Annotated in this window: 49 protein-coding genes and 1 pseudogene (2 of these 50 cut by a window edge); 34 read left to right on the top strand and 16 right to left on the bottom strand. The window is 63.3% G+C overall.

What is annotated here, in order from left to right; all coding sequences use genetic code 11:
- Positions 1-3,699: the 3' portion of an Ig-like domain-containing protein gene (locus tag IVB42_RS17210; RefSeq protein WP_247395947.1), read on the top strand. Its footprint begins 1,524 nt before the window's first position; the window shows 3,699 of its 5,223 coding nt (coding positions 1,525-5,223); its start codon lies off the left edge, out of view; it ends in the stop codon at positions 3,697-3,699.
- Here IVB42_RS17210 and IVB42_RS17205 read toward each other — a convergent pair.
- Positions 3,686-5,155, bottom strand: coding sequence for a lipopolysaccharide biosynthesis protein (locus tag IVB42_RS17205; RefSeq protein ID WP_143273826.1), 1,470 nt, complete (start codon positions 5,153-5,155; stop codon positions 3,686-3,688). The two genes, IVB42_RS17210 and IVB42_RS17205, sit on opposite strands and share 14 nt — an antisense overlap.
- Positions 5,156-5,574: 419 nt before the next feature.
- Between IVB42_RS17205 and IVB42_RS17200 the strand changes: the two genes are divergently transcribed.
- Together IVB42_RS17200 and IVB42_RS17195 are read left to right on the top strand one after the other, a co-directional pair.
- The gene (locus IVB42_RS17200) at positions 5,575-7,215 is read left to right on the top strand and encodes a hypothetical protein (RefSeq protein WP_247395948.1); all 1,641 of its coding nucleotides are present in this window, start codon (positions 5,575-5,577) and stop codon (positions 7,213-7,215) included.
- Positions 7,169-7,663, top strand: a complete 495-nt coding sequence (locus IVB42_RS17195) for a DUF393 domain-containing protein (protein WP_247395950.1) — start codon at positions 7,169-7,171, stop codon at positions 7,661-7,663. The genes IVB42_RS17200 and IVB42_RS17195 overlap by 47 nt, the downstream gene beginning before the upstream one ends.
- 53 nt (positions 7,664-7,716) lie before the next feature.
- Here IVB42_RS17195 and IVB42_RS17190 read toward each other — a convergent pair whose 3' ends face one another.
- Together IVB42_RS17190 and IVB42_RS17185 are read right to left on the bottom strand one after the other, a co-directional pair.
- Positions 7,717-8,874: a glycosyltransferase family 2 protein gene (locus tag IVB42_RS17190; protein WP_085383867.1), complete on the bottom strand. Its 1,158-nt coding sequence runs from the start codon at positions 8,872-8,874 to the stop codon at positions 7,717-7,719.
- Between the two features lie 549 nt (positions 8,875-9,423).
- A complete protein-coding gene (locus IVB42_RS17185) occupies positions 9,424-9,738 on the bottom strand; it encodes a hypothetical protein (protein ID WP_085383868.1) in 315 nt (104 codons plus the stop codon).
- A gap of 1,449 nt (positions 9,739-11,187) precedes the next feature.
- Between IVB42_RS17185 and IVB42_RS17180 the strand changes: the two are divergent.
- Positions 11,188-11,337: pseudogene (locus tag IVB42_RS17180) on the top strand (aldose 1-epimerase family protein); the annotation flags it as partial.
- A gap of 369 nt (positions 11,338-11,706) precedes the next feature.
- On the opposite strand, the gene IVB42_RS17175 reads toward IVB42_RS17180, so the two are convergent.
- The gene (locus tag IVB42_RS17175) at positions 11,707-11,910 is read right to left on the bottom strand and encodes a hypothetical protein (protein ID WP_247395952.1); all 204 of its coding nucleotides are present in this window, start codon (positions 11,908-11,910) and stop codon (positions 11,707-11,709) included.
- 309 nt (positions 11,911-12,219) lie between these two features.
- On the opposite strand from IVB42_RS17175, the gene IVB42_RS17170 reads away from it, so the two are divergent.
- From IVB42_RS17170 to IVB42_RS17160, 3 genes are all read left to right on the top strand, one after another.
- Positions 12,220-13,227: an NAD-dependent epimerase gene (locus IVB42_RS17170; protein WP_247395954.1), complete on the top strand. Its 1,008-nt coding sequence runs from the start codon at positions 12,220-12,222 to the stop codon at positions 13,225-13,227.
- 24 nt (positions 13,228-13,251) lie between these two features.
- On the top strand, positions 13,252-14,664 hold the full coding sequence (locus tag IVB42_RS17165) for a mannose-1-phosphate guanylyltransferase/mannose-6-phosphate isomerase (protein ID WP_247470628.1): 1,413 nt from the start codon (positions 13,252-13,254) through the stop codon (positions 14,662-14,664).
- A gap of 74 nt (positions 14,665-14,738) precedes the next feature.
- Positions 14,739-15,629: an aldose 1-epimerase family protein gene (locus tag IVB42_RS17160; RefSeq protein WP_247470625.1), complete on the top strand. Its 891-nt coding sequence runs from the start codon at positions 14,739-14,741 to the stop codon at positions 15,627-15,629.
- Positions 15,630-15,659: 30 nt separating this feature from the next.
- Here IVB42_RS17160 and IVB42_RS17155 read toward each other — a convergent pair whose 3' ends face one another.
- Positions 15,660-16,508, bottom strand: coding sequence for an MBL fold metallo-hydrolase (locus IVB42_RS17155; RefSeq protein ID WP_247398014.1), 849 nt, complete (start codon positions 16,506-16,508; stop codon positions 15,660-15,662).
- Positions 16,509-16,754: 246 nt separating this feature from the next.
- On the opposite strand from IVB42_RS17155, the gene IVB42_RS17150 reads away from it, so the two are divergent.
- The gene (locus IVB42_RS17150) at positions 16,755-17,567 is read left to right on the top strand and encodes a response regulator transcription factor (protein WP_247398017.1); all 813 of its coding nucleotides are present in this window, start codon (positions 16,755-16,757) and stop codon (positions 17,565-17,567) included.
- Between the two features lie 232 nt (positions 17,568-17,799).
- Here IVB42_RS17150 and IVB42_RS17145 read toward each other — a convergent pair whose 3' ends face one another.
- Positions 17,800-18,618 (bottom strand): transglycosylase SLT domain-containing protein, encoded by an 819-nt coding sequence (locus IVB42_RS17145; RefSeq protein WP_247398128.1) that lies wholly within the window; start codon positions 18,616-18,618, stop codon positions 17,800-17,802.
- An 85-nt stretch (positions 18,619-18,703) separates the two neighbouring features.
- Complete coding sequence (locus IVB42_RS17140; RefSeq protein WP_247398020.1) at positions 18,704-19,846, bottom strand: alpha/beta hydrolase; 1,143 nt, start codon at positions 19,844-19,846, stop codon at positions 18,704-18,706.
- Between the two features lie 141 nt (positions 19,847-19,987).
- Between IVB42_RS17140 and pgm the strand changes: the two genes are divergently transcribed.
- The 4 genes from pgm (at position 19,988) to IVB42_RS17120 (ending at position 24,717) form a co-directional block, all read left to right on the top strand.
- Positions 19,988-21,634: a phosphoglucomutase (alpha-D-glucose-1,6-bisphosphate-dependent) gene (pgm, locus tag IVB42_RS17135; RefSeq protein WP_247398022.1), complete on the top strand. Its 1,647-nt coding sequence runs from the start codon at positions 19,988-19,990 to the stop codon at positions 21,632-21,634.
- Positions 21,635-21,917: 283 nt separating this feature from the next.
- Positions 21,918-22,967: an aromatic ring-hydroxylating dioxygenase subunit alpha gene (locus IVB42_RS17130; protein ID WP_247470621.1), complete on the top strand. Its 1,050-nt coding sequence runs from the start codon at positions 21,918-21,920 to the stop codon at positions 22,965-22,967.
- A gap of 6 nt (positions 22,968-22,973) precedes the next feature.
- Positions 22,974-23,726, top strand: a complete 753-nt coding sequence (locus IVB42_RS17125; RefSeq protein ID WP_204513794.1) for a GntR family transcriptional regulator — start codon at positions 22,974-22,976, stop codon at positions 23,724-23,726.
- A gap of 10 nt (positions 23,727-23,736) precedes the next feature.
- Positions 23,737-24,717, top strand: coding sequence for a PDR/VanB family oxidoreductase (locus IVB42_RS17120; protein ID WP_204513795.1), 981 nt, complete (start codon positions 23,737-23,739; stop codon positions 24,715-24,717).
- 145 nt (positions 24,718-24,862) lie between these two features.
- On the opposite strand, the gene IVB42_RS17115 is transcribed toward IVB42_RS17120, so the two are convergent.
- Entirely contained in the window at positions 24,863-26,824 is a 1,962-nt protein-coding gene (locus IVB42_RS17115) for an EAL domain-containing protein (protein ID WP_247470618.1), read from the bottom strand.
- A 344-nt stretch (positions 26,825-27,168) separates the two neighbouring features.
- Complete coding sequence (locus IVB42_RS17110) at positions 27,169-27,534, bottom strand: nuclear transport factor 2 family protein (RefSeq protein WP_018455021.1); 366 nt, start codon at positions 27,532-27,534, stop codon at positions 27,169-27,171.
- Positions 27,535-27,634: 100 nt separating this feature from the next.
- On the opposite strand from IVB42_RS17110, the gene IVB42_RS17105 reads away from it, so the two are divergent.
- The 3 genes from IVB42_RS17105 to hemC are packed head-to-tail and all read left to right on the top strand — an operon-like array spanning position 27,635 to position 30,908.
- Positions 27,635-28,225: a TetR/AcrR family transcriptional regulator gene (locus tag IVB42_RS17105; protein ID WP_247398026.1), complete on the top strand. Its 591-nt coding sequence runs from the start codon at positions 27,635-27,637 to the stop codon at positions 28,223-28,225.
- A 51-nt stretch (positions 28,226-28,276) separates the two neighbouring features.
- Positions 28,277-29,902: a choline dehydrogenase gene (locus IVB42_RS17100; protein WP_247398028.1), complete on the top strand. Its 1,626-nt coding sequence runs from the start codon at positions 28,277-28,279 to the stop codon at positions 29,900-29,902.
- Between the two features lie 25 nt (positions 29,903-29,927).
- Positions 29,928-30,908, top strand: coding sequence for a hydroxymethylbilane synthase (hemC, locus tag IVB42_RS17095; protein ID WP_247470615.1), 981 nt, complete (start codon positions 29,928-29,930; stop codon positions 30,906-30,908).
- 202 nt (positions 30,909-31,110) lie between these two features.
- Here hemC and hemE read toward each other — a convergent pair whose 3' ends face one another.
- Positions 31,111-32,145 carry a uroporphyrinogen decarboxylase gene (hemE, locus tag IVB42_RS17090; RefSeq protein WP_247338853.1) on the bottom strand — a complete coding sequence of 345 codons (1,035 nt, stop codon included), beginning with the start codon at positions 32,143-32,145 and terminating at the stop codon, positions 31,111-31,113.
- A 110-nt stretch (positions 32,146-32,255) separates the two neighbouring features.
- Between hemE and IVB42_RS17085 the strand changes: the two genes are divergently transcribed.
- Together IVB42_RS17085 and IVB42_RS17080 are read left to right on the top strand one after the other, a co-directional pair.
- A complete protein-coding gene (locus tag IVB42_RS17085; RefSeq protein WP_007595236.1) occupies positions 32,256-32,471 on the top strand; it encodes a hypothetical protein in 216 nt (71 codons plus the stop codon).
- 171 nt (positions 32,472-32,642) lie between these two features.
- Positions 32,643-34,547 (top strand): diguanylate cyclase, encoded by a 1,905-nt coding sequence (locus tag IVB42_RS17080; RefSeq protein WP_247398032.1) that lies wholly within the window; start codon positions 32,643-32,645, stop codon positions 34,545-34,547.
- A gap of 6 nt (positions 34,548-34,553) precedes the next feature.
- Here IVB42_RS17080 and IVB42_RS17075 read toward each other — a convergent pair whose 3' ends face one another.
- On the bottom strand, positions 34,554-34,772 hold the full coding sequence (locus tag IVB42_RS17075) for a SlyX family protein (RefSeq protein WP_007606917.1): 219 nt from the start codon (positions 34,770-34,772) through the stop codon (positions 34,554-34,556).
- A 10-nt stretch (positions 34,773-34,782) separates the two neighbouring features.
- Positions 34,783-35,544: a rhodanese-related sulfurtransferase gene (locus tag IVB42_RS17070; RefSeq protein ID WP_247398034.1), complete on the bottom strand. Its 762-nt coding sequence runs from the start codon at positions 35,542-35,544 to the stop codon at positions 34,783-34,785.
- A gap of 185 nt (positions 35,545-35,729) precedes the next feature.
- Here IVB42_RS17070 and ggt point away from each other — a divergent pair, with 185 nt between their 5' ends.
- The 5 genes from ggt (at position 35,730) to IVB42_RS17045 (ending at position 41,938) form a co-directional block, all read left to right on the top strand.
- Complete coding sequence (gene ggt, locus IVB42_RS17065; protein ID WP_247398037.1) at positions 35,730-37,316, top strand: gamma-glutamyltransferase; 1,587 nt, start codon at positions 35,730-35,732, stop codon at positions 37,314-37,316.
- A 167-nt stretch (positions 37,317-37,483) separates the two neighbouring features.
- Positions 37,484-38,098 (top strand): (2Fe-2S)-binding protein, encoded by a 615-nt coding sequence (locus IVB42_RS17060; protein WP_247398041.1) that lies wholly within the window; start codon positions 37,484-37,486, stop codon positions 38,096-38,098.
- Between the two features lie 4 nt (positions 38,099-38,102).
- Positions 38,103-39,119 carry a xanthine dehydrogenase family protein subunit M gene (locus IVB42_RS17055; RefSeq protein WP_204513803.1) on the top strand — a complete coding sequence of 339 codons (1,017 nt, stop codon included), beginning with the start codon at positions 38,103-38,105 and terminating at the stop codon, positions 39,117-39,119.
- A gap of 2 nt (positions 39,120-39,121) precedes the next feature.
- Positions 39,122-41,413: a xanthine dehydrogenase family protein molybdopterin-binding subunit gene (locus IVB42_RS17050; RefSeq protein WP_247398045.1), complete on the top strand. Its 2,292-nt coding sequence runs from the start codon at positions 39,122-39,124 to the stop codon at positions 41,411-41,413.
- 60 nt (positions 41,414-41,473) lie between these two features.
- Positions 41,474-41,938 carry an FKBP-type peptidyl-prolyl cis-trans isomerase gene (locus IVB42_RS17045; RefSeq protein ID WP_247398048.1) on the top strand — a complete coding sequence of 155 codons (465 nt, stop codon included), beginning with the start codon at positions 41,474-41,476 and terminating at the stop codon, positions 41,936-41,938.
- Positions 41,939-41,996: 58 nt separating this feature from the next.
- Here the strand turns inward: IVB42_RS17045 and IVB42_RS17040 are convergent, their stop codons facing one another.
- Positions 41,997-42,215 carry a CsbD family protein gene (locus IVB42_RS17040; protein WP_007606928.1) on the bottom strand — a complete coding sequence of 73 codons (219 nt, stop codon included), beginning with the start codon at positions 42,213-42,215 and terminating at the stop codon, positions 41,997-41,999.
- Between the two features lie 127 nt (positions 42,216-42,342).
- Here IVB42_RS17040 and IVB42_RS17035 point away from each other — a divergent pair, with 127 nt between their 5' ends.
- From IVB42_RS17035 to IVB42_RS17025, 3 genes are all read left to right on the top strand, one after another.
- Entirely contained in the window at positions 42,343-42,855 is a 513-nt protein-coding gene (locus tag IVB42_RS17035) for a cupin domain-containing protein (RefSeq protein WP_085349946.1), read from the top strand.
- Positions 42,856-42,986: 131 nt separating this feature from the next.
- A complete protein-coding gene (locus IVB42_RS17030) occupies positions 42,987-43,415 on the top strand; it encodes a VOC family protein (protein WP_026232857.1) in 429 nt (142 codons plus the stop codon).
- 42 nt (positions 43,416-43,457) lie between these two features.
- Positions 43,458-43,946, top strand: a complete 489-nt coding sequence (locus IVB42_RS17025; protein WP_247398053.1) for a VOC family protein — start codon at positions 43,458-43,460, stop codon at positions 43,944-43,946.
- A 154-nt stretch (positions 43,947-44,100) separates the two neighbouring features.
- Here IVB42_RS17025 and IVB42_RS17020 read toward each other — a convergent pair whose 3' ends face one another.
- Together IVB42_RS17020 and IVB42_RS17015 are read right to left on the bottom strand one after the other, a co-directional pair.
- A complete protein-coding gene (locus IVB42_RS17020) occupies positions 44,101-45,270 on the bottom strand; it encodes a hypothetical protein (RefSeq protein WP_247398056.1) in 1,170 nt (389 codons plus the stop codon).
- A gap of 2 nt (positions 45,271-45,272) precedes the next feature.
- The gene (locus tag IVB42_RS17015; RefSeq protein ID WP_346732222.1) at positions 45,273-45,974 is read right to left on the bottom strand and encodes a FecR family protein; all 702 of its coding nucleotides are present in this window, start codon (positions 45,972-45,974) and stop codon (positions 45,273-45,275) included.
- A 51-nt stretch (positions 45,975-46,025) separates the two neighbouring features.
- On the opposite strand from IVB42_RS17015, the gene IVB42_RS17010 reads away from it, so the two are divergent.
- Positions 46,026-47,456 carry a phospholipid carrier-dependent glycosyltransferase gene (locus IVB42_RS17010; protein ID WP_247398074.1) on the top strand — a complete coding sequence of 477 codons (1,431 nt, stop codon included), beginning with the start codon at positions 46,026-46,028 and terminating at the stop codon, positions 47,454-47,456.
- 57 nt (positions 47,457-47,513) lie between these two features.
- Here the strand turns inward: IVB42_RS17010 and IVB42_RS17005 are convergent, their stop codons facing one another.
- Entirely contained in the window at positions 47,514-48,155 is a 642-nt protein-coding gene (locus IVB42_RS17005; protein ID WP_247398077.1) for an OmpA family protein, read from the bottom strand.
- A gap of 505 nt (positions 48,156-48,660) precedes the next feature.
- Here IVB42_RS17005 and IVB42_RS17000 point away from each other — a divergent pair.
- The 8 genes from IVB42_RS17000 to IVB42_RS16965 all read left to right on the top strand — a co-directional run.
- Positions 48,661-48,906, top strand: coding sequence for a hypothetical protein (locus tag IVB42_RS17000; protein WP_018455000.1), 246 nt, complete (start codon positions 48,661-48,663; stop codon positions 48,904-48,906).
- A gap of 119 nt (positions 48,907-49,025) precedes the next feature.
- Complete coding sequence (locus IVB42_RS16995; RefSeq protein ID WP_007595197.1) at positions 49,026-49,274, top strand: hypothetical protein; 249 nt, start codon at positions 49,026-49,028, stop codon at positions 49,272-49,274.
- Positions 49,275-49,382: 108 nt separating this feature from the next.
- A complete protein-coding gene (locus tag IVB42_RS16990) occupies positions 49,383-50,546 on the top strand; it encodes a crosslink repair DNA glycosylase YcaQ family protein (RefSeq protein ID WP_247398081.1) in 1,164 nt (387 codons plus the stop codon).
- Positions 50,547-50,691: 145 nt separating this feature from the next.
- Entirely contained in the window at positions 50,692-52,023 is a 1,332-nt protein-coding gene (locus tag IVB42_RS16985; RefSeq protein ID WP_018454998.1) for an MFS transporter, read from the top strand.
- A 218-nt stretch (positions 52,024-52,241) separates the two neighbouring features.
- A complete protein-coding gene (locus tag IVB42_RS16980) occupies positions 52,242-53,348 on the top strand; it encodes an efflux RND transporter periplasmic adaptor subunit (protein WP_247398084.1) in 1,107 nt (368 codons plus the stop codon).
- Positions 53,349-53,527: 179 nt separating this feature from the next.
- The gene (locus IVB42_RS16975; RefSeq protein WP_247398087.1) at positions 53,528-56,665 is read left to right on the top strand and encodes an efflux RND transporter permease subunit; all 3,138 of its coding nucleotides are present in this window, start codon (positions 53,528-53,530) and stop codon (positions 56,663-56,665) included.
- A gap of 34 nt (positions 56,666-56,699) precedes the next feature.
- Complete coding sequence (locus IVB42_RS16970; protein ID WP_085361299.1) at positions 56,700-57,299, top strand: TetR family transcriptional regulator; 600 nt, start codon at positions 56,700-56,702, stop codon at positions 57,297-57,299.
- Between the two features lie 178 nt (positions 57,300-57,477).
- Positions 57,478-57,671: the beginning of a flavin reductase family protein gene (locus IVB42_RS16965; protein ID WP_247398106.1), read on the top strand. It continues 430 nt past the right edge of the window; only the first 194 of its 624 coding nucleotides appear in the window; it begins with the start codon at positions 57,478-57,480; the stop codon falls past the right edge of the window.

Below are 57,671 nucleotides of genomic sequence, written 5' to 3'. Positions count from 1 at the left end.
TACGACCTGACATTGTTCGTCGACGGGAAAGAGGTCGCACAGCAGGCGACACCCTCCGACATGAATACGGCGATGTACATGATCGCCAACCTGGCGATGGGCGGGAGCTGGCCGGGCAACGCCGCTCCGGGATCGACGGCGACGATGACCATTGATTCCATCAAAGCCTACCAATTGCCGGAGTACACGCTTGCGAACTACACCCTGCTCACGAGTGGCGCGCCGACCAACACGATCCTGGGAAGCGCGGCTGCAGACACGCTGACCGGCACTTCCGGCAATGACCTGATCGGTGGTGCAGGAGGCACCGACGTCATGACTTCTGGCGCCGGCGATGACACTTATGTCGTCAGCGATTCGGGTGCGAAGGTTATCGAGGCCTATGGCGGAGGCGTCGACACGGTAAACGCCTCAGTGACTTATACGCTTTCGAGTTATGTCGAGAATCTGACGCTCACCGGTTCGGCGGCCATCAACGCCACCGGAAACATTCAGTCCAACATCATCATCGGCAATTCCGCCGCGAACATGATCACCGGCGGGCTTGGAAATGATATCCTGACCGGGGGCGGCGGTGCGGATATCTTCGTAATCAACTCAGGCGATGGTTCGGACATCATCACCGACTTTTCTCCGGGATCGGGCGCCGCTCACGACATCGTCCAGCTCAACGGCTTTGCCTTCACCTCATTCGCCGACGTGCAGGCGGCGATGACCCAAGCCGGAAGTGACGTCTATCTGAAGTTGACCAGCCAGGACACCCTGGTGTTCCGCAACACGACAGTCTCGGCATTCACCAGCGACGATTTCCAATTACCAGCAACACTCCCGGTCGGCGGGACAATCACGTCGTGGATCAGCGGGAAAGCGAGCAGCCGCATGGTGTACGGTACCGCGGCGAACGACAAGCTCTCGGCTGTGAATAATGATGACACGCTGGTGGGAGGCAACGGCGACGACACTTACGTTATAGGCAGCGCGAACCAGAAAATCCTCGAGAATTCCGCCGGCGGAATTGACAGCGTGGAGGCTTGGACGTCGTACACGTTGTCGGCCAACGTCGAAAACCTGACGTTGATGATGGGCGGGCTCGCTGGCGTGGGCAACCAACTGGCCAACCGTATGGTCGGCTCGAGCGGGGACGACATTCTCGACGGCGGCGGCGGGAACGACTGGCTCTCTGGAGGAGCGGGCAACGATACCTTCGTTTACAATGCAGGCAGCGGCAACGATACGGTCGCCGATTTCCACCTCTTGACGAGCGCGACAGCCGAGCACGACAAGCTGGTCTTGAAAGGCTATGACAGCGGCGCCTATTTGACCCACGTGAACGACGTGTGGACCGTTCACTACGCGGGTGGAGCAGATGCGCTGCGCATTGCGGGCGTCACCAGCTTGACGGCGGCCGACTATTCATTCGTTTCCGCGATGAATTCGCCGATGGCGATGACATCTATCGCCGTGCCGACGATCTCGGCTGTCAACGACAGCGGCTCGATCGTGTCGGGCCTCGTCAATACAAATCATCTGGTCCTCACGGGTCGCGCGCAGGCAGGTGTAACCGTCAAGGTTTTCGACGGGACAACTCAGATCGGCACGGCGATTGCCGACGGCAACGGTAGCTGGAGCATGGCGATCGCAATGCTGGCCGAAGGCGGCCACGCTTTTGCCGCCGCGGCAACGGACGGTGTCGGCAATCTCACCGCGCTCTCAGCCGGGGTGAATGTCACCGTCGATACGATCGTCCCGAACATGCCCAAGCTCGCGTCGTTCTCGCCCGACAGCAACGTTGCCGGCGATGGCGTCACCAATGTCAACCACGTGAATTTGACGGGAACCGCGGACGCCGGCGGCATGGTGCAGATCTTCGACGGCGCGACGTTGATCGGAACGGCGATCGCCGATAACAACGGAGCCTGGTTCTTTGCCACCGCAACGTTGGTGGACGGTTATCACACCTTTACCGGCAAGACCGCGGACGCCGCCGGAAACGTCAGCGCTTCCTCCGGTGCGTTAAACGTCACGGTCGATACGCGTGCCCCGGTTGCACCTATCCTGACCTCGGGCGCACCTGGAGCTTCGAGCGCGATAACCGTGTCCGGCACGGCGGAGGCCGGAAGCACTGTCCGGCTGTACGAAGGCTCGACCCTGCTCGGGACCGGCGTCGCGGCGGCGAGTGGGGCCTGGAGTATCACCACTGGATCGCTCGCGGCAGGCCAACACAACTTCACCGCGACCACCACCGACATCGCCGGCAATTTGGGCCAGCTTTCGAACGCCTTCAGCTCTGCCGTCGGTGCGGTGATTGAAGCCGCTGGCGCGACAACGCTCATCCAGGTGAGAACTGACCTTTATCTGTCGACTGGCGGTTCATCGTTTCTTCTGAAGTATGGCGGAACGGCGGTTGTCGCGGGGCAGCTTGGCGCATGGGTGCCAGTGGCTGCGGAAGCGGCGTCGAACGGTTATCTTATCGCGTGGAAGATCCCCGCGACCGGTCAGTTCACGGTCTGGAGCACCGACAGCAACGGCAATTTCGTATCCAACTATCTGAACAAGGTGTCCGGCACCGACCCGGCTCTTGAATCGAACGAGCCCCTCTTTCACCAGGATCTCAACGGTAATGGCGTGATCGGTCTTTCACCAACGTCCCAGAAGGTTTCAGGCACCATAACCGAGGCGTCCGGCTCAATCGGCCTGGTTCTGGTCGGCTCCAATTACTTGCTCGACGCGATGGCCAGCGGCGCGGGGCCGACCTTAAAGTACGGTGGTGTGGCGGTTGTGCCGGGACAGTTCAACGCTTGGACGCCGGTAGGCGTGGAGCAAACGACCAGCGGCTATGATGTGGCTTGGAAGATTCCGGCCACCGGCGAATTCTGTGTGTGGACCACGGACAGCAATGGCAACTGGGTGTCGAACCTCCTGAACAAGGTGTCCCCAACTGACCCTGCTCTCAAAGCGGTCGAGACGATTTTTTATCAAGACCTCAATGGCGATGGCGTCGTCAATACGTCATCGACCATCCTCAAGATCTCCGGCAATGTCGTATTGAACCTCGGAAATATGTCACAGGCCGCGACGGTCGACCCCGGCGCCACGCTCGAATTGTCCGGCCCTGCTTCCGGGTCGATTACCTTCAAGGCGTCGACCGGCAATCTGGTGTTGGACCACGCGTCGCAATTTTTGGGAACGCTCATCGGTCTGACGGGTGACGGCACTGCGTCCAATTCCAATCATATCGGCCTGAAGGACATCGCGTACGGAGCGGGAACGTCGGCGTCCTTTTCTGGCAATACAGCCGGTGGCGTGTTGACCGTGGTCGATGCTCAAAATCATACGGCACATCTCTCACTCGTTGGCGACTACACCAACTCGACCTTCAATCTCTCAAGCGACGGATCCGGGGGCACGCTGGTCATCGATCCTCCAAACGCCAGCTTTGATTTTTCGGCGGTTGCACCGTCGCAGCCTCCCCCTACCGCACCGGCCGGGCGCCCCGCCCGCTCGGGAGACGACGGGTCCGCTATCCCCACAGTATATGAGTTAAGCAACGAGGCTTTTCATCCACCGGCCAAGGCAGGGCTCCTCGTGGCCATCACTTATCCAGATGTTGCCTCAAGCCTTCATCAGGTCGAAGCCGTTCACGCAGTAGCCCCGATTGCTGGCCATCTGGCGGAATTGCATGACTTCATTCTTCGCTGAAGGTCTTTGCCTGTCGAAAAACGTTGCGCAATACGCGTTTCGCAAGTGCCCGCTTCCGCGCGAAGAAGCTCATGGCGAGGAGATATGATGCATAGGCAAGCGCCAGCAATGTAACCAACCCAGCGAAAGAGTTTCCATCCAGCAATGAGATGTTCGAAATGCTTGTGACGGCCGCCGCAAGGCCACACCCGATCCAATGCGGGACAGTCGTCTTGATCAGGCTCCTTGTCGTCACCGGGCCATGACGACCGATCGACATCGCGTAAAGCGGCAGCACGATGGTGCAGTTCACCAGCGTATACGCGGCGGCGATTCCAAGCGCGCCCCAGGGAAGACCGACGAGGAATGAGGCCACGTTGATCAGGGCGGTCCAAACGCCGAGCCTGAAGTACTCCTGGCCACGGCCTTGACTGAGGAACAGCCAAGCTGCCGTCGCGGTTGCGACCTGGATCAAGCCCGCGACGCCAAGCCAAGAAAAAATCGGGGCGGCACCCACCCAATGCTCGCCAAGGAGAACTCTGAAGAGCGGCTCCGAGAGCAGGACGGCGAAGACGATGCCCGGCTGGCATATCAGCATAACCATGGAAAGGGCATCGTTGTAGGTGCTGAGATATCTCTCCTTCTCGAAACGAAGCCGTGAAAGCAGCGGGACAATCACCTGGCCGATGGGGTTGTGTAATTGGATGATCGGCAGCAGCAACAGCTTATAGGCCCGATCGTACAGGCCGAGTTCGTCGCCGCCTCGAAATTTGCCGATCAGAATGTTGTCCGCATTTCTCGAGAGATAGTTGGCCAGATTGAACCCTGACACGTGCAGGCCAAATCGCGCCATGTGCCGCGTCCCGCTGTCCAGACGGGGATATCCAGGGCGATAGCCAGAGTAGGCCCAGATCCCGACTGTCGAAATGAGCGTGAGAACGAGCGTGGACAGATAAAGTGCCCAATAGTCTCTCAAGATGATTACGGCGACGATCCCTGCGGCAACGGAAGCGGTTGTCGCTGCGACGTCCAGGATTGCCAGGGGCTTGAACCGGGATTCTCTCGCAAGTAGCGCCGCCGGAACGGTCGGAAGGCCAGCAATGAAGCTTAGGCCGGCAATTGCGATCATGAGCTGTTGAAGCCTCGTATCGCCGTAAAACAGCGCAACCGGATGGGCGCACAACGCCAGAACGAGAGCGGATGCCGCGGAAGCGAGCACCGATAGCCAGAACAGCGCATCGATCTGGCCCTTGGCGATTTCCGTGCGTTGAATGATGGCCTGTCCAATGCCGAGGTCCTTGATGAGGCCGAGGAACGTTGCAGCCGTCGCAGACATGGCCAGCAGGCCGAAGTCTGACGGGGCAAGATTTCGCGTCGAGAATATCGTCAAGACAAAACCGGCCGACAGTTTCCAGGCCTGGGATCCGCCCGTCATGAGGATATTGGTTACGGCCCGTGACTTGCTGTCTCTGTCCAACGAGCTCACCCCCCGCCACCTCAAACAGTTCTTGCGCGGTCTTGCGCCTGCCAGCAAATGCCGCGGGAAATCCAGCGCGCTGAACGATGGCGGTTCCGATCGTCTCCGACTTTTAGCTTGGCCTTGAGACGAACGGAAGACCTGATCGGGCGATGTCGGATCGGCTACCTGGGCGAGCCTGGTCGAAATAGATTTCAAACGATGGCCTGACCGTCACCACTGTCAATGCGGAGACTTGTGGTCCCATCGATGCCCGCAGTTTGTCATATTTCGATTCGCGGTGCTGAGGTTCCCGTGAGATGATTTTGTGAGCACTCACACCAGGGGAAGGGCAAGATGCGCTTGCGATGTTTGCAGACCGCTGGTGATTCTATATGTTCGGTTGATCTCGATGGCGAAGCACCGGAGTTCGAGACGGGATGACGTTGTATACCGTTGCATCACGGCAGGGAACCCGGTCTGGCGTCACGTCACTTGCGGGACCTCTCTTCCTCCTTGCAGTAGCCGTCATTCTTTCTGCGATTTCGCGGCGGGCCGTCACGCATCTCGCGCGCTGGTCTGACATTTACGCTCTGGTGCTGGTTTGCTTGGCATTTGCCGGCGCGCTCGCCTTCAACTCCATTCGCTACCGTGATTTCTCGCCGCCATTGCGGATCACCGCCGTCGCGATCGGAATGGCGATCTTCGTGCAGTTGCTGTTCGATTCATTGGGGCCCTTCGCGGGGCCTCCCAACATCCTGTTCGGTTCGAGCGACAAAATACTGTTCTTCCGCTACGGTGCGGTGCTTGCGGTTGTGGCGGGAATAGCCGCGATCTGGCGTCCTTCATTTCTGGTGCCGCTGTTCTACTTCTATCACGCATGGCGCGAAATGGTGAGCGTCGTGTCCGGCATCTTCGTGACCGAGACCGACTATCTCGGTATGCTCGACATCGGTAACTTCGCCGTCCTTGGCGTGCTCGGCACGATCGTCCTCACCAGCGCCTGGGTGATAGATCGCGTGCCGTGGCTGCGAACTCTGTTCGCTTCCGCAGACAACGTGAAGCAGCTTCGCGATCGCGCCTATGGCTTGATTTGGGCGTGCGCCGTCGGGGCGCATCTCGGCAGCTATTTCTGGTCGGGAATCTCAAAGCTGCAGGCTGGTGGCGAGAAGCCATGGACCTGGCTGCTCGCAAATCCCACGCAAACCTCAATCCTGATGGGACTGGAACGCGGCGACGCCCCGCTCGGCCTATGGCCGGGCGCGTTGCAGACGATCTGGGACGCGATCGCGAGCAACCAGCTGATCTTCAACGTCTTCGTGGTGGGTGCCCAGCTCCTGTCGCCCCTGGCTGCGATCTCGACGCGCGCGCTGTCGTTCTTCTGCCTGCTGTTCGACATCTTCCACATCGGCGTGTACTTCACGCTCGGGGCTCTGTTCTTCTTCTGGATTGCGCTCAACCTGTTCATCGTAGCCGCGGCACGCACGTTGCCGCGTGATGGGTTTACCCCGGCGATGAAGGTCGTGATGATCGTGACCATCATCTGTGGCCGGTTCTTCTTCTACACCAATTACCTTGGATGGCTGGACGGGCCGAAGCTGGCAAGCCCGCGGCTTTTCGTCGAGACCCGCGATGGTCGCCAGATTCTCGCGCCTTCCACGTATTTCGGTATCTACTCGTACATGATCGGAACTGGAACCATGTACATCCCTGAGAATCATTTCCGGGCTCGCGTTGGGGGCAACAACCACGATCTTGCGACTTGGCACGACGCGACTACCTGCGGCCCGGAGATCCTTCCGCGTCAGGACACAGGCGTAGCCATGGAGGCGGTGGAAAAATTAGTCCGCGAGACGGATCGTTTTTTCCGTGTCTATCCCTGGGTGAAGGACAACAACAGCTTCTATGCCTATCCGCACCACATGCTCTCCAATCCATGGCTGTACGGCGAATTCAACAAGCTGACCATGGACGATATTGTCGCCTATCACTATGTGGTGGACTCAGTATGCCTCGGTCTGGTGGAGGGCAAGCTTGTGCGCGACGTTCGGAAGCGAACGGATTATCGAATTGACCCATAGCGATGACGAGATCTGGGTGGTCTATGACGGCGAATGCCCGTTATGCAGCCGCTATGTTCTGCTGTACCAGTTGCGGGAACGTGGGCAGCGCATTCACCTGATTGACGCGCGTTCGGAGCATCCAATCGTGCGCGATATCCGCGCGCGCAACCTCGATCTCAATGAAGGGATGGTGGTTCGCTGGCGTGGGCAGCATTACTATGGGGCCGATGCAATGCATCTGCTGGCAACGCTTGCCGGTAAGGCGACCGTCTTCAATCGCCTCAATCGGCTCGTGTTCTCCCGGCCACGCCTCGCACGGGCGCTTTATCCGGCGCTGGTGCGCGGAAGGAAGCTTCTGCTTCGGCTTCTCGGCCGCAAGCTGATCGATGAAATCAATGGCTCAGAACAGCGCGTGCCTGTCGGTCCTTCCGACGAAAATATCAAGCATAACGATGGAGTCCGGTGACGATTGGAGGAAGGCTCCAGCACGCCTTCTGTGTACAGGAAGCGGTGTCAGGGTCATCGCATCGCGGCCTGGTAGGCCGGGGAAAGACGCATCAGACCGCAACGGACAAGATCGTCGGATGATTGGTAGATCAGGCTTTTGGGATAGATGAGCTCGAATGACGAATTCTGATCGAGTCGCTCCGCGTAGCGTTGATACTCGACCGATCCGAGATAGTAGTTCCCCTCACGGACCGCGATTGCGACCTTATCGGTGAAGTCGTGGAGAAATTTGAAATGGAGCAGGGCGCCTGTAACGTCCCCTGCCTTGCCTCGCGGAGCCATCAGGTGACCGGCGGCGATATAGCGCCGGCCAGGCAACCAGCGCGCGAACGGCACTTTAGTGAGCAGCGGTGGCTGCCAGCGCGTTATGTTAACTGCAGGCAGCAGCCGCGCCAGCCCGTATGGCTCAAGCAACTGTACAAGTGCGTCGTAAAGAGCGATCCTCGGCGGCATCGGTTCGTCATAAAACAGCCTCGCTCGCGCACCACCCACCAGGTAGTTGGTCGGAAAGCCGCGCCGACGGCGCTTCACATAGGTATCGGAATCGAAGTAGGGGGAGAAAGCGACAAGGCTCTCGCCGGCATGGTAGCGTTCCGGACCGCCGAGCCAGCGTGGATACATATCGACCATCTCCGAAGTCATGCAATCAGCGCCGGTGCTCTGTAGATAACGGCACAGCCATCGAAGATCAAAATTTTCGCAGCCGGGGTAGACAAAGAGTTCGTCTGCGTCGAGCGTCAGCGCCCACCGTCCTGGCGCGAATTGGTCGAGCACGGCGCTCGTCCAACGCGCGCCCCCGCTTGATTCTGCAAAGGGCTCCCGGATCTCGAACACGTGAACATCCGGCTGATCGAGCAGGAATGCTCGCGTGCCGTCATCCGAACGGTCATCGATCGCGAGGAAACGTCCGACCCCGAGCCGGCGATGATGGCGCAGGAAATCGGGTAATCGCAGCATCTCGTTGCGGAGCTTGCCGACAGCCACGATCTCATCGGCGCCGAAGTCGAGCGGCCGGGTATCAATCCGGTGAATGACCGGATCGGGGCGCTGCTTAGTCCGTGATCGCGTTGGCGTCAAAAGTGCGACAGCCGCTTGACCCCTTACGATCGACTCTTGTAACGCGTTCTGCGTGCGGTTCCCGCCCGCCGGTGCTCTCGCCAGCAATTCCATAGAGTTTCCAGCCAACCGATCACATCTGCATTATCTACGATAAAGACGGCGAATATAGGTGCTATGGACGGTCACGTTGTCCCAACGGGTTGATCTAGCCTCATGAACCCGTGGCGAGGGACAAATGTGCGCTTCTTCTATGCAATCGAGGAATATCGGCCGGCTTCGCGCCGGTTCTAAATAAATTGCATTGCCATTCGTTCCCAAACGGCTTGAGCATACAGTGATGTGTCGCGCCAGCTGTCGCGCATTCGTCTCGTCCAAAAGCATTTGCACCGGTCGACTTTGTGCAACACAGCCACTGAAGTTTCAAGGAGCCGACATCAAGTCGAGCCGTTGAGCAGATTAGCGCTGTGGCCACCAGCTTCTGCGGAGCATCACTCGTGCACGGGATCATGCCGCGTAAACGAAGCGCTCACAAGCACACCGGCAGGAATGCGGCCCTGCCGGATAATCTGCATGGCTTAAGCAGGTGCGGAGCTTCTACTGCAGGATGTCACAGTGAACGGGCCATGCGACATCCTCGCTGCCGGTCATGACAGGGTCTGACTAGAATGCAATTTGCGATTCAGGCATCTGCGGTGATGCCTCCGACTGCACCTGGTCTAGCACCGAGAGGTTCGCTATGAGCAGATAGATCAGCAGGCTCGCGCAATAGACGACTTGCAAAATCACCGCGCTGGCGACGAATGCTATCGCGCCCGTGGCGAAACCCTGCTCAAGCCCCAAATACCACGATGCAACTAGGATCAGCGCCGTTGCGGGAACAAGCGCGTATGCGCGGAGAAAACGCCCCAGAACAACTCCCGCCATGGCGCTGGCGATCATCAGCACGATCAAAATCTGCCCTCCCTGCTCTTGCACCACAGATGTCCGGACGCATGACGCGCCGTATTGTAGCCACAGAACCGCTAAGAACATACCACTTTTGCGCCGCCGGAGCCAGTCTTTGGTGCGCCTGCCGCTGCGCTGCGGGCGGGCGGTTCTTCCCGCAACGTGCTCGGCCGTTTGACCCGGTTCCTTGGACCCGAGTCTCTCCGAAATCTTCGTGCTTTGTTCCAGGGGTTTACTTCTTGGACGCGGATAGTCGACCTGGCAACAGGCCGACCCCCAGATGCGGCAAGAGACTTGTGACCAACACGCCCTCCGGGAGGCGAGCGGCCTACCTCTCCTGTTTTTTGCGCAGCAGGAGCCCGACCAGTTCTTCGAGGCTCTGCTCAATATCCAGGGACTGCAAAGATCGGGTATCGGGCTCAGACGAATGAGGCTCGATGAGACGCAAGTTTGCGCCGGCAGGCCCGCCGGGTTTCACGGGCTTCGGCTCCCCAATGAATATGCCTTGAAACGACTGAGGCATGTCGTGGCTCGTCCGCTCAGGCATTGCGGGTCGGGACGAGGCGGATCGCGTCCTGGTGCTTTCATCCGAAGACGGTTGCCTGGTTCGGAGCGCGGGCGAAACGTAAGGTTGCAAGTTCAAGTACTCGGTGTGCCGCTTACGAGAGATCAGCTCGCGCGTGGCATAGCCGGCAGCGAAGCCAATCGCGAGCAGAACGAATATGATGAGGAGCCCTCCCATCAAACTATACGTGCCCACTCATAATTCTGCCTCAGAGTCAACCTGCTGACGTCTTTATCCTATCGTTGATAGCTGGCGCAATTGACGATTTGAAGGCACGTCGTTCGCCGATGCAATAGCTCTCGCTTATGTCACACTGGCAAAATGCGAGGGTCCATCCGCTGGGGTTGGCGGCGCCTTGGATTCTGCAACTCTTGGAATCGACACCTGGTGCCGCCGCCTTCCCGGATCGGGTTCGAGCGTGAGATGATTTGCTCATTAATTCGCAAGCAACTGAGCAAACGTGACGACGGTTACGGTTCTGTCCGGTCCAGAGCGGCGACGGCGGTGGACAAGTGCCGAGAAGCTTCGGATTGTGGAGGAGAGTCTGGCGCCTGGGGCCACCTGTTGTCGAGGTTGCTCGGCCACATGACGTTTACCGCAATCTGGCTATGGCTTGGCGGCGGCAGGCGCGCACAGGCGCCCTTGCGGACCGGAGCCGATGCAGCGGCAGGATGGCGAAGTCCGTTTTGCGGCAGTGTGCATTGCGCCCGACCGGCGATCGTTGATGCGCCCTCCGGAGGCTGCGTTCGATCGAGATTGAGTTCTCGGCCGGGGCTCGGATGTGGGTCACGGGCGCAGTTGACGCGGCGACGCTGAGCGCAGTCGTGGCAGCGCTGACTGATGGACGGCCACGATGATCCCGTTGCCGGCCGGCGTGCGGGTATGGCTCGCAGACGAGCGAAAACACCCATACGATCCGCAGCGGCGGGCTCACTGCGACCATCAAGGCGCAAGGCGCGGAGATGTGTTCGCTGGCGAGCGATGCCGGACTCGAGTGCGTCTGGCAGGCAGAGGCGGCCTGGCCGCGCCATGCGCCGCTGCTGTTTCCGACTGGGATCGGGCGTTGTGGATTTCGAAATGCTCTGCGCTGTTTGAATATCGGAATGTCCGTTTTCGAAAGGCGAAGCATTGCAGCCAGTTCATTGCGAGAAAAGGCTGATACGGTCGCGATCGTGGCCCGGCGTGCAAGCAGGCTACCCATCGTTCGGTGGACGGCCAAATAGCGCCAATTCAAGAAATCGGGCCGGCGGAACACCTGTGCGTCGTGGAGGACGAGGATATGATTGCCATGAAAGACAGGTCCGGCATTGGCTAGACTGATCAAGCGACCTCCAGTGACGGCGCGCGCAAGTTCAATCTGATCCCAGGCATGTCCGCTCAACCGTCCTATCTTGCGTACCTTGAAGCGGGTGAGATGGATCGCTTCGCTCGTCTCACTCGGTACGAGCAATTGCCACTCGGCTCCCCTGAGGGCAGCGGGCAATGGTCGGATGCAAGCAAGGCATCAATCGCTTTGACCAGGCGGCATAACGCTGAACGCCGGTCAGTTTTTGCGAGAGAAAGCGGCCGTTGATGAAAAGCTTCAATTTTGTGCCGTTCGGGTTGTCGATGCCACAAAGCGTGATCGCTGTGAGCACCGAAAGAAGCAGCCCGAGGGCACGGAATTATCACGGCATCGGTCGCTTGATCGTGCTGATCGTTCGGCGCTCCCCGGGAACACTTGTTGAAAGACTTGCCGTGCAGGCAGGAGCCTTTTATGGACGCGCGTCTGATGTTGCGTCGGCAGGCAGAGGGCGCTCCCGTCTGGTTAACTTGGGAAGGCTTACATCCGAAGCGCCCGGCATTAAGCTTGCCGATGCGAGGGGACTGTTCTCCAATGCTGAACCCTTGCCTCTACCGGTTCAGTCTGGCAATGCGGTATATGAGGACGAACAACGGAGTTTATTTTGGCCCCCGTGGTGGTTACCGGCGCTGCCGGCTTCATCGGCATGCATGTCTGTGAGCGCTTGCTTGCGCGCGGGGAACGAGTTGTCGGCATCGACGCAGTGACCCCTTACTATGATCCCGCGCTCAAGCGCGCTCGCCTCGAGACGCTCAAGCATGAGGCTTTCACATTCCACGAGATCGACCTTGCGGATTTCGCTGCGGTGACGCGCGTGTTCGACGAGGTCTCGCCCGACCGCGTGGTGCACCTTGCGGCGCAGCCCGGCGTGCGCGCCTCGATCGACGATCCCATCACCAGCATCCGCGCCAATTGCGATGGCTTCGTCACCGTGCTCGAAGCGGGCCGGCGCCACGGCCTGGCGCATCTCGTCTACGCCTCGTCGAGCTCCGTGTATGGCGCCAATCGCACCTTGCCATATTCGACCGAGCATTCGGTCAATCATCCGGTCAGCCTCTATGCCGCGAGCAAGAAGGCCAACGAGCTGATGGCGCACACGTTCGCACATGTTCACAAGCTGCCGGTCACCGGACTTCGCTTCTTCACTGTCTATGGTCCATGGGGCCGGCCCGACATGGCCGCCTGGCTCTTCACGCGCGCGATCTTTGCGGGTGAGCCGATCAAGCTTTTCAATAATGGAAATATGTGGCGGGATTTCACCTATGTCGACGACATCGTCGAGGGCGTGATCCGCACCCTCGATCGCCCCGCGACGCCGAATCCCGCGTGGAACGCCGAGCAGCCGGAAAACTCGTCGAGCTATGCGCCGTATCGCGTCTATAACATCGGCAACAATTGCTCGGTCAATTTGATCGAGTTCGTCGAGACACTGGAGAAGATCATCGGCAAGCCCGCGATCCGCACGCTTTTGCCGATGCAAGCTGGCGACGTCCTCGAGACGCGCGCCGACATTTCGGCCCTGCAACGCGACGTCGGCTTCACGCCCTCGACGCCGCTCGCGGATGGCTTGGGCCGCTTTGTCGAATGGTATCGAAATTATCACCGCGTATAAACCCCTCTCTTGAGTAGCTCACACGTGTCCCAAAAAATTATCCCCCTGATCATGTGCGGCGGTGCCGGAACGCGGCTGTGGCCGGCTTCGCGCGAGGTGCGGCCCAAGCAGTTCCTGCCGCTGTTCGGCACGCGCTCGACCTTCCAGGACACGCTGTTGCGCGTCTCGGAAGCCTCGCTGTTCGATCGCCCGATCGTCATCACCAATGCGTCTTATCGCTTCATGGTGCTGGAGCAGCTCGCCGAGATCGGCATTGAAGCCGACGTGATCCTCGAGCCGATGCGGCGCGATTCCGGCCCCGCGATCGCCGCCGGCGCGGTGTTTGCGCAGAACCGCGCCAGTGAGGCGATCGTGCTCGCGCTCGCCGCCGATCACGTGGTGCAGGACAATGCCGCGTTCGTCGCGGCGTGCCGCCAGGGCCTCACCGCCGCGAGCGCCGGGCGCATCGTCACCTTCGGCGTCAAGCCGGAGCGGCCGGCGACCGAATACGGCTATATCAGCCCGGGCGAGGTCATTTCCGGCGAGGTGCACGCGGTCGCGCGCTTCGTCGAGAAGCCGGATGCGGTGAAGGCGGCCGACTACGTCAATTCCGGCTATCTCTGGAACAGCGGCAACTTCATGTTCCCGGCCAGCGTCCTGCTGGACGAATACCGCAAGGTCGATGCGGCGAGCGTGGAGACCATCTCCAATGCCGTGACCAATGCCGGTCGCGATCTCGGCTTCGTGACGCTGGAGCCCGAGGCGTTCGGCGCGGCCAAGGCGATCTCGATCGACTATGCGGTGATGGAGAAGACCGCGCGCGCCGCGGTGGTGCCGGTGTCGTGCGGCTGGTCCGACGTCGGCTCCTGGCACGCAGTGTGGGAATTGTCGGACAAGGACGCGCAAGGCAATGCTTCGCATGGCAGTGCCGTGTTCGAGGATAGCCGCAATTGCAACGTCACCACCGACTCTGCGCTGGTCGCGCTCGAAGGTGTCGACGATCTCATCGTGGTGGCGACCGCGGACGCAGTGCTGGTCTCGCGTCAGAAGGATGCCAACGGGCTCAAGCGGCTGGTCACAAAACTCAAGGCGGTCGCACCGAAGGTCACCGAGGAGCACCTCAAGGTGCATCGGCCCTGGGGCAGCTACCAGTCGGTCGACAATGGCGAGCGCCACCAGGTCAAGCGCATCGTGGTGAAGCCGGGCGGGCGTCTGTCGCTGCAGAAGCACCATCATCGCGCCGAGCACTGGATCGTGGTCCGCGGCACCGCCCGCGTCACCGTCGACGAGACCGTCAAAAGCGTGCACGAGAACGAGTCGATCTACATCCCGATGGGCGCGGTGCACCGGATGGAGAACCCCGGTAAAATCATGCTGGAGCTGATCGAGGTCCAGACGGGAAGCTATCTCGGGGAAGACGACATCATCCGGATTGAAGACGACTATCAGCGCTCTTGAGCAGAATGTCGCTCCAACATTCCGCGAACATTTAGAAATTGTCCTGCGAACTGCGATGATCGGAGCAGGCTGTTATGACCGACGACACGCATATGATCCGCTGCGGCGGGCTCACCGCGACCATCAAGGCGCAAGGCGCGGAGATGTGTTCGCTGGCAAGCGATGCCGGCGTCGAGTTCGTATGGCAGGCGGAGCCGGCCTGGCCGCGCCATGCGCCGCTGTTGTTTCCGATCGTCGGGCGTCTCGCCAATGACGAATTGCGGCACCGGGGCAGGACCTACCGGATGACCCAGCACGGCTTCGCGCGTGACAGCCGCTTTGCGTGGGTGGAACGTGGCGAAAGTCGCTGTATCCTGGTGCTCGAAGACAGCGAGACGACGCGCGCGCTCTACCCCTTTGCGTTCCGCCTGACGGCAACCTATGCGCTCGACGAATCCGGTCTCGATCTTTCACTCGTGGTCGCGAACACCGGCAAGGAGATATTGCCGGCCTCGCTCGGTGGCCATCCGGCTTTCAACTGGCCGCTGCAACCAGGACTGGCGAAGGAGAGTTACGCGCTGAGCTTCGCGAACGCAGAGCCATCTCCGGTCCGCCGTCTCGACGGCGGCTTGCTGCGTCCGGCAACGGAGCCGAGCCCGGTCCAAGGCTCCGTGTTGCCCTTGTCAGAATCCATGTTCGTCGACGACGCAATCATCTTCGATCGGATCGCGAGCACTTCGGTCCGCTATGCCGCAGAGCAGGGCGCGTCCACCGGGCCGTGGTTGAAAATGTCATGGCGCGGCTTTCGCGAGCTTGGCGTCTGGTCGAAACCGTCGGGCGCGCCGTTCCTCTGCATCGAGCCCTGGCGCGGCTATGCCAGTCCCGCCGGCTTCGACGGCGAATTCACTGACAAGCCGGGCCTGATGCACATCGCGCCCGGAGCGGAAGAGCAGTTGTCGTTTCGGGTTGAGGTCGGATCGGCCTGAGGCCGCACGGCCTTCGCGCATCTCGAGTTCTCAGACCTCGATCCGCGTGAGGTCCTCGCCGAGCACGACAGGACCCGCGTAGTCCCGCCTGACATCCGCGAGCAGCGCATTCAGCATGGAATCATCGGTGCGAGGCCGGTGATGGGTCAGCGCGAGCTTCTTGACGCCGGCCTTGGCCGCGACCTTGCCGACTGTATCGCCGCAGGCGATCGTAAATTTCGCAAGCCGGCGCAGGTGCTCGTTGTCGATCTCCGGCGTGGCGAGAAAGCAGCACTGGACCAGCAGATCGGCGCCCTCAGCCAGTCGTTCGAGACCGGGGCAGGGCACCGTATCGCCGGAAATTGCGATGACCTTGCCTTCGGCCTCGAAGCGATAGCCGAGACACATCCAACGTGCGAGAAAGGCCGGCGACATGTCGAGGCCGTCGCCATGCGAGACGAGTTCTGCACTGATCTTCCAGCGCCCGGTGTCGCGAACGGGGCCCGGTATAATGTCGGTCGCGACGACAGGTTTCCAGCCGCCGAAGCTCGGCTCGCCCTGATCGCGCCAGGCGATGTCCTTGTCGTAGACCTGCGTGACCAGCGTATTGACGAGCCGTTCGGTATCCGGCGGTCCATAGATGCGCAGATCGTCCTTACGCCCGTGCAGCCATGAATTGAGCATCACGTCGTAGAGGTCGCCGATGTGGTCGAAATGGTGATGGGTGAGAAAGACCGTGTTGATCGAGCCGAGCGGCACGCCGGCCTTGCTGAGCTGCACCATGACGCCGCGGCCTGCGTCGATCAGGATATTTTCTCCGCCGAGCCTGATCAGCGTTGTCGTCGCCATGCGGCGCGGGTCCGGGCGCGGGCCGCCGGTGCCGAGCAGGATGACTTCCATGGCGCCACCTCCTGGGGCAGACTTTTCGGGCGTTACAGTAGATTTGAAGCGTTTGGCGAGGCAAGCGGCCGTGGGACGGCCGTCAGCCCCCACAACAACCGCTTGTGCGGGGCTCCCGAACATGATGCGCGGGACGAGAAGTGTGGGCCAATTCATACTTAATACGGCCAGATCGTGACCAATGTTGTTTGGGCGCGATAACGCGCCTAGTATTGCAGCAGGCAATTCGAGGGGGCTCGAACAGTCGTGAATGTACGTTCACAGGACGGCGCGCTCGGCGACCTGAGCTTCCAGGTCGGCCCGCAAGCACACAGGACATCCAACATCGTGGCTGATTCCGCAGTCCAGGAATTGCGTGTCGCTGGCCGCGAGCGGCTGATCGTCGTCGAGGACGATCCGGTGACGCGGACGATGCTGGTCGGCTATTTCAGCGAGAACAATTTCGACGTGGTCGGCGCAAGCTCCTGCGCGGAATGCCGCCAGGCGCTGCGGACGCGGACCGATCTCGTCTTCCTCGACGTGCAGCTGCCCGACGGCGACGGCTTCGATCTCGCCAAGGAGATCCAGGCGACCAGCAATGCGGGCATCATCTTCGTGACCCGCCGCGACACTGACGTCGATCGCATCCTCGGCCTCGAGGTCGCGGGCGACCACTACGTCACCAAGCCGATCGATCTGCGCGATCTGCTCGCACGCGCGCGAAGCGTGCTGCGGCGGCGCTCGATCGACCGCAAGGCGGCGCGCAACCACAATTCGATCGCCTTCGGCGACTGGATCATCGACCTGACGCGGCGCGAGCTGCTCGGCAGCGACGGCAAGCCGGTGGCGCTGACGCGCGCCGAATTCGACCTGCTCGCAGCGCTCGTCGGTGCCGACGGCAGGCCGCTTAGCCGCGACTATCTGATCGAGGTCGTCAGCAATCGCCAGGCCGAGGTCGACATCCGCACCGTCGATGCCTTGGTGGCGAGGCTGCGCCGCAAGCTCGTCGGCAGCGGCACGCCCGTCATCACCACGGTCACCGGGGTCGGCTACAAGCTCGCGCTGAGCGAACGGCTCTAGAGCCGGGCGCAGCACGAAACGGTGCCGGCTGAGCCGTCGGCTTCAGCCACTGAAGCCGACCAGGAACCGAATGGCGAGAAAGGCCGACAGCGCCACGGCGCCGGTCGCGAAGATTGCAAACAAAACTCTCAAACTATTGTGCATGATCTCTATTCAGGTTCGGTTTCAAAGTCCGGTTTCAAAAATGTCGTTCGTCCAATCGCTGCTCGTCTCAAGGCAGGCGACTCTAATTCTATTGGCGTGATGCGACCCGTTTCCACTTGGCTTCGACGCGAGCCTTGATGATGCGGACCCGGGCTTCCTGTGCTGCCCAGTATGCCCTGCTCGCGACCGCCGTGCCTTGACGGTAACGTGCGTAAACGTCCTTCGGCTGTGCCGGTCTGTTTTGATTGTGCGCTGATTTCTGATTGTGCGCCGACTTCGAGACGGTGGGCGCCGGAGTTGGCGCCGGTGCCACATCTGGGACGGCGGCAGCCTGGTTTCCCACATTCATCGAGTTCATAGAGACAAGACGATTACGGGCGCGATGACAATAAACCTGGGAGCGCGGCGTCATGGACTCCTCGTCATGACCGGCTCGATATTTCATCAGGGCGCGGCAAAGGTCCCCGCCTGCCAGGCGCCATGCGCGGCTCAGATAGAGAACGCCATAGTGGATGTTGATATCGGGCTCTGCGAGCTCTGCGTTATGTCCCCGAAATCCGAGCATCGCTGCCGTTTCGGGTCGAATTTGCATGAGGCCGATCTCGCCGACGGCGCCAATGGTGCCCGGATTGTATCCGCTTTCAACGAAGACGACGGCCTCCGCGATGTCGGCGGGCAGATCGGTCCTGGCCGTTTCTCTTTCGATAATCTTTCGAATCGCCGCCCGCGAGGCCGGCGTCTCTCCAGCGCCGAGATCTGCATGGTGACCGCCAGCCGCCAACGCCGGTTCCGCGCCGTTCAGAGCGCTGCCCTGAGCGTGCACGGAGGTGGATGCCAACCAAAGCACAGCGATCGCAACGTGTGTCCACGCCGCGCGGGCATTGATGTGTGTTCGATCCCGCAGCATGGACATGTATTATATCTTTCGAGTTAACAACCGATTTTCTGGCGGCCTGGCTCGGACGGCGCGACCGGCCAGCGGCGCAATGAAGCTATCGCGACCGCGAGCTCTGGTCGGTTGATGTGCTTGGCGCAGCCCCGGCCAATTTGTCGTCGACCGCATAGAGCGTGCAGGCGGGCGACCATTTTGTGCAGGCGCCAAGTGAATCGCGCTGGGCGTCGTCGACGGTTGCCCGCCCCGAACGCCAGCCGTAACCGCCGTTCGGCGACACCGCAAAAGCCTTATGCGGCATCGTGCTGGCGAGATAGCGCGCGAACTCGGCACGCGCGGCCTCGCTGAGCTGGCCCGGCGGCGCGAGCGGATCAGGCGGGCTCAGGATATCGTGGCCGAGACCTCGCTCGCGCAGGAAGGCGTCGAGATATGGCGTCCATTGCGGACGGCTGACCACCGAATAGAGATAGTGGCCGTCGTCGCCGTAAGGCGGCGCTGCGACGAATTTCGCGTTGCCGCCATTGGCGCGAAATCCGTCATGGAGGCGGCGCGCGAGGTCGGGACCGAAGTACGAATCGTTGGCGGCGTAGACCCACAGCATCGGCGCACGCGAGGTTTTGCCGAACGTGGCGAAGGCCTGCACCAGCCCGTTGGGATTGCAGACGTCGTCGTCGTCGCGCGAGCCGCGCCCGCCGGCAAAGCTGATCGCGGCAACGAGACCCGCTGGCGCCTGCGCGGTCAACGCGACGGTTGCGAACCCGCCGGCAGAATGACCGGCTGCGATCATGCCTGATGTGGTGACGTCGGCCCTGCGCACCATAGCCTCGATCGCCGCGCGCAGATCCGCAACCGCGACCGCCGCCGCCGGCAGGTAAGCGGCATTGGCGCAGCCGCCGACGCTGTCGACGCGCCCGCCAGGCGAGGTGCCGTAGCCGCGCCGCATCACGATCAGCGCGGCGAAACCGCGCCGGGCATATTCGAGAGCGATGCCGTAATATTTGTGCGCGGACATCGTCGCGCGATCGTCGAAACTGCGCGGCGAGCCGTGGCTGAGCAGCGCGAGCGGATAGCGCTTGGTCCCGGCCGGCCGGACCAGGAACGCCTCCAGGCCCTGCGGTCCGGCCTCGGCCATCGGGATACGCAAATCCTCGGTGTAGAACTCCGCGGCCATCGCATCGGGCACGATGCCGGCCATCGCAAGCCAGGCCATCAGAACAACCAGAAGCCTCTGAAACAGCGTCATGCCCCGACTCGAAATGCCCAGATCGAAAGACCATAGCATGATCTCAGGAACGGCCGCCCCATCGCGGGTGTTGTGCTCTTGGCGGGGGCTTGGCCGATGCTATGGTATCGCGCAATTCTACGACAGGACGAGGTATATCCAGTGGCTGATGTTCATCCCGCGGCGGGCAAGCAGGCCTCGCCGGACGCGCTCACCAACGTTCCGCGGCTGGTGACGGCCTATTTCGCCGGCAAGCCTGATGTCGCCGATCCCGCGCAGCGGGTGGCGTTCGGCACCTCCGGCCATCGCGGCACCTCGTTCAAGACCAGCTTCAACGAGGGCCATATCCTCGCGACGACGCAGGCAATCTGTGATTACCGACGTGAAAAGGGGCTGACCGGTCCGCTCTTCATCGGCATCGACACCCATGCGCTGGCCGAGCCGGCGTTGGTCAGCGCCGTCGAGGTGTTCGCGGCCAACGGCGTCGACATCATGATCGACAAGGACGGCGGCTGCACGCCGACGCCGGTGATCTCGCACGCGATCCTGACCTACAACAAGGGCCGCACCTCGGGCCTTGCCGACGGCGTCGTCGTCACGCCTTCGCACAATCCGCCCGAGGACGGCGGCTACAAATACAATCCGCCGCATGGTGGACCGGCCGACACCGACGCGACCTCCGTAATCGAGAAGCGCGCCAACGCCTATCTCGCCGACGGCCTCAAAGGCGTGAACCGCATCGACTACGCCAGGGCACGCAAAACCGCGAACGTCCACGCCTATGACTACGTCACGCCCTATGTCGCCGATCTCGGCAACGTGGTCGATCTCGACCTGGTCAAATCGGCCGGCGTGAATATCGGCATCGATCCGCTCGGCGGCGCCGCCGTGCATTACTGGCATCCGATCATCGAGCGCTACGGCCTGAAAGCGACCGTGGTGAACGAGGCGATCGATCCGACCTTCCGCTTCATGACGGTGGACTGGGACGGCAAGATCCGCATGGACTGCTCCTCGCCTTATGCGATGGCGAGCCTGATCGCGATGCGCGACCGCTTCGACGTCGCCTTTGCCAACGACACCGACGCGGACCGCCACGGCATCGTGACGCGCACCGGCGGCCTGATGAATCCGAACCATTATCTCGCGACCGCGATCTACTATCTGTTCGCGCACCGCCCGAACTGGGGCAAGGGCGCTGCGATCGGCAAGACCGTGGTGTCGAGCTCGATCATCGACCGCGTCGCGAAAAAACTCGGCCGCAAGCTCGTTGAGACGCCGGTCGGCTTCAAATGGTTCGTCGATGGTCTCCTCACGGGCGGCTTCGGCTTCGGCGGCGAGGAGAGTGCAGGCGCCTCGTTCCTGCGCCGCGACGGCACGGTGTGGACGACCGACAAGGACGGCATCATCCTCGGCCTGCTCGCGGCCGAGATCATGGCGAAGACCGGCCGCGATCCGAGCCAGCTCTTCAACGACCTCACTGCCGAGTTCGGCGTGCCCCATTACGCGCGCATCGACGTCGCCGCGACCACGCCGCAGAAAAACATCCTGAAGTCCGTCACGCCGGAGCAGCTCGGCCTGAAGGATCTCGCCGGCGATCCCGTCCGCGCCACCCTGAGCAAGGCGTCCGGCAACGGCCAGCCGTTCGGCGGCATCAAGGTCGAGACCGATTTCGGCTGGTTCGCCGCAAGGCCGTCAGGCACCGAGGACGTCTACAAGATCTACGCGGAGAGTTTTCGCAGCCCCGAGCACCTGAAGGCGATTCAGCATGAGGCTCAGACAGGGTTGGCGAAGGTGTTCGGGGCGTAGTCGTCGAGCCAAAGCGCCGCTGCCACTGCTCCCCCGGGGGGGGAGACTCGCCGCATCAACAGGTGTCATCACCCGCGAAAGCGGGTGATCCAGTACGCCGTGGCGCCAGTTGAGTAAACCAACAACCGCCGCGGCCCCGCTTTCGCGGGGAATGACAGCGGAACAGATTTGTATACACGATGCGAGATAAAGGTATTATAATACGCTCCCATCCGCCCTTGAACGGATTCCATTCCTCCGCTATTGTATACATAACGTATCCACAAGCCTTGGGAGTGAACCGGTGACAAAACCCTTCCCGATGAACGCCTGGTATGCCGCCGCCTGGGACGCCGATGTGAAGCCGGCACTGCTGCCGCGGACGATCTGCGGCAAGCACGTCGTGATGTACCGCAAGGCCGATGGTTCGGTGGCTGCGCTGGAGGATGCCTGCTGGCACCGCCTGGTGCCGCTGTCCAAGGGTAGGCTCGAAGGCGACACCGTCGTCTGCGGCTATCACGGCCTGAGGTACAACGCGCAAGGGCGCTGCACCTTCATGCCCTCGCAAGAGACCATCAACCCGTCGGCCTGCGTGCGCGCCTATCCGGTGGTCGAGCGTCATCGCTACATCTGGCTCTGGATGGGCGATCCCGCGCTGGCGGATCCTGCGCTGGTGCCCGACCTGCACTGGAATCACGACCCCGCCTGGGCCGGCGACGGCAAGACCATCCACGTCAATTGCGACTATCGCCTCGTGCTCGACAACCTCATGGACCTCACCCACGAGACGTTCGTGCACGGCTCTTCCATCGGCAACGAGGCGGTCGCGGAGGCGCCGTTCGACGTCACCCATGGCGAGAAGACGGTCACGGTGACGCGCTGGATGCGCGGCATCGAGGCGCCGCCGTTCTGGGCGAAACAACTCGGCAAGTCCGGCCTCGTCGACCGCTGGCAGATCATCCGTTTCGAAGCGCCCTGCACCATTGCCATCGACGTCGGCGTGGCCCCGACCGGCACCGGCGCGCCGGAAGGCGACCGCTCGCAGGGCGTCAACGGCTTCGTGCTCAACACCATCACGCCCGAGACCGAGAAGACCTGCCACTATTTCTGGGCCTTCGTGCGCAATTATCAGCTCGGTGAGCAGCGCATCACCACCGAGATCCGGGACGGCGTCTCCGGCATTTTCCACGAGGACGAGCTGATCCTCGAGGCGCAGCAGCGCGCGATGGACGAGAACCCGGATCGCATCTTCTACAATCTCAACATCGACGCCGGCGCGATGTGGACGCGCAAGCTGATCGACAAGATGGTGGCAAAGGAAAATCCGCCGCAGCATCTTCAGGCCGCGGAGTAAGCCGACATGGCCGAGCGCGAGGTCGACCGCTCCGTCTCGCAGACCGTGAAGGCGCAGCTCGCGCTGCGCGACCAGCTCCTGTCGGGCTCGTTGCGCCCGGGCGAGCGCATCTCCGAGCTCCAGGCGGTGGAGACCACCGGCGCCTCGCGCACCCCGGTGCGCATGGCGCTGGTGCGGCTGGAGGAGGAGGGCCTCTTGGAGGCGATTCCCTCCGGCGGCTTCATGGTGAAGGCGTTCTCCGAGCGCGACATCTCTGATTCCATCGAGCTGCGCGGAACGCTCGAAGGGCTCGCCGCGCGCTTTGCCGCCGAGCGCGGCGTCTCCGCGCGCGAGCTCGAGCCGCTGAAGGAGTGCCTCGCCGCGATCGACGAGTTGTTGCGCCAGGTCCCGATCTCGGTGGATGCGTTCTCGTCCTATGTCACTTTGAACGCGCGCTTCCACGCCCTGCTCACCGAATTGTCGCGAAGCCCGCCGCTGATCCGGCAGATCGACCGCGCCTCGTCGCTGCCGTTTGCGTCCCCGAGCGGTTTCGTGATGGCGCAGTCGGCGCTGCCCGAGGCACAGCAAATCCTGATCATCGGGCAGGAGCACCACCGCGTCGTGATCGACGCCATCGAGAACCGCGAAGGCGCCCGCGCCGAAGCGGTCATGCGCGAGCATGCGCGGCTCGCGGTGCGCAATTTGCGGCTCGCACTGCGCAACCGGACCCATCTCGACCTCTTGCCGGCGCTCGCGCTGATCAGGTCCGCAACCGATTGAGGGGAGTGCCATGCGCTTCATCGAAACCTGGATTCCGGCGACGCTCGTCTCGATGCGCGATCTCGCACCCGGCATCCGCGAATTCCTGATCCGGCCCGACCAGTTCGACGGCACGGCCTATCCGGTCGGCAGCCACATCAATATCAGCGTTACCATCGACGGGCAGCCCGAGACGCGGTCCTATTCGCTGGTCGGGGAAGCCTCGTCCCAGGGTCTAAGGATCGCCGTGCGCCGCGCCCAGGACTCGCGTGGCGGCTCGCGCTATATGTGGTCGTTACGGCCGGGCGCGCGGCTCGACATCACGACGCCCGCCTCGCTGCTCGCCGTCGATTGGGCACGCCAAAACTACTGCCTGATCGCCGGCGGCATCGGCATCACCCCGATCCTCGGTGCCGCGCAGGCGCTGGCCCGGCGCGGCACCGATGTCACGCTGCATTACGCGGTGCGCTCGCGCACCGAGGCCGCCTATCTTGACGATCTCGCCGCAACGCTGGGTGATCGCCTGGTCGTTCACGCCAGCGATGAGGGCAAGCGGCTCGATCTCGACGCCCTGTTCGCCTCGGTGCCCAAAGACACGCTGGCGCTGTTCTGCGGCCCGATGCGGATGCTGGATGCCGCGCGCCACGCCTGGATCGGCGCCGGCCATCCGCTTCCCGATCTCCGCTACGAGACGTTCGGTTCGAGCGGCACGCTGCCGACCGAGACATTTCGCGTGCGCCTGAAGGGCTCCGATGTCGAGCTGGAGATCCCGCGCGAGCGCTCGATGCTTGATGTCCTCAACGCCAGCGGCCACGACGTGATGTACGACTGCAAGCGCGGCGAATGCGGCCTGTGCGCCATCGACGTGGTCGCCATCGACGGCGAGATCGACCATCGCGACGTCTTCTTCAGCGACCATCAGAAGCAAAGCAACCAGAAGATCTGCGCCTGCGTTTCCCGCGCGCGGGGCACCATCACGGTGGACACGCTGCTGCGGGCGGATCCGGTCTGAGGTGAGGTCGTCATGCCCGGGCTTGTCCCGCCTGCGCGGTCGGAGCCGCTTCGGCGAGGCGAAGGCCCGGGCATCCACGTTCTTCGTGCGATGTCGTAGGTGTGGATGGACAGGCCCGGCCGTGACGCCCTGAATGCTTTGGTGGCTACGCCGCGTAGGTCGCCCGCAACTTCTTCGGATCAAGCAGCGCCAGAACGCCATCCGCCGACACCGGCCGGCTGATGAGATAACCCTGCACCTCGTCGCAACCGATCTGGCGCAGATATTCGAGCTGGTCGGCGGTCTCGACGCCTTCGGCGACCACGCCGATGCGCAGGTCGCGCGCGAGCCCAATCACCGATTTCACGATCGCGGCGCAGTCGGGCTGCACCAGCATGTCGCGGATGAAGGACTGGTCGATCTTGATGCGGCTGAACGGCAGCTTGCGCAGGTAAGTCAGCGAGGAGAAGCCGGTGCCGAAATCGTCGAGCGCCACGGTGACGCCGAGCTCCAGCAGCGCGTTCAGGACCGACGCGGCCGAGGCGTATTTCGACAGCAGCATCGATTCCGTGATCTCGATCTCGAGCCGGTGCGGGGCGATCTTCGCGTCCGCGAGCGCCTGCACGATGATCTGGAGGAGGCCGTTGTTGTGAAACTGCGCGGCCGAGAAATTCACCGCGACCCTGATCTCTTCGGGCCACTCGGCAACCGTCGCGCAGGCGCGGCGGACGACCCATTCGCCGATCTCGTGGATCAAGCCGGTTTGCTCGGCGATCGGTATGAATTCGCTCGGCGGCACCAGTCCGCGCTGGGGATGCTGCCAGCGCAGCAGCGCCTCGAAGCCGGTGATGCGGTTGCCGCCGAGGTCGAGGAACGGCTGGAACACCAGGAACAGCTCGTCCCTGGCGACGGCGCCTTCCAGATCCGATTGCAGCGCCTTGCGGTCGCGTGACGAGCGGTCGTCGACCTCCTCGAAGAAACACACCGTGCCGGGTCCGGCCTTCTTGGCGCGGTAGAGCGCGGTGTCGGCGTTCTTCAAGATGTCGAGTTGCGTGCTGCCGTCGCGCGGCGCCAGCACGATGCCGACGCTGGTCGCGCCGACGATCTGGCGGCCCTCGATCTGGAACGGTTCATCGAAGGCCGCGACGAAGCGCTCGGCGATCTCGAGCGCATCCTCCGGGCGCGCCCGATTGGCCATCACCAGCGCGAACTCGTCGCCGCCGATGCGTGCGACATGCTCGGCCGCGCGGGTGCAGCGTTGCAGGCGGGTCGCGATCTGGACCAGAAACTCGTCGCCGGCGGGATGGCCGAACTTGTCGTTGACCTCCTTGAAACGATCGAGATCGAGCAGAAGCACCGCGAATTCCTCGCCGGACAGAGCGAGCCGCTTCAAGGCTGCATCGAGCGTTTCGTTGAACGCGACGCGATTGGGCAGATGGGTCAGCGAGTCCTGCCGCACCGTACGCTCGGCCTCGATCTGCCGCATCACGCGCCGCGCGAACACGAATGAATTGACGAACACGCCGCGCAACAACACGCTTCCGTAGACCACGACGAGAAAGGCGATCAGCAGGAAGGCGAGGTCGCCGTTCCTGCCGAGGCAGATGGCGATCCCCAGGAACATGGGCGCCGTGAATGCGATGGCCGCGATCGGGATCGTGGCGAAAGCAAGCGCGCCGCCGGCCAGCATTCCCGAGCAGAGGCAGGTGATGACGAGCTGTCCGCCGGTCGAGGCGCCTGCAAAGAACGCGGCCGGGACGATGCCCCAGGCGGCGCCGAGGAGAAAGGCATTGCGAACGAGCCGGTGCATGGCGCGGCGCGAGACGAATTGCGGCTTGGTGATGCGGCGCGCGGCGTGGGATTGCAGACCGAACCCGATGGCGGCGCCGGCCAGGGCGAAGGCCCAGATCAGCACGAACATCCGGTCGGGCGATTGCCACAGCGCGATCGCCAGCACCGCGGCGTTGCAGGCATTGGCCAGCATGATGCCGACAGAATAGCCGAGCACCAGCGACATCTGTTCGGCGCGGATGTGGCCGGTGACGGCTTCGTCGGTTACGGGACCGCCAAAGGCCGACAGATCGCCGGCGAACAGCCGCGCGAAATAGCTGGTCGTTTCAGTCTGCATTCCAGAGCCTGCAGCATGGGCCGCCTGTCCGGCCCGGTCCGGAGAATTCGCTGCAAACCTTTGACGAACTATGAATTATCCGAGCTTGCGACGATCACCGCGACCACTTCTGCGTGTTCGTGAGGTCGTATCGACAACAAATCGATACAAATGCGGCGCCTCGCGTTACGGCTGTAACGGCAGCCCGGTGTTCGCCAGCAATTCCATTGTCATGCCCCTCCTTGTGCGCACTTGCACACTGGGGCGGGGCATCCAGTACGTCGCAGCCTATCGGATCAATCACACCTGTCTCGGAGTACTGGATCGCCCGGTCAAGCCGGGCGATGACAGCTGTGCATTAGGCATCACCGCCCCAACTGCTTCGGATCGTAATAGAACCGTTCTTCGATCAACTGATCGCCCCGCCACGTCTGCCATGCGATCTCATCCAACGTTCGGATGATGCCTTCGGCATTGGTGAAGCTGAATCTCCAGCGCGTCGCGACATGATCCCCTTCGATCAGGCTCGGCCCAATGCGCACCGCCTTGACCTCCTTGAAGGCTGCCAGCACGCCGCGCTCCTTGGCGGCGAGCTTGTCGCGTCCGACCACGGGATCGCCCTGGTTTTCATAGGTGGCGGCGTCCGGCGTGTAGTAGTCGAGGATCGCCCCGACGAAATCCCCGTCCTCCAATCGTTTGGCAAAAGCTTCGACGACATCACGGCTCGGCATGGTGCACCTCACGAATAAAACCGACTGTTGGTCGGTAAATACCGACCGACGGTCGAAAAGTCAACTGGCTGTCCTCGTCCATTTCGGCTACAGCAGACCCATGGCGAAACAGGCGGAGCGGCGGGCTGCGACATCGGAGGCGATCCTGACGGCGGCGCGCCGCCTGTTCGGGACGCAAGGCTTTGTCGCGACGACGATGGACGAGATCGCCGAAGCCGCCCACGTCGCCAAGGGCGCGGTGTATCATCACTTCAAGACCAAGGAGGCGGTGTTCGAAGCGGTGTTCAATGAGGTCTCGCGCGACCTCGTCGCCGAAATCGACAGCACGGCCCGTGCCGAGAAGGACGTGCTTGCCGCGATGGTCGCCGGCACCCAGCATTATTTCGCCGCGACCGCGAAGGGCCCGACCGGCCAGATCATCCTGCGCGACGGCCCGGCCGTGCTCGGCTGGGAGCGCTGGCGCGAGATCGACGCCAAACATTTCGGCGGCAAGCTGCCGCGCGCGATTGCGGCGGCGATGGAGGCCGGCCTGATCGCGCCGCAGCCGGTCGAGCCGCTGGCCCGGCTGCTGCTCGGCGCGGTAACGGAGGCCGCCGTCGCCTGCGCCGGACGCGCCGATATCGCAAGGGCGGGTGCGGAATATGCCCGTGCGTTCAGGTCGCTGGTCGAGGCGCTGCGCGTGGCTGCATGATCGTGCTAAGTGATGATTGGAAACGCCCGTCAACAAAAAGAACAGTAGCGCATGAGCGCAACTTCCTCCCTGACACCCTCCGACCCTGAATTCGACTACATCATCGTCGGTGCCGGCTCTGCCGGCTGTGTGCTCGCCAACCGGCTGTCGGCCAACGGCAAGCACAGCGTGCTGCTGCTCGAGGCAGGCCCGAAGGATTCCAACATCTGGATCCACGTGCCGCTCGGCTACGGCAAGCTGTTCAAGGAAAAGACCGTCAACTGGATGTACCAGACCGAACCGGAGCCTGAGCTGAAGGGCCGTCAGGTGTTCCAGCCGCGCGGCAAGACGCTGGGCGGATCGAGCTCGATCAACGGCCTGCTCTATGTCCGCGGTCAGCACGAGGATTACGACAGATGGCGTCAGCGCGGCAACGCCGGCTGGGGCTATGACGACGTGCTGCCCTATTTCAAGAAGGCCGAGAACCAGTCGCGCGGCGCCGATCAATACCACGGCAGCGGCGGCCCGCTGCCGGTCTCCAACATGGTGGTGACCGACCCGCTGTCGAAGGCCTTCATCGATGCCGCGGTCGAGACCGGTCTGCCCTACAATCCTGATTTCAACGGCGCCACCCAGGAAGGCGTCGGCCTGTTCCAGACCACGACGCGCAACGGCCGCCGCGCCTCGACGGCGGTGGCCTATCTCGGCCCCGCCAAGGCCCGTCGCAATCTCAAGATCGAAACTGGCGCGCTTGGCCAGCGCGTGCTGTTCGAGGGCCGCCGCGCGATCGGCGTTGAATACCGTCAGGGCGCCACATTGCGCCGCGCCCGTGCGCGCAAGGAGGTCGTGCTGTCGAGCGGCGCCTACAACTCGCCGCAGCTGCTCCAGCTCTCCGGCGTCGGACCCGCCGACCTCCTGCGCAAGCACGGCATCGACGTCGTGCTGGACGCGCCGGGCGTCGGGCACGATCTCCAGGACCACATGCAGGTCCGCATCGTGATGCGCTGCTCGCAGAAGATCACGCTGAACGACACCGTCAATCATCCGCTCCGCCGCACCATGGCTGGCGCGCGCTATGCGCTGTTCCGCAAAGGCTGGCTGACGATCGCGGCCGGCACGGCGGGCGCGTTCTTCAAGACCAGTCCGCGGCTGGCCTCGCCCGACATCCAGGTCCACTTCCTGCCGTTCTCGACCGACAAGATGGGCGAGAAGCTGCACGATTTCTCCGGCTTCACGGCGTCGGTGTGCCAGCTCCGTCCCGAAAGCCGCGGGTCCTTGCGCATCAAGAGCGCCGACCCGACAGTGCCGCCGGAGATCCGCATCAACTACATGTCGACCGAGACCGACCGCACCACCAACGTGGAAGGCCTGAAGATCCTGCGCAAGATATTGCATGCACCGGCGCTGAAGCCGTTCGTGGTCGACGAGTACGATCCCGGAGCGAAGGTGTCCACGGATGCCGAGCTGCTGGACTATTGCCGTGAGCGGGGCAGCACCATCTACCATCCAACCTCGACCTGTCGTATGGGCAATGATGCGCTCGCGGTGGTCGATCAGCGGCTGAAGGTGAGGGGCCTCGAAGGCCTCCGAATCGTCGACGGTTCGATCATGCCCGATCTCGTGTCGGGGAACACCAACGCGCCGATCATCATGATCGCCGAAAAGGCCTCCGACATGATATTGGAGGATGCGCGGTAAACTCGCGTCTTGAGAGGATTTGGGCTTGGCTACGCGATTCAAGATCGGCACACGCAAGAGCGCGATGGCGCTGGCACAGACGGAAGAGATCGCGCGCCGCCTGACCGCCGCCATGCCCGATCTCGACGTCGAGATCGTCAAGTTCGACACCACGGGCGATCTCGACCAGACCAGCAAGCTGTTGCCCCATGGCGGCAAGGGCGGTGCCTTCGTGGCGCAGATCCGCGCCGCGGTGCTGTCGGGCGAACTCCACGCGGCGATGCATTCGCTGAAGGACATGCCCGGCAACGAAGACACGCCCGGCCTCGTGATCGGCGCCACGCTCTCGCGCGATCCTCCCAACGACGCGCTGGTGCTGCGTGACGGCGTGACGCTGGAGGCGTTGCGCCAATCTCGTGGCAAGGGTTTCAAGATCGGCACCAACGCCGTCCGCCGCGCCGCCTATGCGCGGCGGTTGTTTCCGGACGTGGAGATCATCCACTTCCGCGGCGCCGCGGACACGCGCGTGCGAAAACTCGACAATGGCGAGAAGCAGCGCCTGCCGGATGGCGGCGCGGTGGGGCCTGCGGATGCGCTCATCATGGCGCGGTCCGGCCTCGACCGCGTCGGCCTTTCACAGCGCATCGCCTACGAGTTTACCGCAGCCGAGATGCTGCCGGCAGCGGGGCAGGGCATCGTCGCCGTCGAATGCGCCGCGCAGGACTGGCAGACGCGTCGCATCCTCGCATCGATCGACGATCCCGCTGCCCACGCCTGCGCCGATGCAGAGCGCGAGGTGCTGTGGGTGCTGAACGGCCATTGCAATTCGCCGGTGGCGGGCTTTTCGACCATTGCGGGTGATCAGATGTCGCTCACCGCGTCCGTGCTCGATCTCTCCGGCAACACCATCATCGAAGCCTTGCGTTCGGGCCCCGCCAATCGCCCACGCGAACTCGGCCGTGCGGTGGGACTGGATCTGCTGGCCAAGGGCGCCGCGGAGATCATCGAGCGCAGCCGGCCGCACTAAGTCGGCCGCGAGGCGGGCATCGGTGGATGATGGCATCATGCGCCTGTTTTGCCCGACGGGTCAAATGTTGGCGCGCTCTGATGCGATGACGGCGCACCTGATTTCAGTCCGCCCTAAGTCATTGATCGGGCGTGGCCTCTCTACTGTGCATGGGGTTGTTTTCGCGTTTTTTTGTTTTTCCGCTCCCCAGGCGCAAAATAAATCAGCCCCGAACCCGCTTCAGCATCTGCTCGACATGGGCGATCGGCGTCTCCGGCTGGATGCCGTGGCCGAGATTGAAGATGAACCGCCCTTGCGCGAAATTCGCCAGCGTGTCGTCGACCGCGCGGTCGAGCGCGGCGCCGCCTGTGATCAGCACCAGTGGATCGAGATTGCCCTGAACCGCAACCTTGCTCTGCACGCGCTCGCGGATGAAGGCCGGCTCCGCGGTCCAGTCGATGCTGACGGCGTTGACGCCGGTCGCCTCGACGAACCCGGGCAGTTGCGCACCGGCACCGCGCGGAAAGCCGATGATCTTGGCGTCCGGCACCTTGGCGCGCACGCCTTCGACGATGCGCCGGGTCGGCTCGACCGACCAGCGCGCGAACTCGGAGGGTGGCAGCACGCCGGCCCAGGTGTCGAAGATCTGCAAGGCGTTGGCGCCGGCCGCAAGCTGCGCCAGCAGATATTCGATCGAGTTCTCGACCAGCACGTCGATGATAGCTGCGAACGCCTCCGGATGCCGGTAGGCCATCATCCGCGCCGGGGCCTGGTCGGGCGTACCCTGGCCGGCGACCATGTAGGTCGCCACCGTCCACGGAGCGCCGCAGAAGCCGATCAGCGCGATCTTGGGATCGAGCGCGCTGCGCACGATCTTGAGGGCCTCGAACACCGGCGCGAGCTTGCCGAAATCGGCGTGCTTCGCCAGTGTTGCGACCTTGGCGGGATCATCCAGCGGTTCGAGCCGCGGACCCTCGCCGACCTCGAAGCGCACGGAACGTCCGAGCGCATAGGGGATCACCAGGATGTCGGAGAAGATGATCGCCGCATCGAAGCCGAACCTCCGGATCGGTTGCAGCGTCACCTCGGCGGCAAGCTCCGGGTTGAAGCAGAGATCGAGAAAGCCGCCGGCCTTGGCGCGCACCTCGCGATATTCGGGCAAGTAACGGCCGGCCTGCCGCATCATCCAGATCGGCGGAACGACCTGCCGCGGGCCGGAGAGGACGTCGATGAATGGTTTGGTCGCAGACTGGGGCACGAACGGTCCTGAAGATGGTTAGGGCTCCTGATACACCGCCACGGCCCGAAGCGGAACAGGGGAACCAAGCGCAATTGGGCCGCGTTGACCAGCCAACGGAGGACGAGACCATGGCTGAGACATTCAACCCCGCGCCGCATGACAAGCACGCCGACGATCTGCACGAAGCGCTCGCCGCCGACCGCCACGCCAAGCTCGACGCCGGTCTGAAAGATACCTTCCCGGCGTCCGACCCCGTGAGCGCCGCCCAGCCGACGCCCTCGAAGGCCGATGCGGAGGCCGACAATCCCTCGCTCTGGGACAAGGTTAAGGCGATCTTCAGCTAAGGCGGAGAGCGCCGGATTCCGATAGGTTTGCTAATGCCTTGTTAGCGATGCGCTGATTCCGGCGTCCGTACGACTACGGAAAGCCGGGGACATCACTGCATATTTCTCCCGGTGTTTCAGAGTTCAATAACAGAAGCAGCAGAGTTTCCGGTCATCGGAGAATTCTGCTGCATGAGTGCTGTAACCCAAAGAGCCGGATGGAGCCGCCTGCCGCTGCGGGCGGCTGCGTTCGTCGCGCTGACCTGCGTGGCCATCCTCGGCGTCAGCGGCTGGCGGGAATGGGCGGCCCGCGACGCGGTGCTCAAAGGCGCCGAGGCAGAAATGGCGAACGTTGCGCGCTCGCTGACGCAACATGCCGAGGACAGCCTCGATCTCCTGGATTCAGGCGTCGTCGGCGTCGTCAGCCGGCTGGAGATGGACGGCACCGAGCCGGCCACGATCGCCAAGCTCCGAAACCTGCTGGAGGCGCGAAAGAAGGCGATAGAGCGCATCCATAGCCTCGCCATCATCGACGAGCGCGGCAACTGGTTGACCTCGCCTGGCACGATCGGCTCGACGCTAAACGACGACGCGTTCTTCCGATATCACCAGCTCTCGCCGAAACGGGAGCCCCATGTCGGCCGTCCCGTGAAGAGCCTGCTCGACGGTGAGTGGGTCGTGACCCTGTCGCGCCGTTTCAACAAGCTCGACGGCAGCTTCGGCGGCGTGGTGCTCGCGACCATCAGCTCGGGATATCTCTCGCATTTCTACGAACAGTTCGAGATCGGCCGCAACAGCTCGGTGGCCTTGACGCACGGCGACGGCCTGATCATCGCGCGTAACCCCAGCAACGACAGGTTCGTCGGTCGCAGCGTTGCCGATACGCCGCTGTTCCGCGATACCGCCTTGCAGCGGCCGGGCGGCGCCTACCATTTCAAGTCGCCGCTCGACGGTGCCGACCGGGTCAGCTTCTTCAAGCGCTCCGGCCGTTATCCGCTGGTCCTGCTCGCCACCGTCGACAAGGCCGAATTGCTGGCGCCCTGGCGTGCTGCGGCGATCTCCCGCATGCTCTACGTGCTCGCGCTGGTCATGCTGATCGCGATCATCGGTGCGGTGCTGGTGCGGCAGCTGCAACGGGGCCAGAGTATGGCGGCCGCGCTGGTCGAGAAGGAAGCGCATTTCCGGCTGCTTGCCGAAGGCTCCAGTGACATGGTGACCCGTATCGGGCTCGACGAGCGGCTGCGCTATGTCTCGCCGTCATCGATTGGCGTCGTTGGCTGGCGCGCCAATCAACTGATCGGTACCCTCGCGCTGGCCGGCATTCACCCGGACGACCGGCCGCAGGTCCAGGCCCTCGTCGACGCCATGAAGCGCGGCGATGCGGAGGAGGCGCGGGTCACCTATCGCAATGTGCACCGGCAGAACTCGGAAGTCTGGCTCGAATCGACCATGCGGGTGACCCGCAAGGAGAATGGCCGCGTCGACGGCGTGGTCGCGATCTCGCGCGACATCACCGAGCAGAAGAAGCTCGAGACCCGGCTCGAAACGCTCGCGATCGAAGACAGCCTCACCGGGCTTGCCAATCGCCGCCGCTTCGATGAACGATTGAAGGAGGAGTGGGCGCGTGCCTATCGCGAGCGCTCCAGCCTCTCTTTGCTGATGATCGACGTCGACCAATTCAAGTCTTACAACGACGACTACGGCCATCCCGCGGGCGATGCCTGCCTCCGGCAGGTGGCCCAGATCATCGCTGCTGAGGCGCAGCGTTCCGGCGATCTTGCGGCGCGTTACGGCGGCGAGGAGTTCGCCATGTTGTTGCCGAACACCGACGCTGCGGGCTGCGCCCTGATCGGCGACCGGATTCGACGGGCGATCCGTGATGCGGGCCTGGTCCACACCAGCAACCATGTGGCTGGCTGCGTCACCGCTTCGCTCGGCGGTGCTGCGTGCCGGCCGGCGCTGGAGCGCACGGCCGGCGTCACCTCGCTGGTCGAGGCCGCCGACCAGGCGCTCTATGCCGCCAAGGAGGCCGGGCGCAACCGGCTGATGATGTCGGGCGAGGTGAGTAACCTTCTTCTCAAGGCGTCCGGTCAGTAAGCCCGCTCAATAATGCGGCGGACGCTCATTGGCGGCTCCCGGCGCATTCGCCTCGGCCTCCTGCAGCCGCTCGCCGAGCTCTGCGATTCTCCGCGTCAGCGCGTCGATCTGCTTCCACTGCGCGGTGATGGTCTGGTTCAGCGTCTCAATCGCGTCGTCCTGATAGGCGAGGCGGGTCTCCAGCGTGTCGATGCGCTCGCCGAGCGTCTTGATCTCATTCGTCACGTGCCGCGTCCTAGTCCCGTTCGCGCAATCCAAATTCTTGCAAACCAAGTTGTTGCAAACCGTGGCCGAGCGCGACACGCTCATCGAACACGAAGCATTCGCCGCGCCAGCGACTCTGAGCCTCCGGCACCTCTTCCAGATATTTGAGAATGCCGCCCTTGAGGTGATAGACCTCGGCAAAGCCGCGCGCGAGCAGGTGTGCGCTCGCCTTCTCGCAGCGGATGCCGCCGGTGCAGAACATCGCGATTCTGCGGTGTCTGGCGGGATCGAGCTGCTCGGCCGCAAAATCTTTGAACTGGCCAAAACTCCTGATGCCGGGGTCGAGCGCGCCCTCGAACGTCCCCATCGCCACCTCGAAGGCGTTCCTGGTGTCGAGCACCAGCGTATCCGGCGCTTCAATGAGCGCGTTCCATTCGGCCGCATCGACATAGGTGCCGACCTGCCGCGTCGGGTCGGCGCTTTCGTCGCCGAGCGTGACGATCTCCTTCTTCAACCGCACCTTGAGCCGGCCGAATGGCATCGTCTCGGCGGTCGAGAACTTCAGTTCGAGATTGTTCAACCTGCCGCCGAACATGTCGCCGTGAGCGAGCTCTTGGGTAAGCGCGTCGATCGCCTCGCCCGCGCCCGCGACCGTGCCGTTGATGCCCTCCTGCGCGAGCAGCACGCTGCCCTTTAGCTCCAGGCCGGCGCAGAACGCGCGCAGCGGCTCGCGCAGCTCGCGGTAATCGGGCAGGGCGGCGAATTGGTAGAAGGCGGCGACCTTGTAAATCATGGCGCCCGTTTAGCAGGCGGGGCTCGCCCGGAAAACCCGCATCGAGCAGCTCTATTCCCGGCGGATGGCAGCCATTTCCCTGGCATGCCAGCATTGCCCCGGCCGGCCGGAATGTGTCATGTAGGCCCGGTTTTTCCGAGATGGCGCGCCATCCGCACCAGACGCCCAATGAGAGCAAGAATTCGATGAGAAACTTCCATTTCCCCGGCAGGTCCACGGTCCACGCCACCAACGCGATGGTGGCGACCTCGCATCCGCAGGCGTCGCTCGCCGCGATCGAGGTGCTGCGCGAGGGCGGCACGGCGGTGGACGCGGCCGTCGCGGGTTCGGCCATTCTCGGCGTGATCGAGCCGCAATCGACCGGCATCGGCGGCGACTGCTTTGCGCTGATCCAGCCGCGCGGCGAGGGCAAGATCATCGCCTATAACGGCTCCGGCCGCGCCCCGAAGGCGGCGAACGCCGATTGGTATCTCGAGCGCAAGATCAACTCCGTGCCGCTGACCTCGGCGCATGCGGTCTCGATCCCCGGCGTGATCGACGCCTTTGCAACCGTCTTGCGCGATCACGGCAAGTTCGGCTTCGACCGGCTGCTTCAGCCCGCGATCAAGGCGGCCGAGGAAGGCTACGTCGTCGCCCCCCGCATCGCCTTCGACTGGAAGAACCAGTTCGAGAAGCTGAAGGCCGGCACCAACACGGAGCGATATCTGCTGCCGCACGGCAAGCCGCCGGTGGCCGGCGACGTCATCCGCCAGGCCGAGCTCGGCAAGACGCTGCGGGCGATCGCCAAGGACGGCCGCGACGCCTTCTACAAGGGCCCGATCGCGGAAGACATGGTGGAGACCCTGCGCGGAATCGGCGGCCTGCACACGCTCGACGATTTCGCCGCGCACACCACCGAGACGACGACGCCGATCGGCACCATGTACAAGGGCTACGACGTCTGGCAGTGCCCGCCGAACGGACCCGGCCTCACCATGCTGCTGATGCTCAACATCCTGTCGCGTTTCGACCTGACGAAATACGCGCCGCTCAGCATCGAGCGCTTCCACCTCGAAGCCGAGGCCGCGCGCATCGCCTACATGCATCGCGAGCTGCATGTCGCCGATCCCGAGCACATGCAGATCGAGGTCGCCAGGATCCTCGCCAAGGAATACTGCAACGAGCACATCGACAAGATCCGCATGGACGGCATGCTCGACCTGCCGAACGTCGCGCCGCCGATGAACCCGTCGACCATCTACATCACCGTCGTGGACAAGGACCGCAACGTCTGCTCCTTCATCAACTCGGTTGCGCATTCCTTCGGCTCGGCGATCGTCTCGAACAAGACCGGCATCCTGCTCCAGAACCGCGCCGGCGGCTTCCGCATCCAGCCCGGCCACCCGAATTGTATCGCCGGCGGCAAGCGTCCACTGCACACGATCATGCCAAGCCTGCTCACCAAGGGCGGCCGTTCCGTGATGCCGTTCGCGGTGATGGGCGGACAATATCAGCCGGTTGGCCAGACCCATGTGGTGACCAACATTCTCGATTATGGCTGCGACGTGCAGGAGGCGATCGATATGCCGCGCGGCCTGCATTATGAAGGTCAGTACCAGCTCGAGGACAGCGTGCCGGCCGCCATTGTCGAAGGCCTGAAGAAGCTCGGCCACAAGACCACCAGCGTCGTCGGTCCGCTCGGCGGCGCGCAGGCGATCTGGATCGACTGGGACAAGGGCACGCTCACCGGCGGTTCCGATCCGCGCAAGGACGGTTGCGCGCTCGGATACTGACCACCGCGCGGAGTTCCCCGCGCGAGATCAGGAAAAGTTGACGAAGGGCGACGCGGCATTTGCTGCGTCGCCCTTTCTCGTTCGGAACGGAGCTCATTGCTTCAGGTTAAGGGCCGATGAGCGGTGCAGGCGTGCGCTGCTCTTGCTCGAAGCGGCGGAGGCCCTCCATGTCCGAAAAATCAGGTTCCGGACCGTCTGGATTCGATCGGCGCGCCTTCATGGCCGGCGTTGCCGGCAGCGCGCTGCTCCCCATGACGGCGCGTGCGGCCGCGCAGGATGCGAGCGTGTCGGCCGCTCAGGATCCGGCGCTTCCTGTCGATGTCACGCTGCGGGTCAACGGCAAGGACAAGCGCCTGCGCATCGACGCCCGCACGACGGTGCTCGACGCGCTGCGGGAGCATCTCAAGCTCACCGGCAGCAAAAAGGGCTGCGACCACGGCCAATGTGGTGCCTGCACGGTACTGATCGACGACCGGCGCGTGGTGTCGTGCCTGACGCTCGCGCTCGCGGCCGAGGGGCAGGAGATCACCACGATCGAGGGCCTTGCCACCGACGATCATTTGCATCCGATGCAGCAGGCCTTCGTCGACAACGATGCGTTTCAATGCGGCTATTGTACGCCGGGCCAGATCATGTCCGCCGTTGCCTGCGTCAAGGAGGGGCATGCGGGCAGCGAGGCCGACATCCGCGAATACATGAGCGGCAACATCTGCCGCTGCGCCGCCTATCCCAACATCGTCGCCGCCGTGAAGCAGGCCGCGCCCGAGATCATGAAAGGCTAGGCGCATGCGACCGTTTTCGTATCAAAGGGCAACAGACCCCGACATGGCGGTGCAGGCGCTCAGTGCTGCCGCAACTGCGAACAATCCGCTGACGAAGGCTACAGCACAGCCGCTCGCTGGTGGCACCACGCTGATCGACCTGATGAAGCTGGACGTGATGCGGCCCGCCGCGATCGTCGATATCAATCCGCTGGCGCGGGGCTGGTCGGCGATCGAGCCCGGCAGTGACGGCTTGCGGCTCGGCGCGCTCGCGAAGATGTCCGACGTGGCGGCGCATGCCGAAATCCAGCGCCACTACCCGGTGATCGCGAATTCCCTGAAGCTTGCCGCCAGCGCCCAGCTGCGCAACATGGCGACGCTCGGCGGCAACGTGATGCAGCGAACGCGTTGCAGCTATTTCCGCGACGTCTCCTATGAGAATTGCAACAAGCGCAATCCTGGTTCGGGCTGTGCCGCCATGGATGGCGTCAATCGCACGCATGCGGTGCTGGGTACGTCCGATCAGTGCATCGCGACCTATCCCGGCGATTTTGCCCAAGCGCTGGTCGCGCTCGATGCGGTGGTCGAGATCACCGGCAGGTCCGGCACGCGCAACCTGCCGTTCGCAGATTTGCACAAGGCACCCGGCAGGACGCCCGACATCGAGACCACGCTTCGGCCCGGTGAGCTGATCTCGGCGTTCTCTATTCACGGCCGCTGGCCGCGCTCGGTGTATGTCAAGGCGCGCGACCGGCAGTCCTACGAGTTCGCGCTGTCGTCGGCTGCGGTCGCGCTCGACGTGCAGGATGGCACGATCAGGGACGCGCGTGTCGCGCTCGGCGGCGTCGCCACCGTGCCGTGGCGGGCGCGCGGGGCAGAGGCGCTGCTGAAGGGCCAGAAATTCGACGACGGTCTGGCGCAGCGTGTGGCCGACGCCGCGTTTGCCGACGCCAGGGGCCGCCAGCACAACAGCTTCAAGATCGCGCTCGGCAAGCGCGTGGTGGCGCGCGCGCTCCAGCAGGCTGTAACGATGGAGATCTGATCATGACCGCTGCAGCTCCCGAGCCGAAAGCGAACATGGGCAAGCCCGTGCCGCGCTATGATGCGGCCGCAAAGGTCACGGGCCGGGCGACATATGCGTCCGACATGCCGCTCGACAATCCTGCCTACGCATTCCTGGTCACCAGCGCCATCGCCAAGGGCCGCATCGACAGTTTCGATCTCGACGATGCCAGGCGGGTCCGCGGCGTGATCGACATCGTCACGCATGAGAACGCTCCGAAGCTGAAGGAATCGAAACTGTTCAGCAATGGCGGCTATGCCGGCACCACGATCCAGCCGCTGAAATCGGCTGACATCGCCCATGACGGCCAGATCATCGCCGTCGTCATCGCCGAGAGTTACGAGGCGGCGCGCGAGGCCGCCAATCGCGTCAAGGTCAGCTACACGGCCGCGGCGCCGAGTGCGAGCTTCGACTCGCCGGGGACCACCACGGCAGCGGCAAAGGGGCAGAACGCACAGTTCAAGGAAGACCCGGAGGTCGGCGATTTCGCCAAGGCGTTCGACGCGGCCGAGGTCAAGCTCACCGCCTCTTATGAAACGCCGACCCAGCACCACAATCCGATGGAGCTGTTTACGACGAGCTGCGCCTGGATGGGCGACGAGCTCGTCGTCTACGAGGGCAGCCAGTACGTCTACGGCCTGAAGAACGGCGTCGCCGAGCAGCTCGGTATCGACGCCGACAAGGTCCGTGTCGTCAATCCCTATGTCGGCGGCGGCTTTGGTTCGCGCGGTTCGATGACGTCCCGCACTGCCATCATCGCCGTCATCGCCAAACGCCTGAACCGGCCGATCAAGCTGGTGCCAACGCGCGACCAGGGTTTCACCATCGCCACCCATCGCGCCGAGACGCGCCATGAGATCAGGCTTGGTGCGGGTCGGGACGGCAAGCTGGTGGCTTTGAGGCACGACGGCGCGGAGGTTTCGTCGCGTCCGGATGCCTATTGCGTCGGCGGCACCAAGACGACGACGCGGCTCTATGCCTGCCCGAACGTCGCAAGTCTGGTGTCGATCGTGCGCGCCGACCGCAATACGCCCGGCTTCATGCGCTCGCCGCCGGAGGTGCCGTATCTCTTCGCGCTGGAGAGCGCGATGGACGAGCTCGCTGTGAAGCTGAACATGGACCCCGTCGAGCTCCGCCGCATCAACGACACCACCGTCGAGCCGATCGGCGGCAAGCCCTATACATCGCGGTCATTGATGGCGTGCTTCGACGAGGCCGCGAAGGCGTTCGGCTGGTCGCAGCGCTCGCCGCAGCCGAAATCGATGTCGGACGGCGACTGGCTGGTCGGCTATGGCTGTGCCGCCACCTGCTATCCGACGCAGATGGCGCCCTCTGCCGCGCGCGTCCGCCTCCAGCGCGACGGCCGTACCCGGGTCGAGATCGCCGGTCACGAGATCGGCACCGGTGCGTATACCGTCATCGCCCAGACCGCGGCCGAGCGGCTCGGCGTGCCCCTGGAGAAGGTCGCGGTCTTCCTGGGTGACAGCGATCTGCCGCCGGCGCCCGTTGCCGGCGGTTCGAACTCGACTGCCAGCACCTGCTCGGCGGTGATGATGGTGTGCGACCGCATTCGCCAAAGGCTGTTCAAGGCCGTGATGCCGAGCGACAGCCTCGCCGACAAGGCCAAGGAGACTGTCGGCATCAGCCAGGCGCCGAGCACGCAGGCGGCGCAGAGCGATCGTCCACTCGATCTCGAGAGGGCCTTCGACGCGCTCGGCGTCGGCATCGTCGAGGAATACGGCGAGTGGAAGCCCGAAGGCGCGCCGCTGGATTCCTTCACGGCCATGCACAGCGGGCACGCGCGGCTCGTCGGTGGCCATCAGATGAAAGACAAGATCGCCTATGCGTTCGGTGCTGAGTTCGTCGAGGTCCGCGTCAACCGCTTTACCCATGAAATCCGCTGCCCCCGGCTGGTGGGAGCGTTTGCGGCGGGCCGCATCATGAATCCGCGCACCGCGCGCAGCCAGCTCATGGGCGGCCTGATCTGGGGCATGTCCTCGGCGCTGCTGGAGGCCACCGAGATCGACGAGCGCAATGCACGCTACGTCAACGATAATCTCGCCGACTATCTCGTGCCCGTGAATGCCGACGTGCCCGGTGTCGAAGTGATCCTGCTCTCCGAGCAGGACGACCGTATCAACCCGGCCGGCGTGAAAGGCCTTGGCGAGCTCGCCAATGTCGGCACCAATGCGGCGATCTGCAATGCGATCTATCACGCCACGGGCCAGCGCATCCGCAAGCTGCCCGTGCGGCTCGAAAATATCGAGGTGTGAGGGGTGGAAACGGCGTCAGCGTTGCGCTAGACACCTTGCGCCTCAAACGGAAGGTCTCTTATGCAGCGTTTACAGCGCATGCTCCTCGCCATCATGTCGGCACTCGCGATCACCGTGATCACCGGCGTGTCCGATTTCGTTTCCACCACGGCCTCGGCCCAGACCGCAGGGAAGACCATGACAACAGCTTCAGGTTTGCAGATTACCGATAGCGTCGCCGGCACCGGAGTTTCGCCCAAGCCGGGCCAGATCTGCGTGATGCACTACACCGGCTGGCTCTACGAGAACGGCCAGAAGGGCAAGAAATTCGACTCGTCAGTGGATCGCAACGAGCCGTTCGAATTCCCGATCGGCAAGGGCCGCGTGATCGCCGGCTGGGACGAGGGTGTTGCCTCCATGAAGGTCGGCGGCAAGCGCACGCTGATCATTCCGCCGCAGCTCGGCTATGGCGCCCGGGGCGCAGGCGGCGTGATCCCGCCGAACGCGACGCTGATGTTCGACGTGGAATTGCTCGGGGTGAAGTAAGCCCGCAAACAAAAAGACCGGCCTCTCGGCCGGTCTTTTCGCTTTGAGTGCGACGCCGTTACTCCGTCGCGCGCTTGGCCGCAGCGGCTGCGCGATCAACCGCGTCCTTCGCGGCGTCCTTGGCGTCGCCCATGGCCTGCTGGCCCTTGCCCTTCACTTCCTGGACTGCACCTTCACCCTTCAGGCGCTCGGATCCAGTGGCTTCACCAACGCCCTGCTTGGCCTTGCCCATTGCCTCGTTTGCGGTGCCCTTGATCTTGTCGGTCGTGCTACCCATGAAACTCTCCTGCGGTTTGCTCGCCAAGACAACGTTCGACGGTTATGAGGGTTCCGATTTTGTTATGGCTCGATGTCGCGGCTTTGGGTTAGTTTGCCGCACACGGAACCAATAGAAAGCAAGTCCCATGACCGGCCATGACCATTCGCATTCCCACCATGACCACGATCACCACGATCGCTGGAAACATGACGGCGTGCGCGTCATTCCCGGCAACCAGCTCGATACCAACGTTCCGTCGACGGCGGGCATGGACCGCGCGGCCGCGATCAATTTCGCGCGCGTCGGTGCGCAGAAATTGTGGGCGGGCACGGTCAGCATCAAGCCCGACGCCAAGACCGGCGCGCATCACCACGGCCATCTCGAAAGCGTGATCTATGTGGTGAAGGGCAAGGCGCGGATGCGCTGGGGCGAGAGCCTGCAATTCACCGCAGAGGCCGGCCCCGGTGACTTCATTTTCGTGCCGCCCTACGTGCCCCATCAGGAGATCAACGCCAGCGCGGACGAGGTGCTGGAATGCGTGCTGGTGCGCAGCGACGGCGAGGCGGTGGCGATCAACCTCGATATCGAGCCGGTCGAGAAGCCCGAGACCGTCCTGTGGGTCGATCCCATTCACCGCGATCCGAACGAGAAGAAGTGAGGATCGCCTGAAAGCCAGCGGGTTCTGTGTGACAGAACCTCGCGGGCAGGGCTCCAAAAAAGATCCGGAAGCCGTGTCGGATCGCCGCTTGGCTGTCCGTCCTTGGGCAGAACCCCGCCCAAGGAGCTCCGATGCCCAGGATGATTTTCCTCAATCTGCCCGTCACCGACCTCAAGCGCGCCACTGCCTTTTACGAGGCGGTCGGTGCGACCAGGAACCCGCAATTCAGCGACGAAACAGCGAGCTGCATGGTCTTTTCCGAGACCATCTACGCGATGCTGACGACCCACGAGAAATTCCGGCAGTTCACGCCGAAGCCGATCTCGGATGCAAAGACCTCAAACCAGGCGCTGTTCTGCCTGTCCGCCGATAGCCGGACCGAGGTCGACGATATCGTCAGCAAGGCCGCGGCTGCAGGCGGGGTGGCCGATCCCAGCCCGAAGGACGAATACAGCTTCATGTACGGCCGCAGCTTCGAGGATCCGGACGGCCACATGTGGGGCGTGAACTGGATGGACATGGCAGCCTTCGCGGCGCAGTCCGACATGGCGAACGCCTGATCTAACCCCACAACAGCAAGAAACCGAAGAGGAGCATTCAAGATGTCCAAGGTCGTTCCCTGCATGTGGTTCAACGGCGATGCCGAGGAAGCCGCGAAGTTCTACGTCTCGCTCGTGCCGAATTCGGCGATCACGCATGTTCAGCGCAACGTTTCAGATGGCCCGTCCGGCAAGGAAGGCTCCGTGCTCGTCGTCGAATTCTCGGTGGCGGGACAGCCTTTGGTCGCGCTCAACGGCGGCATGAAAATGGAATACACTCACGCGATCTCGCTGATGATCCATTGCGACGATCAGGCCCAGGTCGACAGCGTCTGGAATGCGTTCCTGGCCCATGGCGGCAAGGAAGAGCAGTGCGGCTGGCTCAGGGATCGCTGGGGCGTGGCCTGGCAGGTGGTGCCGAAGGTGATGTTCGAATTCCTCTCCAGCCCCGACAAAGCGGCTGCCGCACGCGCGATGCAGGCCATGATGCAGATGGTGAAACTCGACGTGGAGGCGCTGCGGCAGGCGTTCGAGGGCAAGTCGGCGGCGTGAAGGGCGTCTTTGCCACATACTCACTGTCATCGCCCGGCTTCGACCGGGCGATCCAGTACGCCGAGACGGTCGTTGGTCAATCGATCGGCCGCGGCGTACTGGATGCCCCGGTCGAGCCGGGGCATGACAGCGGAATATGAGCGAAGGCCCGCCGCTAATAATTGATCCGCAGCCCTACGCCGCCATGGATGGTGTTACCCACCGGCTGCGGGCCGAGCGTGCCGTTGGCGAACAGGTCGACGATCCAGCCCTTCTGCACGCGGAAGCCGAGCCGGCCGCCATATTCGAACCAGCCCTGGTTACCCATGGTCGGCACCACCATGCCGTCACCGGTCACGGTGGCGACGATGCCGCTATGGCTGGCGAATGACTGCACCCAGCCACCGTTGATGTTGGCCTCGATATTGCTGCCGTAGAGATGCGTCCACTGGCCGCCGATCTTGACCAGGCTGGTGCGGTCGGTGCCGGTCGAGATGCTGGCGTCGAACGGATTGAACGCCACTGCGCTGTCGGTATAGCCCGAGACGCGCTGCCAGAGCTGCCAGACCTCGATCGAAGCGGCGACCTCGTCGCGGGGCGACACGCGGCTCATCCAGCCGGCGCGGCCATAGACGGCGTAGTTCGAGGCATTGGTCGAACTCGTGACGCTCACCGGGCCGAGGCTGGTGTTGTAGCTGCGGGTGTAGCGCGCCTTCTCCCACGGCGTCAGGATCGTGCCGACGTCGAAGAACGGGCGCGACGAGCCCCAGTCGGTGAAATCATAGCGCAGCGCGAACGCGGCGATGGGAGCGCTTGTGATGTTGTAGCCGCCCTCGCTGTACTGCGTGTAGGCGATGCCGGCGAGCAGCGACAGATTGTTGGTCAGCTCCTTGCGGCCGTGGATTCCGGCCGAGAACGAGCCTGCGGAGCCGAACGCGCTGACGCAGTTGTTGCAATTGATCTGCTCGTTGACCCCGAGCAGCACCGTGCCAAGCACCCGGTTGGTGATCATCTGGTTGAAGCGCTGATTGGCAAGGCCGCCGATCGAGCTGCCGCTTGAATCCGCGCCGGTTGGTGTCGGTGTCGGCGTCGGGCTCGGCGAGGATGACGGATAAGGGCTCGGCGACGATGACGGGGTGGGGCTGGGCGAGGGCGAGGGGCTGTAGGTCGGCGTGGGCGAGGGGGAATAGCTCGGCGCCGGGGTGGGCGTCGACCCTCCGCACTCGGACTCGCAAATCGTGGCGGCTGCCGCCGGACGGGCATGGAACGCGACAAACGCAAACGCAGCCACGGCGGTCAGCACGCTCGCCAGGATGAAGCGCCTGAGGCTGGTGAGATTCGCCATCTTCAGCGTCCGCACAGCATGCCGTCGTCATGGATGGCGGGCGTGACGGTCGGCGAGGCCTCCGCATATTGGCTGACCGCGCACAGTCCCGCGCTCGCGGCGCAGGTCGCGGCAAAGGTCCAGGGCGGCGTATTGGTCTTACTGATGGAGATCTTGCCGCCGGTCGAGGTGATGATTGCGGTGTCGCCGGGCTGGGTGAGCTGCACGCATTGCTGGCTCGTCGTGCAGACGCTGGCGGCACCGTCCTGCAGCACGACGACCGAGCGGCCGCGCTGGGACAGGATATCGAGAGTGGTACCGCGCACGCCGATGGTCGCGAGCGGGGTCGTGATGTTGTAGGCGGTCTTCTCGGAATGTCCCGTGACGAAACGGAATGCGCCGGTCGTCATGCGGATCGCGACGTCGCGATAGCTGTGCTCGTCGTTGAAGACGGTGCGGTCGAGCTTGAGCGTGGCGCTCGGACCGAGCGACAGATTGGTGCTGTCGGCCATCACGAAGCGAGCCGCGCTGCCGGCGCCGGTGCGCACGGTCTCGTCCCGCAGCATGCTGTCGCCGACGCTGATCGGCGTCGTGGTCGAGGCCACGCGAACGACTTCATTCTGGATCAAGACGGCTTCACCGACGCGCGTCTGGGCTTGGGCGCAAGGGGCCGCGCACAAGAGGGTCGACAACAGCGTGGAGAAAAGCCAGAAACGCAAATTCATTTCGCAACCGATCGATGTGTCCCTGATCGTACCGGATCACGCGCGCTTGCGATGTGGCGGAATTATCACAAGCAGCGCGAGACCTGCGTTAGGCTTAGTGACAGTTGCGGCAGAATGCGTTCAATGAAAACCGCGATCTCTATTATTCTCCGCGGTGACGCAAAATTGCCACGCAAGACATCCCCACAAACGCGACTTGACTTGCCTGCGGTTCCGAAGGTGTCGCGGAGCGCAGTGATTGCTGTCGCGATTTTCCTGGTCGCGCATCTTGCCCTGCTGATTGGCCTGACGACGCCGGAGAAGTTCGTCTTCGACGAAGTGCACTACGTGCCGGCGGCGCGGCAGATGCTGGCACCAGCGGTGTCGCAATCGATGCTCAATCCGATGCATCCACCTTTGGCGAAAGAGCTGATCGCGCTATCGATCGCGGCCTTTGGCGACAGCGCGCTGGGCTGGCGCTATCCCGCGACATTGTTCGGCGCGCTCGCGATCGTCGCGATCTATCTGTGCGGCCTCGCGCTGTTCGCCGCGCAAGGGCCTGCGATCGCCGCCGCGCTGATCGCCGCCTGCAACCAGATGCTGTACGTGCAGGCGCGCGTCGCGATGCTCGACATTTTTGCACTCGGCTTCGGCCTGCTCGCGATTGCCGCCTTCATGCATGGCTTTCGAAAGGATCGTCCCCATGCATTATTCGCGGCTGCCGGCAGCCTGTTCGGCTGTGCGGCCGCCTGCAAATGGAGCGGCCTGTTTCCGCTCGGAATCTGCATCGTCATCGTCGCGGTGATCCGCCTGATGCAGGGCTGGCACACCCTGTTTGCCGACGCGAAGCCGGGGGATTGGTACCGGCCTGATCTCTGGCCCGACTTCAGATTACATCACGTCGTGCTCTGCTTCACTGTCCTGCCCGCGATGACATATCTTGCGGCCTTCGTCCCACTCTACGGCGTGTCGCTGCCGGATCTGGTCGAGGCGCAGCGCCGGATCTTCGCGGACAACACCACCACTGCCATCGCCGGCCACACTTATATGAGCGCCTGGCCGTCATGGCCGCTGCTCGCGCGCCCGGTGTGGTTCCTGTTCGACAAGACCGTGGACGACAATGTCTCCGCGATCGTCTTTCTCGGTAACCCCCTGGTGCTGTGGCCGACGCTGCTCGCGCTCGCCGTCGTGCTGCGCGATTTCGTCGTCGCGCGTCGCCGGGATGCGTTCCTGATCGCGGTCTTCTATTTCGGGTCCTGGCTCGCCTGGGCGTTGCTGCCGCGTACGCTTGCCTTCATCTATTACTATCTGCCGGCTGCGACCGTGGCGTCGCTCGCGCTGGTCTACGTGCTGCGGCGGGACGGTCTACCGGGCTGGCTGTTGTGGGCCTATGTCGGGGTCGTCGCGATCGGCTTTGCCGCCATGCTGCCGATCTCGGCGGCCTTCGTCGGCACATCGATGCAGACCTTCAATCGGCTGATGCTCTTCCAAAGCTGGATATGAAATCGCCGCCCGCCGGGAGAACGGCAGGCGGCGTCTTGATGGGCGACAATTTGAGAATTACTTCGACGCGGTCTTGGTGTCCATGTTCACGACCTGGACGCGGCGGTTGATCGGGTCGGCGCCGTTGGCGGCGTCCTTCAGCTTGGTCTTGCCGTAGCCGACGGTGACGAGATCGGTGCCGGTGAGACCGTAGTTCTGCACCAGGTATTTCTTGATGGTGTCGGCCCGCCGCTCGGAGAGCCCCTGATTGTAGGCCTCGGTGCCGACCGCATCGGTGTGGCCGGCGACCACGAAGGTCGAGCCCTTCAACGAGGGATCGGACAGCGCCTTGCCGAGCGCCTGTACCGACGGCACCGACGTCTTGGCGATGTCGGCCGAGTTGTAGTCGAACTGGATCTCCAGATCGATCTTCGGCTTGGTCGCGGCGAGCTCGGCAATCTGCTCGCGCTCGCCCGTCGACAGCGACCGCGTCGAGCGGTTGCGCACGGTGTTCAGGAACGTCGATTCCTTGGCCTGGACCGCCGGATCAACCTGCGGACCTGCGGACAGACCCCGGGTCACAGGCTTCGGCTTCAGTGCATCCAGGATCTGGTTGGTAGAGACATTGCCGTCGCCGGCCATCGCCAGGCCGGCCGTCATCGACAAAACTGCCGAGAGGGTCACCGCCTTCAGTGCAAAAGAGTTATTGAAACGGGTCATTGTCGTATCCTCGTTGTGACGCCTGATGGCTATTTGATGCTGCGAGCATAGGGCAGGTTCAAAAGCCCTGGTGTGATCACGGTGGAAACGGGGCCGTCCTGGACCACGACAGCGTATTTCAAGCGGTTTCGGTTCATAGAGAGCCGACCCGCGGTCCGCTCCGAGGAGGGGCGCCAGCGCGGGAAGAGAAGTGGTCGCACACCTCTCCGGCGGTGGTTCGAGTCGTCACAGCCTGGCGTGATCCGCATCACTGAGGACCGCCGCGCCGAGGTGCCGCTCGGGGGCCGGGGCCGGTTCACTCAAGGAAACCCATGCTCACCGATTGTCGCAAAGCCGTCGCGTGTTGGCCTGTCTGTGAACAATTTTTCGGCCAGATGGACGCCTAGCAGGGCACAGCCTCCGACAAGCGCAAACGAAGGGAGCCGAGTTCCACCCAGTGCCGAGGCCAAGTGATTACCAGTTTTATCGCAATGGCCCGCCGGATCGGACCGTGTCCCTGAGCTCCATGCCCATTTACATCGGCGCGGCGATGATCGCGGTGGCGATCTTGCTGTCGACACTGATCACGGGGCTGACCTCCCGCTATGTCGGGCTTCAAGCGCCGACCGACGAGAACATGTGGCTGGTCGATCGTCTCACCGGCAACGTCTATCGCTGCCAGGCGGAGGAGCGCGGCAAGGCCTCGTGCGAACCCGATGTCGCAACAGGCAGCGTCGGCGACCGGTCCAAAGCCCCGAAAGCCGGCCGCTGAGCCCTCCCGTCTTCGCACCGCAGCAAGAAATTGTCTTCTCCACGAAACGTCTTCGCGGGAGAATACGTATTGCGAAGGCCGACATGACGCCGGTTTCGTTTTACGGAGGAGACTTTTCGATGAAAATCTTGCTCACAGCTGCAGCTTTGGTCGCGTTCGCCGTTTCCCCTGCATCTGCCGCGATGATGGCGTGCACCAGCGACAATATGATGAAGTCCGCCGCCATGATGGGCGGCACGGCGGATACGCCGGCCAAGACGGCCATGAACAAGGAAATGGCCATGGCCAACACCGACATGAGCAACGGCAAGATGAAAAGCGCCTGCATGCATTACATGAAGGCGCAGAAGGCCATGTCGATGAAGTAGCAAGCGCCTTCCGACCGCGCTGTCAGCAGATGGCGGCGCGGTTTTTCCTTGTCCGCTCCTGGATCGGCTTCTTGGCTGGATGCGAATCCCGCTACACTGCATTCCGCAATGTCCCGCGCGCCCAAACCGATTCCACTCACCACGACACAGGCCCGGCAAATCTGGCTTCATGCCCAGCGGCTGGACGAGCGCGCGCCGTTCGGTGACGGCGCGCAAGCCGTCTCCGACGCGGTCGCCCATCTCGGCTATGTGCAGATCGACACCATCAACGTGATCGAGCGCTGCCATCATCACATCCTGTTCAGCCGGATTCCGTCCTACCGGCGCGCCGACCTGCGCCATGCCCAGAGCGTCGACAAGAGCGTCTTTGAATATTGGACGCATGCGCTGTCTTACGTGCCGGCCGGCGACTTCCGCTTCTTCCTGCCGGCGATGTGCGAGCACCGCCGCGAGGGGCACAAATGGTTCGCCTCGGTGAAACCTGCCGACATGCGCAAGGTGATGCGGCTGGTGCGCGCCGGCCCGCTGACGATCCGCGACATCGAGGACGACGTGCTCACCGAGAAGGAGCATCTCTGGCAAAGCCGAAAACCCTCGAAGCGGGCATTGCAGCTCGCCTTCTACATGGGTGCCGTGACCGTCAGCGAGCGCCAGGGCATGCTCAAGACTTATGAGCTGATGACGCGCCATTTCGGCTGGGACAAGCTGCCGAAGCCGGCGTCGGCAAAGGACATCACGGTCTATCTGCTCGATCGCGCGCTGCGATCGCAAGGTGTCGTGAGCCTCGATTCGGTCTGCCATCTCAACGCGCCGCGCAAGCCGGCGGTGGCTGCCCTGATCGGCTCGCGCGTCCGCCGAGGCGAGCTCGTGCCTGTCGCCATCGACGGTGCCGGCAAGCAGGAGCACTGGGCAGTGCCGGCTGCGCTCGAGCCGGGCGAGTGCGCGCCGCCGGATCTGGTCCATATCCTGTCGCCGTTCGATCCGCTGATCATCCAGCGCAAGCGCACCAATCTCATTTTCGGTTACAACCATTTGTTCGAGGCCTATGTGCCGAAGGCCAAACGCAAGCTCGGCTATTTCGCGCTGCCCGTGCTGGTCGGCAACGAGATCGTCGCCGCGCTCGATCTGAAGACCGACCGGCAGGCGAAGAAGCTGCTGATGCAGAAATGGACCTGGGTCGGCGAGGGGAAGAAGACCGCGGGGCGCAAGGAGCTCAAACGGAAGATCGAGGAGGAGCTCGATCGCTTTGCGAAGTTTCAATTGGCAGAGTAGTTGTGCGCGGCGCGGATCACCGAGCTCTGTCGTAGCGCAACGTGGTGGCCGGCTGCGCCCCTTGCATTGCTTGCTCCATTGACTCTTTCGCGGCGATGCTCAAAACCCCGGATCAGCCCATAAAAGCAACAACCCGGGGGAAGCCATGAGCCAGACCACGACCTATGCCGGTTCGACCGGCGCAGCCAAGTCGGAAATCGAGACCTCGACGATCCGCGCCATCTCCTGGCGCCTGATCCCGTTCCTGGTGCTGGCCTATTTCTTCTCCTATCTCGACCGCGTCAATCTCGGCTTCGCCGCGCTGACCATGAATGCCGAGCTGAAATTCACGCCGCTGATCTTCTCTTGGGGCGCCGGCATCTTCTTCATCGGCTATTTCATCTTCGAGGTGCCGAGCAATCTGGCGCTGGAGAAGTTCGGCGCCAGCCGCTGGATCGCCCGCATCATGGTGACCTGGGGCATCATCTCGGCGCTGATGGCGCTCACGAGCGGGGTCACGAGCTTCTACGTGCTGCGCTTCCTGCTCGGCGTCGCCGAAGCCGGCTTCTTCCCCGGCATCATCCTCTATCTCACTTATTGGTATCCGGCCGAATATCGCGCCCGCTTCCTCGCGGCCTTCGCCATCGCCGTTCCGGTCTCCACCGTGATCGGCGCGCCGGTCTCTGGCCTGCTGCTCGGCCTCGACGGGGCCATGGGCCTGAAGGGCTGGCAGTGGCTGTTCATCATTGAGGGCATTCCCTCCGTGCTGCTCGGCATCGTCACCTGGTTCTATCTCACCGACAGGCCAGAGAAGGCGGATTGGCTCTCGGCCGAGCAGAAGGCCTGGCTCAAGACCAAGCTCGATGCCGAGATCGCGGCCAAGCAGGCGGTGAAGCATATGTCGCTCGGCGAGGCGCTGACCTCACCTAAGGTGATCATGCTGAGCCTGGTCTATTTCGGCTTCGTCGGCGCGCTCTATGGCATGCAGTTCTGGCTGCCGCAGATCGTCAAGGCGTTCGGCCTCACCAACGCCCAGACCGGCTTCGTCACCGCGATTCCGTATCTGTTCGGCACCATCGCAATGATCCTGTGGGCGCGGCATTCCGATGCCACGCGCGAGCGCGTGATGCATGTCGGCGCGCCGTTGCTGCTCACCGCCGTCGCTCTCGGCGTCTCCAGCTATCTCACCGACCCCACCCTGACGATGATCGTGCTGACGGTTGCCGCGATCGGCGTGTTCTGCTGCTTCGGCGTGTTCTGGACCCTGCCGACGGCCTGGCTCTCCGGCACGGCGGCGGCCGGCGCCATCGCTCTGATCAACTCGATCGGCAATCTCGCCGGGTTCGGCGGACCGTATCTGATCGGCTGGGTCAAGGAAGCCACCGGGCAGACCTCGACCGGACTGCTCGTGCTCGCGGTGCTGCCGCTGATCGCCGGCATCCTGGTCTTCATCGGTGGCCACGACAGCAAGCACGAGTTCGCCGAACAGGGGCGGTAGCCTCGAAATGTCGCCCTGGCGAAAGCCAGGGCCCATTTCCGCGCGGTCCCTCTGGGGCCGCGGCGCGAGCTCTCTTCCAACAGTCCGGGCTTTCCGCCAAGGGCAGCGGGGAGGTTACCACCTCTTAACGATCACGCTTTCCTGATGACTGACGATTATTGACTTTCATCAGTGATTAGTCGACATTCCTCTCATTGCAGCCGAGGGAGTGTCCTCCGATGTTCGTCCGATCCGTTTTATCCAGCTATTCGAGGCTCTTGGCCGGTGTTTCGCTGGCGCTGATGGCTGCCGCGCTCGCTGGGTGCAATGACACCGTCGCTGAAAACGCCGACCCGCCGCGGCCGGTCCTGGTCGCCACCGCCCATTATGATGCCGAAAAGCCCGAGCGCAGCTTCGTCGGCACCATCAGGCCGCGGATCGAGAGCGATCTGGGCTTTCGGGTCGCGGGCAAGGTCGCCAAGCGTCTGGTCGAAGTTGGCCAGACCGTCGAGATCGGTCAGCCGCTCGCGGTCCTCGATGAGGTCGATCTGAAGCTCCAGGCCGAGCAAGCCGTCGCCGAGCAGACCGCTGCGACCGGCGTGCTGGCCCAGGCCGCCGCCGCCGAGCAGCGCGCCAAGGATTTGAGGGCCAAGGGCTGGACGACCGACGCGCAGCTGGATTCGAGCCGCGCCGCCGCCGACGAGGCCCGTGCCCGTCTGAACCGGGCCGAGCGCTCGGTCGAATTGACCAAGAATTCCCTTTCCTACGCGACGCTCAACGCCGACGCCCGTGGCGTCGTCACCGCAACGCTGATCGAGCCCGGCCAGGTGGTTGCCGCAGGCCAGACCTCGATCCGTGTCGCCCGCTTTGCCGAAAAGGAAGCGGTCGTCGCGATCCCTGAGACGCTGGTTGGACGTGCCAAATCGGGCGCCGCCAGCGTCACTCTTTGGTCGGAGCCGGGCAAGAAATATACAGCCAAGCTGCGCGAGATCGCGCCCACCGCAGATCCCGCCACGCGCACCTATCTCGCAAAATTCTCCCTCCCCGAGGCTGACGACAAGGTCTCGCTCGGCATGACGGCGACGCTGACTCTGTCGGACGCTGCCACCGAGCGCGTCGCGCGGCTGCCGCTGTCGGCGCTGTTCAACGAAGGCGACAAGCCGTCCTTCTACGTCGTCGACGACAACGGCGCGGTGACGCTGAAGCCGGTGACGGTGAAGTCCTATGAGAGCAACGACGTCGTCATCACCGGTGGTGTCGAAGAGGGTGCCAAGATCGTTGCCCTCGGTGTTCAGAAGCTCGATCCGGGCCAGAGGGTGCGGATCGTGTCGTCACTGTCCTTTTAAGTCTCGCTTACGAGTTACGTCGTGTGAGGTGAGTTTCGGCCCGAGCGCAAATGCTGGGGCTGAAGCGGCGAAGCGATCCAGAACCTGCCCAGCCCCCTGGATTGCTTCGCTGCCTCGCGACGACGCGTTCAACAGGGTGGCTGTGGTTTTTTGCAACCGGATCATCTTTGGAGAGTGCGATGAAGCGCTTCAATCTTTCGGCCTGGGCCGTCAGCCATCCGACGCTGATCCTGTTCCTGATGCTCATACTCGGCGTCGCCGGATTCTTCTCCTATCAGAAGCTCGGTCGCGCCGAGGATCCGTTCTTCACGGTGAAGGTGGTCAACGTCTCCGTGCTGTGGCCGGGCGCGACAGCGCAGGAAATGCAGGCGCAGGTCGCCGATCCCATCGAGAAGAAGATCCAGGAGCTGCCTTACTTCGAGAAGGTGCAGACCTATTCCAAGCCCGGCTTCACTGCGCTCCAGGTCACCTTCCGCGATTCCACGCCGCCGAAGGACGTTCCATATCTCTTTTATCTGCTGCGCAAGAAGCTGGCTGACGTGCAGGGCCAGCTGCCCGCAGGGATTCTCGGGCCCGTCGTCAACGACGAGTTCTCCGACGTCGATTCCATCCTCTACATGATGACGGGCGACGGCGCCGACTACGCCCAGCTCAAGAAGGTCTCGGAAGGTTTCCGTCAGCGCCTTCTGAAGGTGCCGGGCGTGACCAAGGTCGACGTTTACGGCAACCAGGATGAGCGCATCTTCGTCGAGTTCAGCCATGCCAAGCTCGCCACGCTCGGCATCACGCCGCAGGCGCTGTTCGATTCGCTCGCCAAGCAGAACAACGTGACGCCGGCCGGCACGGTCGAGACCTCGTCGCAGCGCGTGCCGCTGCGCGTCACCGGTGCGCTCGACGGCGCCAAGGCCGTCGCCGAAACCCCGGTCGAGAGCAACGGTCGCGTGTTCCGCCTCGGCGACATCGCCACCGTCACCCATGGCTATGTCGACCCGCCGAGCTTCGTCGTGCGGCAGGAAGGCAAGGCCGCGATCGGCATCGGCGTCGTCACCGCCAAGGGCGCCAACATCCTCGATCTCGGCAAGGAGGTCGAGAAGGCGACGGCTGAATTCATGAAGGCGGTGCCGCAGGGCGTCGACGTCAAACTGATCGCCGACCAGCCCAAGGTGGTCGAGCACGCGGTCGGCGAGTTCGTACACTCTTTCATGGAAGCCCTCGTCATCGTGCTGTTCGTGTCGTTCCTGGCGCTTGGCTGGCGCACCGGCATCGTGGTCGCATTGTCGGTGCCCCTGGTGCTCGGCATCGTCTTCGTCGTCATGAACACGATGTCGCTCGACCTGCACCGCATCACGCTCGGTGCGCTGATCATCGCGCTCGGCCTGCTGGTGGATGACGCCATCATCGCCGTCGAGATGATGGTGGTGAAGATGGAGCAGGGCTGGGACCGCATGCGTGCGGCGTCCTTTGCCTGGGAATCCACTGCGTTTCCGATGCTCACGGGAACGCTGGTCACGGCCGCTGGCTTCCTCCCCATCGGCTTTGCCAATTCCGCGGTCGGCGAATATGCCGGCAGCATCTTCTGGATCGTGGCGATCGCGCTGGTCGCGTCCTGGTTCGTGGCGGTGATCTTCACGCCCTATATCGGCGTCATGCTGCTGCCCAACATCAAGGTGCACCACAATCACGATCCGCACGCGGTCTACGAGACCCGCATGTATCGGGGCCTGCGCGCCATCGTGCAGTGGTGCGTCGACCACCGCATCACCGTGGTGGTCGCGACCGTCGGCGTCTTCATCGCCTCGATCGTCGGTTTCGGCCACGTCCAGCAGCAGTTCTTCCCGCTGTCCGAGCGTCCCGAGCTGTTCCTCCAGCTTCGCCTGCCCGAGGGCACCGCCTTCAACGTCACCGAAAAGGCGGTGAAGAAGGCCGAGACCATGCTCAAGGACGACAAGGACATCGAGACCTACACGGCCTATGTCGGACAGGGCTCGCCGCGCTTCTGGCTCGGCCTCAATCCGCAGCTTCCAAACGAGGCTTTTGCCGAAATCGTCATCGTCGCAAAGGGCGTCGAGGCGCGCGAGCGCATCAAGGCCAAGCTTGAAAACGCCGTTGCCGACGGCGCGCTCAACGAGGCCCGCGTGCGCGTCGACCGCTTCAATTTCGGTCCCCCGGTTGGTTTTCCCGTGCAGTTTCGCGTCATCGGCCCCGACGCCAACAAGGTGCGCGAGATCGCCTACCAGGTCCGCGACGTCATGCGGCAGAACAAGAGCGTCAAGGACGTCCAGCTCGACTGGAACGAGCAGTCGCCTTACCTCAAGCTTGTCGTCGACCAGGATCGCGCACGCGCCATGGGCCTGACCCCGCAGGACGTGTCGCAGGCGCTGTCGATGCTGATCTCGGGCTCGCAGGTGACGACCGTGCGCGACGGCATCGAAAAGGTCGGCGTGGTCGCGCGCGCCGTCTCGTCCGAGCGGCTCGACCTCGGCGCCGTCGGCGATCTCACCATCACCTCGCGCAACGGCGTGGCCGTGCCGCTGCAGCAGATCGCCAAGATCGAGTATGCGCACGAGGAACCGATCATGTGGCGGCGTAACCGCGACATGGCGATCACCGTGCGCTCCGACGTCGTCGACGGCGTGCAGGCGCCCGACGTCACCGGCCAGATCGCGCCGAAGCTGAAGGCGATCAAGGACAACCTGGAGCCGGCCTACCGCATCGAGGCCGGCGGCGCGTTCGAGGAATCCGCCAAGGGCAACGCCTCGATCTTCATTCTCTTCCCGCTGATGGTCATGGTGATGCTGACGCTGCTGATGTTCCAGTTGCAGAGCTTCTCGCGCCTGATCCTGGTGTTTCTGACTGCGCCGCTCGGCATCGTCGGCGCCTCGTTCGGGCTCAACATCGCCAACGCCCCGTTCGGCTTCGTGGCGCTGCTCGGCCTGATCGCGCTCGCCGGCATGATCATGCGTAACGCCGTGATCCTGGTGGATCAGATCGAGACCGACGTCTCGCACGGCCTGACCCGCCGCGAGGCGATCGTGGAGGCCACCGTCCGCCGCGCCCGTCCGGTGGTGCTGACGGCGCTTGCCGCCATCCTCGCCATGATCCCGCTGTCGCGCTCGGCGTTCTGGGGGCCGATGGCGATCACCATCATGGGCGGCTTGTTCGTCGCGACCTTCCTGACGCTGCTGTACCTGCCGGGCCTCTACGCCCTCTGGTTCCGCAAGAGCCTGGATGAGGCGGGCACGCCCGAGCAGCCTGCCGCGCCGCAGCATGGGAGCGATGACCAGAACGCAATTCCGCTTGCTGAGGCGGCTGAATAAGTGAAGATGAACTGCTGATTGACGAGTCTGACAGATGACACTGGTTTCGGAACATATCGAAGGCGACACCCGGGAACGCATTCTCGAGGTGGCCGAGAGGCTGTTCCGCCAGATCGGCTATCTCAAGACCACGGTCGGCGACATCGCCAAGGAGCTCAAGATGAGCCCCGCCAACGTCTATCGCTTCTTCGAATCGAAGAAGGCGATCCATCAGGCGGTGGCCCGTTCGCTAATGGGCGAGGTCGAGCTGGAAGCGCAGCGGATCGTGGCCAGGCCCGGTCCGGTACTGCCGCGATTCCGTGAGCTGCTCACCACCATCAATCGCATGAACACCGAGCGCTATGTCGGCGACAATAAGCTGCACGAGATGGTCGAGATCGCGATGCAGGAGGACTGGGACGTCTGCGTCAACCACATGGAGTGCATTGCCGGGGTCATCGGCCAGATGATCGCGCAAGGCGTGGCTTCCGGCGAGTTCGAGGCGCCGGACCTGCAACTGGCTGCGCTGTGCGCCTGCACCGCGATGATGCGCTTTTTCCACCCCCAGATGATCGCCCAGTGCGCTACCAAGCCGGGCCCGACCATCGACCAGATGATCGATTTCGTCATCGCGGGATTGTCCCCGCGCCACTGACGCGGCGGCGGATTTCCTCCTATAAGCAGGCCGACCGCCACGGAATGACGGCTGATGGCGGGCAAGGACGGATCAACAAACTCCGTCATTGCGAGCTTAGCGAAGCAATCCAGACTGTCTCTGCGGAGGGATTCTGGATTGCTTCGCTGCGCTCGCAATGACGGGAAGGAAACAGCGCGTGACCGACAAAGACCTGCACTTCTACGAGCCCGCCAAGGGCCACGGCCTCAAGCACGATCCCTTCAACGCCATCGTCGCGCCGCGGCCGATCGGCTGGATTTCGTCGCGCGACACCAACGGCCACGTCAACCTCGCGCCCTACAGCTTCTTCAACGCTTTCTGCTACGTCCCCCCGATCATCGGCTTCTCCTC

This window comes from Bradyrhizobium sp. 45, from assembly GCF_023073155.1.
GTDB classification, from domain to species: domain Bacteria; phylum Pseudomonadota; class Alphaproteobacteria; order Rhizobiales; family Xanthobacteraceae; genus Bradyrhizobium; species Bradyrhizobium canariense_D.
The sequence above is the reverse complement of the archived record's forward strand: the minus strand, read 5'-3'. Positions and strand labels throughout refer to the sequence as shown.

Bases quoted from the DNA above. Each gene is read 5' to 3' on its own strand.
- IVB42_RS17200 (WP_247395948.1), top strand. From the start codon at position 5,575: ATGACGTTGTATACCGTTGCATCACGGCAGGGAACCCGGTCTGGCGTC.
- IVB42_RS17190 (WP_085383867.1), bottom strand. From the start codon at position 8,874: ATGGAATTGCTGGCGAGAGCACCGGCGGGCGGGAACCGCACGCAGAAC.
- IVB42_RS17160 (WP_247470625.1), top strand. From the start codon at position 14,739: ATGACCGACGACACGCATATGATCCGCTGCGGCGGGCTCACCGCGACC.
- IVB42_RS17155 (WP_247398014.1), bottom strand. From the start codon at position 16,508: ATGGAAGTCATCCTGCTCGGCACCGGCGGCCCGCGCCCGGACCCGCGC.
- IVB42_RS17145 (WP_247398128.1), bottom strand. From the start codon at position 18,618: ATGCTGCGGGATCGAACACACATCAATGCCCGCGCGGCGTGGACACAC.
- IVB42_RS17140 (WP_247398020.1), bottom strand. From the start codon at position 19,846: ATGACGCTGTTTCAGAGGCTTCTGGTTGTTCTGATGGCCTGGCTTGCG.
- IVB42_RS17125 (WP_204513794.1), top strand. From the start codon at position 22,974: ATGGCCGAGCGCGAGGTCGACCGCTCCGTCTCGCAGACCGTGAAGGCG.
- IVB42_RS17120 (WP_204513795.1), top strand. From the start codon at position 23,737: ATGCGCTTCATCGAAACCTGGATTCCGGCGACGCTCGTCTCGATGCGC.
- IVB42_RS17115 (WP_247470618.1), bottom strand. From the start codon at position 26,824: ATGCAGACTGAAACGACCAGCTATTTCGCGCGGCTGTTCGCCGGCGAT.
- IVB42_RS17110 (WP_018455021.1), bottom strand. From the start codon at position 27,534: ATGCCGAGCCGTGATGTCGTCGAAGCTTTTGCCAAACGATTGGAGGAC.
- IVB42_RS17105 (WP_247398026.1), top strand. From the start codon at position 27,635: ATGGCGAAACAGGCGGAGCGGCGGGCTGCGACATCGGAGGCGATCCTG.
- IVB42_RS17100 (WP_247398028.1), top strand. From the start codon at position 28,277: ATGAGCGCAACTTCCTCCCTGACACCCTCCGACCCTGAATTCGACTAC.
- IVB42_RS17085 (WP_007595236.1), top strand. From the start codon at position 32,256: ATGGCTGAGACATTCAACCCCGCGCCGCATGACAAGCACGCCGACGAT.
- IVB42_RS17080 (WP_247398032.1), top strand. From the start codon at position 32,643: ATGAGTGCTGTAACCCAAAGAGCCGGATGGAGCCGCCTGCCGCTGCGG.
- IVB42_RS17070 (WP_247398034.1), bottom strand. From the start codon at position 35,544: ATGATTTACAAGGTCGCCGCCTTCTACCAATTCGCCGCCCTGCCCGAT.
- ggt (WP_247398037.1), top strand. From the start codon at position 35,730: ATGAGAAACTTCCATTTCCCCGGCAGGTCCACGGTCCACGCCACCAAC.
- IVB42_RS17060 (WP_247398041.1), top strand. From the start codon at position 37,484: ATGTCCGAAAAATCAGGTTCCGGACCGTCTGGATTCGATCGGCGCGCC.
- IVB42_RS17055 (WP_204513803.1), top strand. From the start codon at position 38,103: ATGCGACCGTTTTCGTATCAAAGGGCAACAGACCCCGACATGGCGGTG.
- IVB42_RS17050 (WP_247398045.1), top strand. From the start codon at position 39,122: ATGACCGCTGCAGCTCCCGAGCCGAAAGCGAACATGGGCAAGCCCGTG.
- IVB42_RS17045 (WP_247398048.1), top strand. From the start codon at position 41,474: ATGCAGCGTTTACAGCGCATGCTCCTCGCCATCATGTCGGCACTCGCG.
- IVB42_RS17040 (WP_007606928.1), bottom strand. From the start codon at position 42,215: ATGGGTAGCACGACCGACAAGATCAAGGGCACCGCAAACGAGGCAATG.
- IVB42_RS17035 (WP_085349946.1), top strand. From the start codon at position 42,343: ATGACCGGCCATGACCATTCGCATTCCCACCATGACCACGATCACCAC.
- IVB42_RS17030 (WP_026232857.1), top strand. From the start codon at position 42,987: ATGCCCAGGATGATTTTCCTCAATCTGCCCGTCACCGACCTCAAGCGC.
- IVB42_RS17025 (WP_247398053.1), top strand. From the start codon at position 43,458: ATGTCCAAGGTCGTTCCCTGCATGTGGTTCAACGGCGATGCCGAGGAA.
- IVB42_RS17020 (WP_247398056.1), bottom strand. From the start codon at position 45,270: ATGGCGAATCTCACCAGCCTCAGGCGCTTCATCCTGGCGAGCGTGCTG.
- IVB42_RS17015 (WP_346732222.1), bottom strand. From the start codon at position 45,974: ATGAATTTGCGTTTCTGGCTTTTCTCCACGCTGTTGTCGACCCTCTTG.
- IVB42_RS17010 (WP_247398074.1), top strand. From the start codon at position 46,026: ATGTGGCGGAATTATCACAAGCAGCGCGAGACCTGCGTTAGGCTTAGT.
- IVB42_RS17005 (WP_247398077.1), bottom strand. From the start codon at position 48,155: ATGACCCGTTTCAATAACTCTTTTGCACTGAAGGCGGTGACCCTCTCG.
- IVB42_RS17000 (WP_018455000.1), top strand. From the start codon at position 48,661: ATGCCCATTTACATCGGCGCGGCGATGATCGCGGTGGCGATCTTGCTG.
- IVB42_RS16995 (WP_007595197.1), top strand. From the start codon at position 49,026: ATGAAAATCTTGCTCACAGCTGCAGCTTTGGTCGCGTTCGCCGTTTCC.
- IVB42_RS16990 (WP_247398081.1), top strand. From the start codon at position 49,383: ATGTCCCGCGCGCCCAAACCGATTCCACTCACCACGACACAGGCCCGG.
- IVB42_RS16985 (WP_018454998.1), top strand. From the start codon at position 50,692: ATGAGCCAGACCACGACCTATGCCGGTTCGACCGGCGCAGCCAAGTCG.
- IVB42_RS16980 (WP_247398084.1), top strand. From the start codon at position 52,242: ATGTTCGTCCGATCCGTTTTATCCAGCTATTCGAGGCTCTTGGCCGGT.
- IVB42_RS16975 (WP_247398087.1), top strand. From the start codon at position 53,528: ATGAAGCGCTTCAATCTTTCGGCCTGGGCCGTCAGCCATCCGACGCTG.
- IVB42_RS16970 (WP_085361299.1), top strand. From the start codon at position 56,700: ATGACACTGGTTTCGGAACATATCGAAGGCGACACCCGGGAACGCATT.